This is a genomic window from Zhouia amylolytica AD3 (assembly GCF_000511935.2).
GTDB lineage: Bacteria > Bacteroidota > Bacteroidia > Flavobacteriales > Flavobacteriaceae > Zhouia > Zhouia amylolytica.
Genome location: NZ_AYXY01000023.1, coordinates 461,372 through 519,042, shown reverse-complemented (window position 1 = coordinate 519,042; position 57,671 = coordinate 461,372). Strand labels below are relative to the sequence as shown.

Here is a 57,671-nt window from a genome sequence, read left to right as displayed (position 1 = left end):
AACCGGGCGATAAAGACGCATGGAAAATTCAACCGGAAGATATCGGTAAACTGGTAGTGGATCTGCTAACAATGCATCCACGTACCTTACCAAGTAAAATAGAGGTAAGGCCTTCCAGACCAGACAAAAAATAGATCAGACCTCTTTTTCAAGAAAGGATTCTTCTTCATTGAAGAGCTCTATGATTAATGCTTTTAATTGAATTTCAAAAGCAGTCAAAAATTCACTGGTGATGAGGTGTTGTTTGACAGCACCTCTGCCAGGTTTGTCTTTTTTAGTGAATTTTAGAACGCCTTCGTTTAAGTTCTTGAAAGAAATAATACCAGCTTGCATCTCCTTGGCATCCCCGTTCTTTTTACTCATCATATAAGCATAACACAGTACCTGAAAGGCTTTACTGTATTTGTAATCGTCGGTTAGGTTACTCCATTCTACAATTTCCAGATCGCGCTGAGTTACTTTTCCAGTCTTGTAGTCAATAATATTAATAACCCCATCAACTTCTTCAACACGGTCCACGATCCCCTTAAGGTGAATAGGGAAATTTAACCCATCAATGGTGATAGCGGTCTTGAAATAAATTTCATTAGCTAAGATCTTTATTTGTTGTCCGGATGCTAATCGAGTCTTTTCGAACGCTATAAAATTCGCTACATATCTTTTGGCAATATGATAACTGATTAAATTCTTACCTCTGCTATAATCACCTCCCTTATATTCTTTGTCGAAAAAGGCGGTGATGGTGCCATCTATTTCTTTTTCCATGCTTTCCAGATGTGCTAAAGTAAGATAGCTGCCCTCAAGAGGTTTGTATAGGGTTTCGAGGGTATTGTGAACAATGGTACCTAAGGTATTGGCAGCAACAGTTTCCTCCACTTCTTCCAGTTCTTTTATGCCCAGGATCGTTTGATTATAAAAATCTATCGGATTACGTACGTAATTGGTTAATGAGGAAGGGGAGAAGCCTTTGGCTGCAACAGCCTTGAGGTCATCAATTAATAAATTGTTCTTCTTGATTTCCAATAGTTTTAAACTTTTCTTTTCAACTAACGGGCTCGCAATAACTTCATTAATGTGGTGCTTTTCTTGACCCAATAGTGCTAATTGAAGCAGGAATCTGCTCTTTTCGCCACCTTCCAAAACATCAGGTTCAGTATTGTATAGGAGATAAACGTTTTTGGCCCGCTGTAAAAGTCGGTAAAAGTGATAAGTGTATATAGCATCTTTCTCTTTGTATGTAGGAAGACCAAAGGCTACTTTAATATCGAACGGTAAAAAAGAATTATTGCTTTTACCTGATGGTAAAATTCCCTCGTTGACTGAACTTATAATTACCGTTTCAAAATCGAGATTACGACTTTCCAGGACTCCCATAATTTGTAAACCTTGCAGAGGTTCACCCTGAAAATCGATAGATTCCTTTACTAATAACTCATTGTATATACCTTTTAACGAACGGATGTCATTAATGGTGTTGTAATCTTTATTTAAAACCTTTAATTGGTTAAACAGGGCATAAAAGCGATATAGGTATTCAAGATAAATAGTGTTTCGCTCTTCGAGTTCCGTATATGATTTCTTAAGAATTAAGCATAAATCAGTCAGTTTATTGATGACCTTATCAATAGACGAAGTTGATTTCGAAATAAAAATATTGGATAGGGCCTGGTGTTCCTCCTCGGAAATAAGATCATAAAGTTGATCTGAACTTATATAGACTAGGTTCTGCTGGTGAATAAAACTTGTAGTTTTTTCTATGTTTTCATCTTTAAACAGATGCCTGGTAATAGCGTTTGAAAACAAATTCAGTACATCTTTGAAATACCATTTAGCTCCATCTTCTTTTTCAATAATGTTTAATACACTGTAAAAAAAAGAGGCTATAGGTGTTTCCTCCAAAGGTAATCCACTGGTGATATTTGCTTCGGTTACAGATGCAGGCAGAGCATTCAGTATAGGGGTAAGTAGGGATTCATTTCCCATAACCACCGCAGTGCTCTTAAGATGACCCTGAGTATTATGTAGATTTTCTAAAATACCTCCAACATAATTAGCTTGTCCAATATTTTTAGGAACCCCGATAATACTGATGTTTTTCTCTTCTAAAAAATGACTTGAAGGGTACTTAAGAGGATGGTTGTTAAAATGTTTCCAGGTCTTTAGGTATCTTCTGATGAACAAACCTGCGTCGTGCTCTTTATTATCGATGAAGCTTTGGTCGATATCCCAGAAAACTTCAGTTTCTGCGGTAGATAAAAACTCTTGAAATATTAGAGATTCAGCATTGTTTAAGGCATTAAAACCAATGAAGTAAAACTTCTTTTGAAGGTTGTTTTGAATAAAATGTTCCAGGTTTTCAATAGCCTCCCTGTAAACAAACCCTTGGTAACCGATTTGATTTTTCTTGAGTCTGTTATGTAGCGCTTCATAGTACGCACCTAATTGATCCCAGAATTTTAAATATTGCTTTTGCAGGACTGTTTTCTCTTTGTCGAGTGTCCAGTGATTGAGCTCTTTAATAGATGAAAGATAACCGAATATCTTTTCAGAATCTATGAGATAGCGGTCTATTTCATTAAAATCCTGAAGTGCGATTTGTGCCCATTTACTAAAGGTGTAAAAATTTTCATGTTCTTCTATTGGTTGAAGCTGTTTGTATACCTCATAAAATTCGAATAAGACCGTTAGGTTAGAACTGAGCTTAATGCTGGCAAGTTCTTCAATAAAGTTTTCTATCGAAGTGATCTCCGGAGAAAATTGAGTTTTAGAAGTGCGAGCTAATAATTCGTTTTTAAGAAATGTTCCTGCTCTCTTACTGGGTAATATACATACTACATTTTCTAATGTCGTATTCGTGTTTATTATTTCTGAAGCAATTTCAGCGATGAAGGATTTTACCATAAGGGTAAAAATAAAAAACGCTCCGAATTTCGGAGCGTTTTTTGTGAAATATAATTTGTTGTGAAATTAGTTCTTGTCTAAGTTAATTTCAACTCTTCTGTTTTGACGTCTTCCGTCTCTTGTAGAGTTAGAAGCAATTGGCTTAGTCTCTCCATAACCTTCAGAAGTTAATCTGTCAGCAGAGATACCATTTGACTCTAGGTAAGACTCAACAGCGTTAGCTCTTTCTTTAGATAATCTCATGTTAAGAGCGTCGCTACCAGTGCTATCAGTGTGTCCTTCAATGTGGAACTTAGAGTTTGGATATTCCTTAAGGATATCGATGATATCGTTAAGAACTTTTTCAGACTCAGCCTTGATAGTTGATTTACCAGTGTCGAATAAGATTGTTTTAGCGTAGTCATTTAAAGCTTTTTGTACAGCTTCAGTAACTTCAGGGCAACCTTGGTTAGCTACAGTACCAGCAGTATCAGGACATCTGTCGTCTTTGTCTAATACACCGTCACCATCTCTGTCAGGACAACCGTTAGTAGAAGCAGGACCAGCAACATCTGGACACTGATCATCTTTGTCTGCTACACCGTCACCGTCTCTGTCTGGACAACCGTTTAATTCTTTAAGACCTGCTGTGTTAGGACAAGCATCATCTTTATCAGCTACACCGTCACCGTCAGAATCAGGACAACCGTTTAATTCAGCAGGACCTGCCTCGTTAGGACAAGCATCTTTAGAATCTTCGATACCGTCACCGTCAGAATCAGGACAACCGTTGAATGCTTCTAAACCAGCAACCTCAGGACAAGCATCATCCTTGTCGTAGATACCGTCACCGTCAGAATCAGTTCCACCAAATTTGATAGAGATACCTACCATGTGCTGGAAATGTGGTGTTAGTCTGTCTTCAAATGAATGCTTGTAAGAAGACTGAGCTGTTAATCCTAAGTTTTCAGTAAACCAGAAGTTAAGACCTAGACCTCCGTTAAGTGTACCAGCACCTAACTCGTCAATCCAAGTATAACCACCACCTACTTCAACAAATGGATCTAATTTTGTTTCTTCAAAGAAGTTGTACTTGATAGTACCGTCGATCCCGTAATAAGAAAGATCGTCTACTTCCATGTCTCCCCACTTATCAATCTTGTTAAGTGATCCGCGTACACCGACAGCGAATTTACCACCAACGTTTCTTGAAACAGCAACATAAGAAATAGAAGGTAAGATGTTCCAGTGATCTTCTACGTTGAAGTATTCGTCGAAATAGTCACCCATTCCAGGCTCACCAGTCGGATATACGTCAACTGCGTTCACACCAAAACTAAGTTGCCAAGGGTTGTTTTCGTCTTGCGCATGGACGCTGCTTAACCCTACAAAAAGTAAAGAAGCAACTAAAATTTTGCTAAGATGTTTCATGTTCAATTATTTGATTTTAAGTGTTAATTAACGACAAATGTAAGTTGTTACAACTTATTTAACAAAAACAAATATATAAAATTTTTGTTATCATCGTGATAAATCTGACAATCAATTAGATGATTTCAAGTTCTTCTGCTACCTCTTTGAACGCAGAAATAGCCTTGTCTAGATGCTCTTTTGTATGGGCCGCTGAGAGCTGAACTCTGATTCTTGCTTTGTCTTTTGGAACCACTGGATAGAAGAATCCAATTACATAAATTCCTCTTTCTAGTAGCTTATCAGCCATGGTTTGTGAGAGTTTGGCGTCATAAAGCATTACAGGAACAATCGCAGAATCACCATCAATTATATCAAGACCCGCTTCTTTCATTCCTTTCTTGAAATACTCCGTATTCCACTGGAGTTTGTCTCTAAGTTCTGTGTCGTTCGATAGCATGTCAAATACCTTAATGCTGGCACCAACAATTGCCGGAGCTAAGGAATTCGAGAATAAATAAGGTCTTGAGCGCTGGCGAAGAATCTCGATGATTTCCTTTTTACCAGTTGTGTATCCACCCATAGCACCACCTAAAGCTTTACCTAAAGTACCGGTTATAATGTCAATTCTGCCCATTACTCCTTTTTCCTCTAAAGTTCCCCTTCCGGTCTCGCCTATGAAGCCTGCAGCATGACACTCATCGATCATTACAAGGGCATCATATTTGTCTGCCAAATCGCAAATTTCATCAAGAGGAGCAACTAATCCATCCATCGAAAATACACCATCCGTAACTATAATTTTGAAACGTGCACCACTTGCGTTTGCTTCTTTAAGCTTTTCCTCAAGATCTTGCATATTATTGTTTGCATAACGAAAACGCTTCGCTTTACATAAACGAACACCGTCAATAATGGAAGCATGATTTAAAGAGTCTGAAATAATAGCATCTTCCGGACCTAGTAAAGGTTCAAATACGCCACCGTTGGCATCAAATGCCGCAGCATACAATATAGTGTCTTCAGTTTCGTAAAAATCAGCTATTTTTTGCTCGAGGTCCTTGTGTATATCTTGAGTTCCACAAATGAAACGTACCGACGACATACCAAACCCATGACTGTCCATAGTGTCTTTTGCAGCCTGTATCACTTCCGGGTGTGATGAAAGTCCTAAGTAATTGTTCGCACAGAAGTTGATGACTTCTTGCCCTGTAGAAATTTTAATTACCGCATCCTGCGGACTGGTAATGATTCTTTCTTTTTTGTATAGTCCGGCATCTTTTATTTCTTGAAGTTCGTTTTGAAGATGTTCTTTAATTTTTCCGTACATATCTCTGTGTTTAATGTAATGGTTGTTAATTTACTTGGCACAAAAATACTAACATCTTTCCAAAGCAGTAATTAAACCTCAATTATTTCTACCTCCTTATCGATAAATACTATGAGTTTTTTTTCCACTTCATATCCAATTGAAATTAGGGCATTGGCATACGTGTTTAACTGATTGATATATCGATTGCTCATGGAGCCTGTTTTGTAATCTATTAAAATGACCTTTTGATGCTTTATTACAATCCTGTCCGGCCTCAATGATTTTCCATCTGAGGTGTATATCTCTCTTTCGTTTAAGATCGTGTATTCATGAGAGTAATACGGCTCCAGAATTGGGTGCTCCATCAATCTCTTTAATTGATGTTTTACAATCTCTTGTTCTTCTTCACGCAAGATGCCTGTTAACAGGCCTTCTTGAATTACCTCTTCGAGTTGTGATGCATATTTTATTTCTGCCAAAAGATTGTGGTATAGGTTTCCTCTTTCAATAGCTTCTTGTTGATGCGTTTCCCAAAGCGAACCCGCTTTGGTAACCAGTTTCAGTGAAGACTGATAGGTGGCGTGAACATTAAACGGAATCACAGGATGGTTATTTTCTGCCGAGACCTTTTCCGACAAAGCTTCATCCGTTGTTCCAAATGAATAATAACACTGTTCATCCGACCATTTTCCGGTACTCTTAAGGAAATTAATGAACAAACCGGAGAAATAAGATAAGGATTCCTCGCCATTTCTGCTCAGATCCTTACGGGTAATGATGTGCAACTCTTTAACAGCACGTGTTAAAGCTACGTATAGAACATTAAATTGATCGAGTTCCAGCTTGGTGTGATCATCAGTATACAAAGCTTCCCCTAATTCGCTGTAAGAGGCCATTTTTTTATTCTTACTGAGCAAGGCTGTTTTGATACCGAAAATATCCTCATTTAAAGGATACCAAATTTTGGGATCAATTTCTTCGTAAATGTTTGAATGAGCAAATGGATAAATAACCACAGGAAATTCAAGGCCCTTTGATTTGTGCACCGTCATTAACTGAATAGCATTTAATCCTTCAGGGGCAATAATACTTAAAACGTCTTTTTTCTTCTCCCAATAAGCTAAAAAATCCGTTATCGATCCACTGTTTTGTTGACTGAATTCTAAAATCACATCCAGAAAATACTGCAGATAGGCATCCGAAGAATTGTTCAGTTTGAAGCTGCTGATGGCATAGGAGATGGCGTTGAGTAACGGAAGTTCTGAAAATTCATTGCTGCTAAAACCTTCACCTGATAAAAATGAATTAAAATCTTTGAGCCCTTCAATAATATACCCATGTTGGTTTGAAACCTCTTTTTTCTGAGCCAGATAATGAAGTAGCCTTACCTGCGTTTCCTTATTTTCCGGAACAACACTGAATTGCATTAAATTGATTATAAAATCAATTCTGATGTCGTTCTTCAATAAAAGAGATTCCGATGAAATAATGGGTATGTTGTGTTCACTTAAAAAATGTGCAATAGCCAATCCTTCCTTCTTTTTTCGGGTGAGAATACAAATGTCCTTAAGGCTGTAACCCTTGGCCTGTACAGATTTTATGGTTTCTAATGTGGCCTCGCAGTACGCCTCGTTATCCGAGGCCTCTTTTTCGAGAAAGGTAAGACTGACGTACCCTCCTTTTTTTTGGTTCGTTTCCTGGTGACTTTTAGTTTCAAACAGATCGCGATATTCAGGTTTGTTCAGATGTTGAGAAACATGCCTGAAGAATGAGTTGTTAAAGTTGACTACCTCGGTGTGGCTTCTGTAATTCTTTGGTAGATTCTCAACCTGTTTTTCCACTTGAAAAGGATTATGGCAATTGTATAATTCTATAAATTGTTCGGCTTTTCCTCCTCTCCATCGGTATATAGCCTGTTTAGCATCTCCCACGATTAATAAACTGCCTTTTTTACCTGCAAGAGATTCACTTTCCAGTGCATTGGCTATTAACGGTTGTATGTTTTTCCACTGCATTTCAGAAGTATCCTGAAACTCATCGGCAAAATAGTGCTTGTATTTTTCACCTATACGCTCGTAGATGAAAGGAGCCGGTTGATTGGCAATGGCTTTGGAGATGATTTCATTAAAATCTGAAATTAGAAGTATGTTTTCTTGCTCCTTTAACTTCTCAAGTTCCTGGTTAATGGCATTAAGGAGTGAAAGAGGAACAAGATTCTTGTAAAAATTGTCTAAAAAGTCTAAATGATAAACTTGATTTTTGATCGCTAAAAAAGTTTCGTAAAGAACGGAAACCAGACCGTCAATGGTGGTAGCAATGTCCTCTGAAACGCTCTTTGGATAGAGACTCTTGTTTTCGGACAGGGAATCCTCCAGCTTATTTTCATATAGTTTATCTAACTCCCCTTGTGATATTTTTTTAAAGTGATTGTATAAAGTGCCCCTGGAGAAACACCTGGCGTCTAAATTATTTTTGTGGAGTAGTGCCAGTGCCTCTTCTCCTTTTTTTATGATTTCATCCCTTAGGGTGTTTCTTAATTTTTTAATCTGCCTGGTTAAGTCTGCAAAGTCCTTTAAAGATCGATCTCCAAGTTCGTGAATGTGTTCCAAATGAACTTCATTCATTAGTAGTTTGCCAATTTGATTTAGGTCACGGGTAATATCCCAACTCTTATCGTCATCCGCTTTTTCAAGTGCAAAATCTATCAATGTTTTCGTAAGGAGTTCTTCATTGCCTGCCTGATAAACTAAATTGTCTACCGCCTGTTGAAGGATCATATCAGTATCAAGGGCTACCTCAAAATTAGAAGGGAGCTTTAAATCGAAGGCGAAAGTCCTGAGCAATCGATGGTTGAATTTGTCGATAGTTACAATGTCAAAAAAAGCGTAATTGTGTAATATGCGCTCTAATACTTTTGATGCTCTGGTGTGTAGGGTATTGTTGTCAAGATTAAGCTCTGTTGCCAACGCAGTAAACATATCTGAAGGTTCTTCAAGGGATGCTTTGGATGCAAATTCTTCAAGATTGCTAACAACCCTTGTCTTCATTTCAGCGACAGCTTTATTGGTAAAGGTTATGGCTAAGACCTGCTTAAAAGTATCAGTGTTATTACTTCCTAAAAGGATTTTCAGATAGTTTTTAACAAGTGTGAAGGTTTTTCCTGAACCTGCAGAGGCATTATAAATAAGAAATTGTGGTGAAGTAGCGTTCAATGCGAAAATTTTATTGCAAAATAATGAATCTTTATAAGAACTTAACGAATAATTATCCTCGATTCCTTAACTTTGAGCTAAGATTGATTTACTAATTATTAATTATAAAAAATTATAAAATTATGGCTTTCGAATTACCTAAGTTGCCGTATGCATACGATGCATTGGAACCAAATATAGATGCACGTACAATGGAGATTCATCATACGAAACATCACAACGGATATACTACTAAATTAAATGGAGCTGTTGAAGGAACTGACCTTGCTGGCAAGTCTATTGAGGAAATCCTTACAGGTTTGGATATGAACAACACTGCAGTAAGAAATAATGGTGGTGGGTTTTACAACCATAACTTATTTTGGGAAGTAATGTCACCAAACGGTGGAGGAGAGCCTTCAGGTGAACTGGCATCAGCAATTAATGATGCATTCGGTTCGTTTGATGCTTTTAAGGAAGCTTTCTCAAATGCTGCAGCGACTAGATTTGGATCTGGATGGGCATGGCTTTGTGTTCATAAAGGAGGGAAAGTAGAAATTTGCTCTACAGCAAACCAGGATAATCCCTTGATGCCTGGTATTGGATGTGGTGGATTCCCGGTATTAGGGCTTGATGTATGGGAGCATGCATATTACCTGAACTACCAGAACAGAAGACCTGATTATATCTCGTCTTTCTTTAATGTGATCAATTGGGATAAAGTTGCCGAATTATACGCAGCAAACAAATAATAATTCTTGTTTAGGAATAAAAAATGGCGGGAATCTTCCCGCCATTTTTATTTTCTTCTGAGCGATTCAATCGCTAAGGATGTTAGCTTTGGGTTGGCTCCTTGTCTGGAAGCTACTAGTGCACCAATAGCGCATGCGTAGTCTAGAGATTCTCCTGGAGAGACATTGTTGAGAAGGTGCGTTAACAGAGCTCCTAAAAAAGAATCTCCGGCACCCACGGTGTCAACAACGTCGATACTGTATCCCGGATGAGCATAAAAAGTGCCATTCCAATAAAGTTCAGCACCCGCGGAGCCCTTGGTGACACAAATTGAAGCAGTGTCTGTTTTTTCGGATATGAATAAGATGTTCTTTTTGATCTCTGTGTCGGTCGAGCCCATATACTGAGAAAGCTCCAAAAGCTCTTCGTCATTAAACTTGATAAAGTCAGCTTGCTCCATCAGCGTTTGTAGAATTTCAAAACTGTAATGCGGAGGTCTTAAGTTGACATCAAATGCTTTGAAAGGCGCAATTTCCAGCAAGGCTAATAGCGTTTCCCTTGAGGTTTTATCTCTGCAGACCAAGCTTCCAAAAACAATCACATCAGCATTTTTAACAGTTTCCTTACTGGTTTTTGTCAAGACTATTTTATCCCATGCTGCAGGGTGGTTGATGCTGTAAGAAGCAGTGCCTCGTTTGTCTAAGGTTACCGTTACACTTCCGGTAACTAATTCTTGCCTGATCTGAACTTCATGGGTTTCAACCTTGTTTTCCTGTAAGAATGAAATTAAACGCTGTCCGTCTGTGTCATCACCAACAGCACTTATCATACTCATGTTGCATCCTAAAGATTGCATCCTGAGCGCAACGTTGAGAGGCGCCCCGCCAATTTTCTTTTTATCAGGGAAAACATCCCATAAAATTTCTCCAAAACTGACCCCTTTTAATGTGTTACTCATTGTCCGTGCTTTAATTCTAAAGCGCTTTTCAGGTCGATGTCTGCTACAGAATTTACAATCATGTCAGGTTTGAACGCATAGTCGTCAAGCATATCGCTTTTAGAGACTCCGGATAAAGTCAGTATGGTTGTATACCCCAATTGGACTCCTCCGAGAATGTCAGTATCCATGGTATCGCCTATAATAATAGTTTCTCTGGCTTCCAATCCGAGATATTTACGGGCTGCTCGCATCATAACCGGACTTGGTTTGCCTACCGAAAAAGCCTTTTTTCCTGTAGCTTCTTCAATCATGGCAACAACCGCCTTAATGCCTAAATTCGACCATCCTTTCTTTTTTGGCGAAGGATCCAGGTTAGTGGCAATTAATTTTGCTCCGGAAAGTATCATGTCTACCGCGTTGTTAACCATTTCCAATGTGAAATTTCTTCCTTCTCCGACCACAACGAAATCTGGATTAGAGTTGGCTGTAGTATACCCTTTTTGAAGCAAGCTGGTAGTTAGTCCGCCTTCTCCCAATACATACGCAGTACCATTAGGTTTCATAAATGAAAGAAAGGAAGCAGTTGCCATAGCACTGGTATAAACGTTTTCTTCCTTTATTTTAATCCCCATACGAGCTACTTTGTTTACCGTATCAAGTGGAGTGCGCTGACTATTGTTGGTCATAAAAAGAAAAGGAATGTTTTCTTTTTGTAAGGTAGCAATGAATTTATCAGCTCCCGGAATCATCTCATCACCACCGTAGATAACACCATCCATGTCGATCAAAAATCCTTTTTTCATTCGTTGTTGTATTAGGTTGTTTTGTGTTAAAATAAAATCAGAATAAAGTTACGCATACTCCTTTGTAATTATAACTTATCTGCCCCTTAATTTAATATGAGGGTTTAGATTTTCGATACTTATAATTTAGACTCGCCGTTAATGAATATATTCTAAAATAAGACCTGGCTTTTTAGAACTTGTACAACCTTTTAAGTATAAGGGTCTTTATTTTTTAATCTACAGAAGATGATTTGTTTTGGAGTATTTGTTCAGTCGAATGTAATAGATATAAAAACAGAAAGGCAAGATTTAAATCTTGCCTTTCATACCCCAAATCTTACCATGAACTTAACCTACTTATGCTATGGTGATGTAAATTTAATATGTCAGACTATGGTTGTTGAAATAAAACAGATGTAATACTTAAATTTTAGATAAAGTGTTTTTGGGGTCTTAAAAGAATACGAGATGTAACTTTTTGATAGTCAACAGAGTGGAATAAAAATAAGAAAGGCAGGAATGAATCCTGCCTTTCTTGCCCCAAATCTTACCATGAACTTAACCTACTTATGCTATGGTGACAACAAATGTAGATTAAAGAGGATTCTCACACCTTATCAATCCGATAAAGTGCAAAAAAATCCGATGAAATGCATGGTTGAATAAATCTTAATCATATACTAATATGCTCTGTCTTTTTTTCCTTCAAAAAAGTTTATGAATGCGCGGTTAACCACGCGATTCCCGCCCGGAGTGGGGTAATCCCCGGTAAAATACCAGTCGCCCAGATTGTGAGGACACGCTTTGTGAAGGTTGTCTACAGACTGATAAATGATCTTAACTTCAGCATTTATGCCTTCCGGACTTAATAATTCACTTATTTTGTCAGAAATTTCTTCGTCAGTAAAAGGCTCATAAATCTTCTTTACTACATTGATCACATCCACATCTTTATAATCGATCTGACCCTGGCATTTTTCATATACCTCTTCAACGATATTATAAGTGTTTCTGTCTTTGTGAAGTTCTAAAGCAGCCCTAAATGCAATTAAATCTTCAAGACGTGCCATGTCTATACCATAACAGTCAGGATATCTTATTTGTGGAGCAGAAGAAACTACAACGATCTTTTTAGGGTGTAGTCTGTCAAGAATTCTTAGAATACTCTTTTTAAGCGTAGTTCCACGAACGATGCTGTCGTCAATAATTACTAAATTATCGGTTGGTTTTACAGAACCATAAGTGATATCGTAAACGTGGGCCACTAAATCATCTCTACTACTGTCTTCCGTGATAAACGTTCTTAGCTTGGCATCTTTAATTGCAATTTTTTCAATACGCGGACGAGCAGAAAGGATTTCATGTAGTCTTTCTTTAGTAATGTCAGCGCCTTCCGCCAAAATCAGTTCTTCTTTTCTTTTATTAAGGTAGTTCTGAGCTTGTTTTACCATTCCATAAAAAGAGGTCTCCGCTGTATTCGGAATGTATGAGAACACGGTATTGTCAAGATCATCGTTAACACTCTCCAAAATTTTAGGAAGTAAAAGTCTTCCAAGGTTTTTACGTTCTTCATAAATCTCTGCATCACTACCTCTTGAAAAATAAATGCGCTCAAATGAACATGCTTTGCGTTCTAATGGTTTAAGGATTTTTTTAAAGGCAACACTACCGTTCTTCTTTATGATGATCGCCTTCCCTGGATCTAACTCGTGAACATCTTCAAATTCTACATTAAATACCGTTTGAATAACAGGTCGTTCCGATGCTACAACTACAACTTCATCATCTTGGTAGTAATAGGCAGGTCTGATCCCTGCAGGATCCCTTAAAACAAAGGCATCACCGTGGCCAAGTAAGCCCGCCATAGCATATCCACCATCCCAGTTCTTCGCAGCTTTCCTTAAGATTTTGGCAACATTAAGTCTTTCCGCAATTAAAGGTGAAGCCTCCATTTTGGTAAAGCCTTCCTTTTTGATCTCCTTGTAAAGCTTGGCAACTGCATCATCTAGAAAATGACCGATTTTTTCCATAACCGTGATGGTATCAGCCTTCTCTTTTGGGTGCTGACCCAATTGAACCAGATTGTCAAAAAGCTCATTAACGTTGGTCATGTTAAAATTCCCTGCAACAATAAGGTTACGATGCATCCAGTTGTTTTGTCTTAAAAATGGATGTACGCTTTCTATACTGTTCTTTCCAAAAGTACCATAACGAACATGCCCCAACATTACTTCTCCTAAGTAAGGAGTTTGGCTTTTTAGGGCCGAAATATCGTTTTGATATTCTGGATGTTCAGTTAGGGTGTTGTTTATTCGGGTATTGATCTGATTAAAAATGTCCTGAATTGGAGTTTGCTGATTCGAACGCACCCGACTCATATATCTTTCACCGGCCTTCATGTCAAGCTTAATACTGGCGAATCCTGCACCGTCTTGTCCTCGGTTGTGCTGTTTTTCCATCATTAAGTACATTTTATTTATACCATAAAATGCACTTCCATACTTCTCCTTGTAATACTCTAATGGTTTTAAAAGTCTTACCAGGGCAATTCCACATTCGTGTTTAATAGCGTCACTCATTGCTGTTTTGTTATATTATGGACGTTTCTTAAAAAATAAAACCCCGAAAATTCCAGGGCAGTTGTTTTACTGTTATGATAATTCTATATCAAATTGCGTTAGTTCTTTAAACTGTTGCAATCTCGTATAGACCTCTTTTTTAGTTAAATTTTCCATCCGTTCCGTTCCGAATTTTTCAACGCAAAACGATGCCAGGTTTGAACCGTGTATGATGGCGTTCTTCATGTTTTCAAATGAAAAATCTTTGGTTTGGGATAAATAACCCACAAAACCTCCTGCAAACGTGTCACCAGCTCCAGTAGGGTCGTATACGTCCTCTAGAGGTAGGGCCGGAGCAAAAAATACATTTTCATCATTGAACAATAAGGCTCCGTGCTCTCCTTTTTTGATCACTACATATTTTGGTCCCATCTCATGAATCTTCTGGGCGGCCTTTACCAACGAATATTCATTTGATAATTGTCGGGCCTCTTCATCATTGATGGTTATGACGTCTACTTTTGAAATAACCTCTAATAAATCCTCTAAAGTGTTGTCCATCCAGAAATTCATGGTGTCTAAAACAATAAGCTTTGGTTTGGTGCTCATTTGTTCAATTACACTCATTTGGACGCTCGGATGTAAATTTCCTAACATAACCACTTCAGCATCCTTGTAATCTTCAGGGACAATCGGGTTAAATTCGGCAAGAACATTAAGTTGTGTTTCCAAGGTATCCCTGGAGTTCAGATCGTTGTGGTATTTGCCACTCCAGAAAAAGGTTTTACCTTCTTTGACGATTTCGATACCCGTAGTTTCGATGTTTTTATCCTGCAGCATTTCAAGATAGTCTTCCGGGAAATCACCCCCAACTACAGATACAATATTTGAGTTTATACCGAATTGTGAAGCTGCAAGTCCAATATAAGTTCCTGCCCCTCCAAGTATTTTATCGGTTTTACCAAAAGGAGTTTCAATAGCATCAAAGGCAACCGTGCCTACTATCAATAATTTGCTCATACCAGCATTTAAATTTTTTGCAAATATACGTTAGTTTTCCAGTATATCCTTTAAGTTTAGAAAAGAATGGTATGGGTGAGTCGCTAACATGGAATTTAATAACCAAAGAGGGATACTTCCATTAGGGTCTCCATACATTCTTTGAGTAACTTCGATGGTTGTCGGATCTACTTTTTTTATGATCCATGCGCCTTTAAAATTGGTGATCCGTATGCAATTGTCGTCAAGGGGCATCTCCCCGGAAGGTCCGGGTAATAGATCAATATATATAGTGTTTTCGTTTTGTTCAATACAAAGCCTCGATATATGATCCCTGTCCTGTACAGGCCAGGGCATATCATTTTTGATCCATATAATGAGTTCGTTTTCAGAAATGACAGAAAGGGTTTTGCTTGCTGAGGTGTTGTGAGTCCATTCAAAAACCGAATTGCCGTCTGTGATAACATCGAGTGCTTTCTGCATACTCGAGTTGACTTTCATGACCGCTTTGTATTCTTTAATTTCAGAAGTGTCTGATTTTCGCGTGTAAATCTTTATCTCATTTTTGTTTTTTTTAATTCCCAGTCTTGCGCCTGAGTTAAAAAACAGGAGAGGATCAATGTGAAAATCAAGAATGGTTTCATCGTATGAGGTGTGAAATACTTATAAAGGTACGAAATCACACCGTATTTTGTTTTTACAGTAGGGTTTGCTGGTTTTCAAAACCATGGTCCGTAAGCAGGTTTTCTTTTTTGGAAGCTTCCACAGCTAAAAAGTCACAGCGCTCATTTTGTGAATGATTGTTATGGCCTTTAATCCACTGAAATCTCACATGATGTTTGCGATACTCTTTTAAAAAGTCAATCCATAGATCTGGATTCTTTTTGTCTTTAAACCCTTTTTTTTCCCATCCAAAGACCCATTTCTTTTCCACTGCATCAGCAACATATTTAGAGTCTGTAAAGACTAATATGTTTAAGTTGGGTTTTTTAAGCTTTTTTAAGGCTTCAATAACAGCTAAGAGTTCCATGCGATTGTTAGTGGTCCTCTTAAAGCCTTCAGAGAATTCTTTCTTATAGGGCTTTCCTACCCATTCCATGACAATGCCATATCCTCCCGGACCCGGATTTCCACGGGAAGAACCATCCGTATATATATGTACGTCAAAATTATTCATGAAGTAGCTTTTCGATAACTTGTGGAAAGTGTTCGTATTCTAATTGATGTACTTTATTCGCTACATCATCAGCAGTGTCTTTTTCCGAAACTGTTGTTTTCGCCTGGAAAATAATGGCACCCTCATCATAATGTTCGTTTACATAATGAATGGTTATGCCTGTTTCTTTTTCCTTGTTTTCTACAATGGCATGATGAACATGCATCCCATACATCCCTTTTCCGCCATATTTCGGAAGTAATGCAGGGTGGATGTTTATAATTTTTTGAGGAAAAGCATCGATAAGATTTTGAGGGATTTTCCATAAAAACCCAGCCAGGACTATAATGTCTGGCTCTACACTTTTGAGTAACGAAACCACCAAATCACTGTTAAAAGCCTTCCGGTTAAAATAGAATGCGGGTATTTTGTGATTCGTAGCCCTGTCGAGAACTTTTGCGTTTTTGTTGTTGCTTAAAATTAAATTAACCGAAGCAGTGTCCTTACTATGGAAGTATTGTATGATGTTTTCTGCGTTAGTTCCGGAGCCTGAGGCTAAAATAGCAATGCTTTTCATTCTACTGGTAGAGCTTGTTTAAGGGACAAAAAAAAGAATAATAATTCATATTCTAAAGTTAGAAAACCATTAAGTTGAATTTATTTTTTTAACTTTAAAAGCACATTTTAGCGCGAAAATGATTTTTTAAACCAAAGTTTTTTATTTTTGCCAACAATTAAATTTTAAAACTAAAAGATTATGTCAGACATTGCATCAAGAGTAAAGGCGATTATCGTAGACAAATTAGGTGTAGATGAAAACGAGGTTGTGCCTGAAGCTAGCTTCACAAACGATTTAGGTGCAGATTCATTAGACACCGTAGAATTAATTATGGAATTCGAAAAAGAATTCGATATTCAAATCCCTGATGATCAGGCGGAAAACATTGCTACGGTAGGGCAAGCAATTAAATACATAGAAGAGACAAAATAATTGTTTTATCATAGTAGAAAGCAAAAATTTATTCGTGCAACGCACGAATAAATTTTTTGGTTATTTATATCAAAAATAGATTTAAAGAAATTTACTTTATATGAAATTTAAGCGAGTTGTAGTCACAGGTTTAGGGGCTTTGACACCCATCGGTAACAATCTTCAAGAATATTGGGATGGGCTTCAAAAAGGTGTTAGTGGTGCCGCACCCATAACGCATTTTGATGCGTCTAAATTTAAAACTCAATTTGCTTGTGAGGTTAAGAACTTCCAGGTAACCGATTTTATCGATCGCAAAGAAGCAAGACGTTTAGATAAATTTGCACAGTATGCAATGGTGGCTTCAGATGAAGCAATCGTAGATTCTAAATTAGATCTTGAAAAGATCGATATGGATAGAATTGGTGTTATCTGGGGTGCAGGTATTGGCGGATTGGAAACTTTTCAGGAAGAAGTTTTGAACTTTGGTAGAGGTGATGGAACCCCTAGGTTCAATCCTTTCTTTATACCTAAAATGATTGCAGATATCGCACCGGGATTAATATCGATTAAACACGGTTTCAGAGGTCCTAACTTTACAACAGTTTCTGCCTGTGCTTCTTCAGCAAATGCTATGATCGATGCTTTAAACTACATTCGATTGGGGCATGCCGATATCATAGTGACTGGTGGTTCTGAAGCAGCTGTAACTGCAGCAGGAATTGGAGGTTTTAATGCTATGCATGCACTTTCAACTCGTAATGATGATCCTAAAACAGCTTCCAGGCCTTTCGATGCAAACCGCGATGGTTTTGTGTTAGGAGAAGGAGCCGGAGCGATTATTTTAGAGGATTATGATCACGCCGTTGCCAGAGGTGCAAAAATATATTGTGAAATCGCTGGAGGTGGACTTTCAGCTGACGCACACCACATGACAGCCCCACACCCGGAAGGACTTGGTGCTAAGAATGTAATGAGAAACTGCTTAAAAGATGCTGGTCTTAATCCTGAGGATGTAGATCACATTAATATGCACGGAACTTCAACACCTTTAGGTGACGTTGCTGAATCAAAAGCAATTAAAGAAGTGTTTGGTGAGCATACCTATAACATTAATATCAATTCTACAAAGTCAATGACTGGTCACTTACTAGGAGCAGCGGGAGCCATTGAGGCTATTTCTTCTATTATGGCCATTGTTCATGGAGTAGTGCCACCTACGATCAATCACGAAACATACGATGAAAAGATCGATAGTAAAATGAACTTCACTTTTAATGAAGCTCAAAAACGCGATGTAAAGGTAGCTATGAGTAATACATTTGGTTTTGGCGGCCACAATGCATGCGTTTTATTTAAGAAATTAGACTAGAACAAGAGATTGTTTTGAAAAGAATAGTTCGAAAAATATTGAATTCCCGCTCAGATGATGACGGGAATTTTTTTTTGGTACTCAAGAAAATGTTAGGTTTTAAACCCGACGATATTGAGTACTACAAATATGCATTTGTTCATCGGTCGATGAATAAAAAAGATAAAGCTGGAAATCCTATTAGCTATGAGCGTCTCGAATTTCTGGGAGATGCAATGCTCAGCTCCGTAATTTCAGATTATCTGTTTAAAGAAGTTCCTCAGGGTGATGAAGGATACTTAACCAAAATGCGATCGAAAATAGTTAGTAGAGAACATCTCAATGAATTGGGTAGAGACCTCGGACTAATTCGTTACGTTAAAAGCAATATTCCCGAAGAACATTATGGCGAAAATATTCACGGTAATGTGTTTGAAGCACTCATTGGTGCAATTTTCTTAGATAAAGGATATCGCTATTGCGAGCGATTTATCAGGAAAAGAGTTGTCAGACCTTATGTTGATATCGAAAAGCTGGAAGGTAAAGTAATTAGCTATAAAAGTCTCTTGATCGAATGGTGTCAGAAAGAAAAAAAATCGTTTAAATTCGATACCTATGAAGACGAAGGAAATGAATCTATAAAACACTTCGCAGTCAAACTTTTTATCGATAAAAAAATAGTGGCTAAGGCAAGAGCAACATCCAAGAAAAAGGCCGAAGAAAGAGCTGCTAAGAGAGCGTATTTCGCATTGCAACATAAGATAGACTCTAAATAACAAAACTATAACGATTTCGTAAAATACGTCGCTTTAAACAGTACTTTAAAAGTTGTTTAGTCTGTTCTAGAATTATATCTTTACATTTCGGTGTAATTACTATGGCTGTACATAAACTTTTAGATGATTTATATGAACATAGTTATTCTTTAATAGCCATCCATAGTCCCCTAAAGGATTACAGGTTGGCTTATTTCATAAATCATCAGTTGTCTTTGAGGCTAAAAAGAACCAAAGAAGACTTTAGCTATATTGAGGATGCAAGCTTTAGTACTTTTCACCATAATGATGAAACTACCGATACAACTTGGCATCTGATCACAAATGTCTCTAAAATTGTTGCAAATGAAACAAGAGACGCGGACTTGTTTGGCGTAAAGTCAACAACCGTTGTAAAGTATTTGATACCAGAGTATAAAAAGGTAGACTATTTTTTAAAAATTGATAATGGAGATTTTTTCTATCAGCTAAAAGCAGCTATTAAGGCTATTAATGATTTAACGCACGTGGTTACTGCTTACGCTATAGATCCAAACCAACTAAAATCTAAAAATAATTTAATTTTCTTGAGTAATGCCTAACAGGAAAAAAACGAAAATTGTTGCTACCCTTGGGCCGGCAACAAGTAAGAAAGAGGTCATTAAAGAAATGATCGAAGCAGGAGTAAATGTATTTAGAATTAACTTTTCTCATGCAGACTATGAAGATGTAAAAGAACGTATACAAATCATACGTTCATTAAACGAAGAGTACGGATACAATACTGCAATACTGGCAGACTTACAAGGGCCTAAGTTACGCGTAGGGGTAATGAAGGAGGATGTGGTTGTTGATAAAGATGATGAAATAACCTTCGTAACAGGAAAGCCTTTTGAAGGTACCAAGGAACGCGTATATATGAATTATGCCGCCTTTCCGAAGGATGTAAACCCAGGAGAACGCATTCTGTTAGACGATGGGAAGCTTATTTTTGAGGTTGTTGCAACTGATAGAAAAGCCGAAGTTAAGGCCAAAGTTGTACAAGGAGGTCCTTTAAAATCGAAGAAAGGGGTGAACCTGCCTAATACAAATGTTTCGTTACCAGCTTTAACAGAAAAGGATGTTAAGGATGCAATTTTTGCCATTGGCCAGGAAGTGGATTGGATTGCGCTTTCTTTCGTGCGCCATAGCCAGGACTTAATGGAATTACAGGAGTTGATCAATGAACATTCAGAATATAAAATTCCTATCATAGCCAAAATAGAAAAGCCTGAAGGTGTAGAGAATATTGATAAAATTGTGGCCTATTGTGACGGATTAATGGTAGCCCGTGGAGATTTGGGTGTTGAAATCCCTGCTCAGGAAGTACCTCTTATTCAAAAACAATTGGTTTTAAGAGCTAAAAAAGCTAGAATTCCGGTTATTATCGCTACGCAAATGATGGAAAGCATGATCACCAGCCTTACGCCAACCAGAGCAGAGGTGAATGATGTTGCTAACTCCGTTATGGATGGTGCCGATGCGGTAATGTTATCAGGAGAAACCTCAGTCGGACAGTTCCCGGTTCAGGTAATTGAGCGAATGACCAGCATTATTCAAAGTGTTGAGCATTCAAGCTTAATTAAAGTGCCTCAGGAACCACCTCACATCAGAACAAAAAGATACATTACTAAATCAGTTTGTTATCATGCCGCTATCATGGCCAATGAAATCAATGCCAAAGTAATTTCGACATTGACCAATAGTGGTTATACGGCTTTTCAAATTTCAGCATGGAGACCAAGTGCTCATATCTTGGTGTTCACTTCGAATAAGCGAATTTTAAACCAGCTGAGTCTTCTGTGGGGGGTTAAAGCATATTACTACGATAAATATGTGAGTACGGATGAAACTATCGAAGATGTGAATAAAATAGCCTGTAAAGGAGGTTTCCTTAATGTAGGTGACATGATGATTAGTCTTGCGGCTATGCCAATCAAAGAAAAAGGAATGGTAAACACCCTGAGAGTAACAGAAATAGAACAATGTAGTTTCGAGTAATAATTTTGAAGAAAATTATATGAATAATACTAAGCCTGTTCTAGTCATATAGAAACAGGCTTTTGTTTTTTATAAACCAACCATTTTTTTGATGACTAAGATGAAAATTAAATTTATTTCACAGGCAATAGTAGGTGTCCTTTTTGTTTTTCTGGTAGGCTGTAAAGAAAATAAGGGAGGCCAGAACGATTATAACAATAAAGCAAAACCGAACTTCTTATTTATACTGGTTGACGATCTGGGCTATTCAGATTTAAGTTGTATGGGTAGTCAATTCTATGAGACCCCAAATATCGACAGTATATACAATCAAAGTATGATTTTCGAAAATGGCTATACCACCTGCGCCGTTTGTAGTCCATCAAGAGCAAGTTTGTTGACTGGTCAATTCCCTGCGCGCCACGGAATTACCGACTATATTGGAGCTCCTTCAGGAAAATCCTGGAGAAAAATGAATAGGTTCTCAAAATTGTTGCCCCCGGCATATAAAAATCACCTGCCGTTTGATAATAAAGTGTTACCGGAAGCGCTAAAAGAAGCCGGATACAGAACCTTTTTTGCAGGTAAATGGCATCTGGGTTCAAAAGAAGAAAAATCATTACCAACCGATCACGGATTTGATGTAAATGCTGGAGGATATGCTCCGGGTGGCCCCTATAGTGGCGGATACTTTTCCCCTTTTAATAATCCATACCTAACAGATGAACCCGAAGAAAAGGGGATGAGCCTGTCTATGAAACTGGCAAAAGAGACCGGAAAGTTTATTGAGCAGAATAAAGACACCACCTTTTTGGCATACCTTTCTTTTTACGCCGTACATGGTCCGATACAAACCACCAAATTGAAATGGGAAAAATATAGAAATAAAGCGGAGGCTATGGGCATAGATAGTGTTGGGTTTAAAATGGAAAGAGTACTGCCTTACAGATTAAAACAAGATAACCCTGTATATGCCGGACTGGTCGAACAAATGGACGAGGCTGTAGGATATGTTCATGGAATATTACAAAAGAATGGATTAGATAAGAACACCGTCATTGTTTTTGTCTCCGATAACGGCGGTGTTGTTTCAGGCGATAATTATTCAACGAATCTTTTGCCGCTTCGGGGAGGGAAAGGATATCAGTGGGAAGGAGGTACTAAAGTTCCGTTTTTCATACATGTTCCATGGATGGAGAATAATGGGGTAAAAACCACCACGCCAGTTACGGGAGCAGACCTGTACCCAACCTTATTGGCCCTGGCCGGACAAGAACTGAAACCTCAGGAACATAAGGATGGTGTTAGTTTGTTGCCATTACTCGAAGGGAATACCATTGCCGAAAGACCTTTGTATTGGCACTATCCACATTATGGCAATCAGGGAGGAGAACCGCATTCAATTATCAGAGATGGCAATATGAAACTGATACATTATTGGGAAGATGGTCATAATGAACTTTACGACCTGAAGACCGATACCTCTGAACAAGCGAATCTGTCAGAAAGTCAAGTTGAACTAACAAATGAATTGGAAAATAAATTAATGGATTGGCTGAAGTCGGTTAATGCAAAATTTCCTGAAAAAGATCCGATGCACAATCCAGATTCAGCTCAAATTAGGCTTGATAATTATAAAAATAAACTCTTACCACGATTAGAAAAGCAGCGAAAGAAAATGCTGCAAAAAGATTTTGAACCGAATAAAGATTGGTGGGGTAGTCAGACGGTAGATTAATAAAAAACATTGCTGATATTTATGCGCTGACCTTAAAAAGTCAGCGCTTCTATTTTTTTTGGAATCAACTCAAATAAAACATAAATTCGTTTACCTTCAGGTATCGATCGGATGAAGATTAGACACTCTATAGTAACTCGAGCAGCTTTGTTTTTTACAGGGCTTGTTATCTTTTCAATATTATTGTCTGGATTTCTTATTTACGAAAGATCTTCCAAAGTAATAATCGATCATTCCAATAAACGTATTACCTATGTTTCACAATTAGCCGAACAATCATTTTATGCGCTGTTAAGAGAAGTGTCTAATGATATTGCCGTAATTGATTCGAGTCCCAGCTTACGTGAATATGTTGAAAATCCAACAGACAGAACCACCGAAAATATAGATAATTATTTCTATACCATTCTTCACAATAAGAAATCATATTTTCAAATACGTTATATAGGGATAGCAAATAATGGAAAAGAAATTATTCGTTTTGATAAAAAAAACGGACAAATACTGAAATCTGATGACCTTCAGGAGAAAGGAGACAGAGATTACTTTAAAGAAGCAATTAATATTGATGAAGGAGAACTGTACTTTTCAAAAATAAATTTGAATGAAGAGTATGGAGTAATTAGTGTCCCTCAAACACCAACCCTCCGAGCAGCAAGTCCGGTTTTTTTAAATGGAGAAATTAAAGGGATTGTTATAATCAACGTCGACCTGGGAGATTTTTATACCCGGTTACAGCAGATATCAGGTTTAGAATCACAGCTATTCCTGATCGATGACGATGGACAATATCTTTACGCACGCAATCCCGAAAAAACCTTTGCGAAACAAAGACAATCGGAATATAACTTTTTTGGGGATTTTAAAATAGACAAAAAAGAGATGGTTGAGAACGTTAAGATTCCTGAAATGATTAACGATGATTTTCTTAGCTATGTCACCGTGTTGAGTTATTTTAAGGGTAAAAGAACGATCTATATGGTCTCGTTGATAGATCGAAACACCTTGTTGAAAAGTGCCCGGGAAGTTAGGCTTGGGAGTATTAAAACCCTAATCCTGGTTTGTGTATTATCGATCATTATTTCTTGGGTCTTTGTAAAACTACTTTCCAAAAAGCTCAATCGAATTACCAAAGCTATCAGTAATTATGATAAGGGTGTAGTCTCTGATATAGATCTTCCCGTGTCTGAAAGAAACGAAATAGGTGTTTTGGCCGACGCATTTCTTAAAATGAAAAACAAAATAGATCAGAATGTTCAACAGCTCAATACCGCTTTAGAAAAGGAAAAGCAAGCTAAAATGCAACGTGATGAGTTTCTTCAAAACATGAGCCACGAAATGCGCACCCCACTCAACGCAATTCTGGGCTTTGTGGAGTTGTTGTATAAAAATGATCCTGCTAAATCACAATTACCAATTTTGGATTCTCTCGGAAGAAGTGCAAGAAACCTGTCTGGATTAGTTTATGATGTTTTAGACCATAAAAAAATCGTGGAAGGGGCCCTTAAAATAGAATATCAGCCTACTAATCTTTTTAAACTTTTAAAGGAAATTTACGCAAGTTACCAATATGAAGCCCTGCAAAAAGGATTGAAATTTGAAATGGATATTGATCGTGAATTGGAAGCTAAAAAACTATTGACAGACCCATTAAGGTTGTCTCAAATAGTGACCAACCTGGTGGTGAATGCTATCAAATATACTGCAGAAGGCTCAATTAAACTCGAAGCAAAAATAATAAGTGAATCTCAGTTCCAGATAAAGCTGTTGGATACAGGTATCGGAATCAAAGCCGAAAACTTAAGCAAGATAAATGACCGTTATTTTAGAGAGCAAGATGAACTTTCAGGACGTTATGGTGGGTATGGCCTGGGTTTATCAATTGTGAAGCATCTGACAGGATTGTTCGGTGGAGAATTAAAAGCAAGTTCCCAAAAAGGAATTGGTTCAGAGTTTTGTGTAACCATGCCTTTGTTGGAAGTTTCCACGGAGATTACCGAAAAGAATAGAGTGGTTCAGGAATTTCCAATGCCAGTCCTTAAAAACCAATACGAGATCCTCCATGTCGAAGACGATCTTTCTACTATAGAACTCATTAGATTCACACTAAATGATCCGCAAATAAAGATAGTCCAAATTCGTAAGTTAGAAGAAGCAATCAGGTATGCGCAAGAAGAATCAGCAGATGTGATAATTACGGATTTGATGCTCGAAAGGAAAAATCTTAAAAAGCCATTGTCAGACCTTATCCGATCAAAGAAAATTTCAACTCCCGTGATTGTAACTTCGGCCCTTGAAATAAATGAATTGAAAGCAGTGAGTGAGTATTATTTTCAAAAACCCTTTCAACCTTCAGAATTAAAAGACCTTGTTTTTAATATGCTCGGTAAGAATGAATTCTCAATACCAGATTTTTCAAACATTTACCAGAATTATGACTACAAAACCGACAAGATTAAACAGGTGTTGCAACTAATGCACGAAGAGTTTGAAACTTATTTGAATAGAATAAATAATGCGGTTGAAACAACAGATCAGGAAGAATGGGAAGCAATTAATCACAAGCTTATAACCCATATAAACAATTTAAATCTTCTATCGCTTTTAGATACATTACCCGAACAAGTGGAAAGGTTAAATCCTGATGCATTGTTCGATATCAGGAATTCCTTCGCATATATTTTATGCTGTATTAGAGCGGAAAAAAGACGGCTTAGTTTAGAAGGTTGATTTTTTTCAATAGATCCTTTTCATAACTCTGACTTACCGGAATATACTCCTCTCCAATAAAAATCGTATTGTTGTCAATAGCTTCTATTTTATTTAAATTAACAATATACGACCGATGTACACGCTGGAATTCGTCATTGAGCTTCATCTCAAGTTCTTTTAGGGTCATTAAAGTGAGAATCTTTTTATCTTTTAAAACAATTGAAATATAATTAGCTTCAGATTTAAAATAAAGTACCTCATCCAGGTCGAGTTTAACCAATTTGTTGCGGTCCTTTATAAATAATCGCGAATCTTTACGCTGGTATTTGGAAAGGTAATTTTGTGCCTTTTGAAACCCTTTGTAAAATCTTGAGAAATTGATCGGCTTCACCAGGAAATCAACAATCTGATCATAATTGTACGAATCAGAAGCAAAATCCTTATTGGACGTGATCATTATAACCGCAGTACGATCCTCTATAATATTTAAAATTTCCTTTCCGTTAATATCCGGTAGGTTATAGTCAAGAAGAATCAGGTCAAAAGAAGAACTGTTAATGAGATTTATAGATTCAAATGCAGAGGTAGTAGCAGTGATGCTCGATATGTCATCAATTTTATTGCAAAAGTGTTTGAGCAAATCACACATTAAAAAATCATCATCAATAATTAAGCACTTCATCGTTTTATCAAATAAATCATGTGTTTCATCAAGCAATATAGCCAATCTAAATAAAAAAGAAATACCGTAAGCTTCAAATCCTTATTATTGAATATTAAAATCAACCAACAAGATGAAATTAAAATTAATTAAATTATCCCTATTAGCCTGTGTGATTATGGCTTTTGTGAATTGTAAACAGGGAAATGATCGTAAGAATGATGTTGCAGAGAATAAGCTAAATACCGAGGAACAAGCACTTGGTGAAAATAATGTAGCTTATCAATGGGCTCATACCGCTCTGGAGGCAACAGCCAATGACACTGATAAATTTAAACCTCGTCCAACCATTACTTCACGGTTCTTAGGTCTTATTTTTACTGCCATGTTTGATGCGTGGTCAAGATATGATGAAAAAGCAGCTACAGTATATCTGGATGGAGTTGAACGAAGACCTCAAGATGAGCAAACTATTAAAAATAAAGAGATAGCTATTAGCTATGCGGCATACAGAGCCATGAGTGAGTACTTTTACTCCGATAGTACATTGTTCAGGAGTAAAATGAAGGAGCTCCATTTAGACCCCGATAATCATTCGCTCGATCCGACTACCCCTGAAGGAATTGGAAACCTCGCGGCTAAAATGGTCATTGAAAACAGAAAAAATGATGGCTCAAATCAGTATGGGGAAGTAGAAGGTTCTAACGGACAACCTTATTTTGATTATACAGGTTATAAACCAGTGAACGATGTTGAAAATAATACGGATATAAATAGGTGGCAGCCTAAATACTTTTCAGATGGCAATGGCGGACAATTTGCGCCAGGATGTTTAACACCGTATTGGCAAAATGTAAAACCGCTACTGTTAAAATCATCAGATCAATTTAGACCTGGTCCGCCACCAATGGTTGGTTCTGAACAATTAAAGGAAGAAGTAGCAGAAGTTGTTGAACTTCAGGCAAACCTTACCCCGGAAAATAAAGCCCTGGTAGAGTTTATGAGAGACGGACCGAAATCGGTTCAACAGGCAGGACACTGGTTAGTTTTTGCACAGGACGTTTCAAGACGTGATAAGCATACCCTGGATGATGACGTGAAAATGTATTTCTTGGTTGAATCGGTTGCAATGGATGGATTTATAGCATGCTGGGATTCTAAAATGCATTATGATTTTGCCCGCCCGTTCGCGTTAGTTCACGAATATTATCAGGATAAAACCATAAAGGCATGGGCCGGCCCTGATAAAGGAATGGTAGAAATGAAAGGACAATACTGGAGACCTTATTCACCTGACACATTCTTATGTCCTCCATTTCCAAGTTATGTGTCTGGTCATAGTACCATTAGTGGAGGGTGCGCAGAAGCATTAAAGCTTTTTAAAGGAAGCGACGAGTTTGGTAGTGAAGTTGAATTAGTTCCAGGGGCACTGACAGAGCCTGACAATGTTGACGATCCGGTAGTCCTTAAATTTCCAACTTTTACAAAAGCAGGTGAAATGGCCGGTATCTCCAGAGTGATGGGAGGTTACCATATTCAGGCCGATAACATAGAAGGATTAGAATTAGGTAGAAATGTTGCCAGATATAATTATAAAAAGTTCCTTGAGTTAATAGGTGAAAAAGAGCAAATAGCTCAGGTAAACAAGTGATTTTTTAAAAAGAGCTACAAATAAGTAGCTCTTTTTTTATGACTTTTTTATTGAACACTTATTCGAATATGATTCAAATGAACAATCATGACTCGCTTAATAGCTAATATAAACAGAAGCAGGCTGCTTGCCTTTAGTATAGGATTAATCTATGTTTGGTTCGGGGTGTTAAAGTTTTTTCCACAGTTGAGCCCCGCAGATGCCTTGGCTAAACAAACCATTACCTTCCTTACTTTTGGAATATTGCCCGAGAGCATTAGTATATTTTTACTCGCTATTCTTGAAGTTGTTATCGGAATGTTCCTGATTTTCAATTTTCAATTAAGAAAAATTGTAGTGGTAGCCATATTTCACTTAATAATGACTTTTGTACCCTTGTTGTTTTTTGCAAACATATCTTTCGACAGGGCTCCCTTCGTACCTTCATTAGTAGGACAGTATATTATGAAAAATATTGTTATAATAAGTGCCCTTCTATTTGTGTATCCTGGAGACGAAGCTACCAAATTACAACAGTCTTAAAATCACAGTTAAAAAATCTGCATAATTATATAAATTATGAATTTAAATTTTATAAGACGAATTGTCTTTACAGGTTTATTGTCTCTTTTTTGTAACCTGTATTATTCCAATGCCCAAGGATGTGTGGCAATAAGAGGATTCTCATCCTGCTCTGGTAGCTTAGGGACCGAAGGTTATCTGAGCTCTGGAGAATTTCTTGTAGGATCTAATAATCGCTATTTTGAATCCTTTAGACATTTCCGTGGTACGGAACAAGAAGAAAACAGAATTGAAGAAGGAACCAATGTTATTAATGATTCGTACTTTTTCGATTTAACTCTCAATTATGGGGTTACCGACAGATTATATGCCAATTTACTAATCCCATTCGTTTCTCATGTGAGATCATCAATGTACGAACACGGAGGTAATTCCTATGGTGATAGACATACTACACGTGCTGCCGGTTTAGCGGATTTAAGAATTGGCGGTGGATATTGGTTAATTGATCATGGAACCAAGCCTTTTAACTTTGCTTTTGGAGCAGGAATTAAACTTCCTACGGGAGATTATTCCCATACTGATACTTTTTATAATCAGGGTCAAGACAAAGATACAGAAGTAGAAGCGGTGGTAGATCAATCGATTCAACCTGGAGATGGAGGACTTGGGTTTAACCTCGATTTTCAGGGATACTATACCCTTTCACATAACTTTATGCTAACCACATCATTATATTATTTATTTAATCCTGAAGAAACCAATGGTGTCTTAACAAGGAGAGGAACCAGCGAGTTTTCTGTGCCGGATCAGTATGCAGCTCAGATTGGTACCACCTTCTTTCCAATGGTAAAAGGACTAGCCTTTTATCTTGGTGGATTGTTAGAAGGCGTACCGGCTTCAGACTTTATCGGAGGTAGCGCAGGCTATCGAAGACCAGGGTATGCCATTTCTGTAGATCCGGGCGTTAATTATACCGTAAATAATCTTTCATTGCGTCTAAATGTTCCTTTTGCGGTTGAAAGAAATAGGATTCAAAGTTATGAGGATAAGATCAGAACCATAGAAACTGGTGAGTTTAGACAAGGCGATGCAGCATTTGCGGATTACCTGATAAACTTTAGCCTTACGTATAGAATAACCAAACATAAAACTAAAAAGTTTGATACGGATATACAGGTCTTAAATTAAAAGTTGAATATTAAATTTGATGATTATCTAACGGATAATAAAACAAGCTGTTAACTAAGTATATTTAAACCAGTCGGGCCATTTAAACCCGACTGGTATATTTAATATTATGCCTCTATTTGATGTGTTTCTCTAAGCTTTATGGCGGCATTCACCATGGCTATAAGGGCATGCCTGGTTTCTTCCCACTTACGGGTCTTTAAGCCACAATCAGGGTTCACCCATAACTGCTGAACCGATAATAGATTGATGGCTTTAGAAATGAGATTTTCCATTTCCTCCTGACTCGGGATTCTTGGGGAATGAATATCGTATACACCCGGCCCAATTTCATTAGGATATTTGAACTTACTGAATACTTCCAGTAACTCCATTTGTGAGCGTGATGTTTCTATGGTTATAACATCAGCATCCATAGCAGCAATACTTTCTATGATTTCATTGAATTCCGAATAACACATATGAGTATGTATTTGTGTTTCATCTTTAACAACCGCTGCACTTAGTTTAAAAGCATCAACAGCCCATTTTAAGTATGCGCTCCAGTCTTTTTTTCGTAAGGGTAAACCTTCTCGGATAGCAGGCTCATCAATCTGAATGATGTGAATCCCTGCTTGTTCGAGATCTGCAACTTCATCCCTGATGGCTAAAGCAATCTGTTGTGTGGTTGTTTTACGAGGCTGATCATCACGAACAAATGACCATTGTAATATGGTAACCGGTCCGGTAAGCATACCCTTAACAGGTTTGTTAGTTAACGACTGTGCATAAGAAGTCCACTGAACCGTCATAGGAGATTTTCTGCTGATATCACCAAATATAATCGGAGGCTTAACCCCTCTTGATCCATAACTTTGTACCCAGCCGAATTGGGTGAATGCAACTCCATGCAATCGTTCTCCAAAGTATTCAACCATGTCATTTCGTTCAAATTCTCCATGTACCAATACGTCTAACCCGATCTCTTCCTGCCAGCGAATAGCTTCTTCAATTTCATTTGCAATTTCCTTATGGTAACTTTCAGTGGTTATTTTTCCTTTTTTATGTTGAAAACGAAGTTGTCGTACCTCAGCTGTCTGTGGAAATGATCCAATCGTAGTAGTCGGAAATAAAGGCAATTGTAACAAAGCCTTTTGCTTGGTTTGACGAATGCTAAATGGGTGGCTTCGCAAGGTATCTGCCGCAGTAATATTCGCTACGCGATTTTTCACCTCCGGTTTATGAATTAATGTTGAAGAATTCCTGTCTTTGATAGCAGCTTTGTTCGACTCCAATTCTTTTTGATGCTCAGGGCTTGGACTTTGATAAGAGAGATGGGCGATGGTGCTCACTTCAGTCACCTTCTGTTTGGCAAATGCCAGCCAGCTTTTAAGAGTGGAAGGTAAGGTGTCCTCATCGTTTTCATTATCCAGATCAAATGGCACGTGAAGTAATGAACAAGAAGGAGCAATGACGATACGGTCTTCACCTATCACATTGATGGCCCTGTCAATAATTTGTAAGGAAGTCTCGTAATGATTCTTCCAGATGTTTCGGCCATCAATAACGCCTAAAGATAAATTCCTGTCGGTTGGAATTACATTCAGGATTACATCTAATTGCTCTGGAGCCCGCACCAAATCAATATGTAGCGTTTTAACAGGTAGCTCCATAACCGTTGTTAGATTATGTTCTATGCTACCAAAGTATGTGGCTAAGACCAAATCAATATCAGGGAAAGTAACGGCAATTTTTTCATAGACATATTGAAAGGCTTCCTTCTCATCTGCTGTCAGATCCATAGATAAAAACGGCTCGTCAAATTGTATAGTTGTAGCCCCGGCATTTTGTAGAACAGATAAGATATTCAGGTAAACAGGCAAAAGCTTGGCGATGAGTTCAATCCGGTGAAATCCTGCCTCTTTCTCCTTACCCAGCAAAAGATAAGTAACCGGACCAATAAGAACGGGTTTGGTCTTTATACCCTTTTCCAGGGCTTCTGTATATTCGTCAATTACCTTAGACGAAAAAAGATGAAACTCCTGATCTTTGGTGAATTCAGGAACAATGTAATGATAATTGGTGTCAAACCACTTGGTCATTTCCATAGCGATCAGGTCCAGCCCATTTTTTTGATATCCCCGGGCCATGGCAAAGTATAAATCGGTTTTTGAGACACGATGGTTTAACAGAGGTTCATAGCGATCAGGAATAGCACCAACGGTAAGAGACATATCCAATACCTGGTCGTAAAAAGAAAAGTCGTTGGAAGGAATCCAGTCGATACCCGCCTCTTGCTGAAGACTCCAATTAGATTGTTTAATCTTAGAACCCGTTTGGAACAGCTCTTCTTGGGTAATCTTACCTGCCCAATAGGCTTCACAGGCTTTTTTTAATTCTCTTTTGGCACCAATTCGCGGGTAGCCAAGAATTTGTGTAATCATACGTTTGTGGTTTTAAAAATGATACATAACATTTAAAAAACTTTACACTACGGTATGCCTGCAGATTTAAAGATGTCTTTACGGATAAATACCGGCATACAGGGATAACCCCACCTTGGGGATCCAAATAACAAACGGTAAAATATCAATATTCGATCCTTGCTTTAAATCGCGAAAGCAAAATCATTATGATGTAAGGCAGGTCTCCTGGCTTGTAACGTTTTTATCTTCCTTCCCGTCCTATGGTGGTTAGACAGTGGATACTTTAGATAAAACCTTCAATGTTACTTACAGTTGCGCGTCAGCTTGTGATTTGCACACAATTCCCTATTAATCAACTTTACGTTCAACCTTAATCAAATTGACAAGTACTGCAAAATTTCTAAGACAAATGTATGGCAAATTTAATTCTCATAATAGCAGAATAACCTTAAAAATATAACAGCAGGTTATTAGTTAATAAATGAAATTTAGCTGACCTTTTTAATTACGGATCAAGGATTGTTTTACAATCACATCAAATGCGTCTTACTGAAATAATTGTATCAAAATACCAATAACAGCAATCAGTAAACACAATGGTGAAAAAAGTTTTGTGTCCATCTCGCCAAATGGAGTATGCTTTATTTTTTTGAAGAATCCAATGTATTTAAATTCACCGATAGCACGGAGGAAAAAAATAGTAGGAATGATCCAACCGCCATAGCTGTATATCCATTCCGGAAGTCTGAACATAACGAATCCGGAGGTGTTAAGGTAAAACAACCCAAAAGTAAGTAAACCCGCTCCTACAATAGCACTGTCTGCTTTTTTGGGGTGTAAAACGCGAATTCCTTGTTCATTGGTTGGCAGAGCCACAGATAAACCAAAATTACCGCCAAGAACCCAGTTAAAATGTATAATAGCCAGGACTATAAAAACAAAGCTTAGAATTAAGGATAGCACCATCATAAAATTAAAAAGTCTCTTGAATCAATGCGTTAAGTAAAAAAGGAATTCGTGATTAATTGGCTATCAAATTTAATCAATCGTCAAATTTTTTACTGTATTTTATGGTAGGAAATTAAAAAGTTTAAATCATGATTGTTTCTTAAGCTATATATCAATGGTTATTCATGAGATAGATTGCTGTTAAAAATGTCTCTTAACAAGTGCCACTCTCCATCAACCTTTTTCCATAACACGATATATTTTCCCTCGTCTACTTTGTCTTCTCCTGAAAATAATTCAAAGGCCCCTTCTTCCGTTACAAACGTTTCGTTTCCCCATACTTCGATGGTGGTTAATTTAATTCCGGAAATCCCTGAATTCAATATTCCTGAAAAGACAGAGGTGATACTTTCTCTTCCTTCATACGATGGAGCTTCAGGCATCATGAACTTGCCATCCGTAGTGTATAAATTAGAAAGTCCAACGGAATCCCCTGCCGCCAATCTTTCCGTGTATTTCTGGTTCGCTGCCTCGATCTCTGCCTTCACCACCTCCAGATCAAATGCCGGGGCAGGTGAAGTATTAGAAGACTCTTTAGTGGTGTTTTTGCAACTGCCGATTAAAAGAATTAAAACTAAGAGAGTCAGGCTTTTTGGTAAAAAAGATAAATTTTTCATAATTGATTTTTTTTGAATTCCGAATTTGGTTGGTTTTCAGGATCCTTAATAAAAAAATCCTATCTAAGTTACTGGTAATAAATCAGATAAGCAATTTTTTTACACTCAGGTTTATGGGGCTGTTTAATTATAAAACAGATTTCACAGAGGCTGCCATCGAGGTAGTAGGGCGTCCAATTAATTTGGATAGCTGTTGCGAATCATCAAATAAATCTCCTTTTGATGCACCCACATCCCAACTTGCAATACCTTGTGCAAAAACAACGGGGATGTCAAAGCTTTCAAGTATTTTTGCGTACTCAGCTTCAGGTAAGTTCTTATATGGTATGTCCCTTCCTGTTTGTTTAGAAATCTCAGCAGCCATATCACTTAAGGTGTATGAATGATCCCCCGCCAATTCAAGTACTTTACCTTTATAAGTTACATCATTCAATACAGTAGCTGCAGCTTCGGCAAAATCTAATCTTGCAGCAGATGATATTTTACCCGAATCCGCACTCCCGATAAATGCACCACTCGCTAAAGCTCCTCCAACCGAACCGGTGTAATTTTCTGTATACCACCCGTTTCTTAGAATTGTAAAATCAAGCCCTGATGTTTTTATAAGTTTTTCGGTTTCCAAATGTTCTCCGGCAAGATTTAAGGTAGAAGTGTCCGCATGTAGTAAACTTGTATAGACCAGCCAATTTACCTTTGCCTTTTTAGCGGCATCGATTACATTCTTGTGTTGTCGGGCACGTTGCCCGATTTCATTAGCAGAAATTAATAATAACCTGTCTATTCCAGCTAATTGCTCTGCTAATCCTTCCGGTTTGTCGTAGTCAAAGGATCGTGCTTCCACTCCTAATTCTTTTGATTTTTCAGGACTGCGAACCAATGCTACTACATGATCTTTTCCAACGTTCTCCTTTAATTGCTGAACAACCAACCTTCCTAATTGGCCTGTTGCTCCTGTAACTCCTATTTTCATTGCTGATAAAATTTAAATGTTTAGTTTTCCTAACCGATTTTTAAAGAGGTCATGGTCAATGACCCGCCAACCGGTTCGTCATTAAATATTTTTAATTCATCTTTATCATCCTGTAAGGCCAGGGCATAAAGTAAAGGCAGATAATGCTCCGGAGTAGGGATCGATAAATTGAAGGCGCTACCCTGTTTTGAATAGTTTATTAAAGCTTGATGATTGCCCTCTAAAATGAATTTCTTCATCTTATCATTGGCCTCATTCGCCCAGTCAAACCCAAAATTCTCATTAAGCTTTTGCCAATGAACCATACCAAGGTTATGGACTAAATTACCGCTACCTACAACCAGAATACCCTTATGGCGCAAAGAAGCGAGCTCCTTGGCAAGCTCGTAATGATCCTGCGGGTTTTTGCTGTAATCCAAACTTAATTGAATAACCGGAATATCAGCCTTGGGATACATATGCCTGATCACCGTCCAGGCACCGTGATCCAAACCCCATTTTTCATCCAGAGACACCTCCGAAGTCTTTGTTATGTTCTTTATTTCATGGGCAAGTTCGGGCATCCCCGGAGCAGGATATTGAATTTCATAAAGTTCTTTTGGGAAACCGCCAAAATCATGAATGGTAGCAGGATATTCCATTGCAGTTACCTTGGTCCCTTTTGTTTCCCAATGAGCAGAAATCACAACAATTGCTTTGGGGATTTCTATTTCTGTCGAGATGTTTCTAAACCCCTGAACAAATTCATTCTCCGCAATGGCATTCATCGGACTTCCATGTCCTAAAAAAAGAACGGGCATTTTAGAGGAGTTGCCAAAGGCATCGGTGATCTTATGTAGGTGTTTTAAATTCATTCCAACCATTGTTACAGGCACTGAGGCCAATAGTGTTTTTAAAAAAGTTTTTCTGTTCATTGACAACTGTTTAAGTCAAGGATAGTATTGCAGTACATTATAAAATTTTACTTTGATAGAGATTGTTTTAATATGTTTAAAGCTGTTTTTTTGTACAATACAAAAGTAGCTCAGCCTCAGGTCATTTACACTTGATCTATGGTAAGAAATTGAGTTGATGTTTGTTAAGAATTCTGTAAAGAACCTTGGGATTTACTTCTGTCTTCTAATTCGACTAAGACTTTCAGGAGTGATGCCAAGATATGAAGCAATGTAAACCAGTGGGACCCGTTTAAAAACTTCAGGATGCTCTTTGAGCATTTCAGAATATCGATCCATGGCAGTTTCCCACATGGTTGCATTGAGTCGACTTAGCGCATTTATATAGGCTTTTTGGAAAAGAATGCGAAAATACCTTTCAAGCTGAGGTATCTCGATGAGCAACTGCTCAAAACGCTCATGAGAAATTCTCAATAAATGAGAATCTTCGATCGCTTCAATATTGTATTTGGAAGGTTGTTGAGAAAAGAAACTTTCCAGGTCGCTTATCCAGTTATTATTCATCCTGATTTGATAGATATGCTCAACACCCTTTTCGTCTGTATAGAAAGAACGCAAGCATCCTTGGGTAATGAAATACAGGTAATCGCAGATTTCTCCTGAAACAAGGAGATCCTTTTTCTTTTTGACGCGTGCAGGCTCGAAAGCAGCTAAAATTGCCGTTTCGTCTTTTTCCGTTAAATGAGACCACTTATTAATATAATATAGCAGTTTATGATCTTTTTTCATTTTGAAAGGCTTGATGTACGCAATTACAAAATTAATAGAAAAACATAAAAGGAATGGTCCCAGCAATTAACCTTAGAGTTCCGATAAATAGAGCCCGATCAAACAAAAAAAATTTGTGGTATTATTTAAATGGAATCAGTAAATAATAAATCAAGGTTGTACGGGTTGAGCTACCGGTGCTTCAAGCTGATACAATAGAATCTGTATGTGTTTTTAAAAAAAGAAAAGTACGATGAGTCTATAGAAAGGGATCGTGGATTGTAACATCCTCTTTAAAAACTTTCAGCTAACAAATGACCTCTTAATAATCGGTAAAAACTTAATACTTAGAGCGATGTTAAAGCAAGGATGGTATAGGCTATATTCTATGTTATCCCCATGTTATCCCCATATTATCCCCATATTATCCCCATAATATCCTTATGCAACTTTATCCGAACGTCACGGAAAATACATGCATATAAGTTGTATTCAACCTTCCTGTTTAAGCTAAATTCAATAGGTTAATATGACTACGATGATTAAAAATCAAATTGTAATTGAACAGAAAGAGGCTTTTCGGGTAGTGTTGTTTTCTTTTCTGTGTTGAGGTTGGAAAGCGAAATACCAAGTAACCTTACGGAATTCTGTGGTTTCTCCTGGTAAAGCAGTTCTTTTACGGTATCAAAGATCATACTTTTATCTGCTATATAATAGGGGAGGGTTCTGCTTCTGGTTTGCTGAGCAAAGTCGCTATATTTTATTTTTAAGGTAACCGTTTTACCGGCAATCTTAGATTTTTTGAGTCGTCGCTCAAGTTCATGAGCTATCTTTTCCAGCTTTTCAAGCATAAAGACTTCACTGCTCAGGTTTTCAAAGAAAGTATGTTCCGTTCCCACCGATTTAGGAATGCGATGCGGTTTGACCTCACTATTGTGAACACCCCTAACGACCTGATAATAATACGATCCGCTCTTTCCAAAGTGCTCATTTAAGTATTCGATAGACTTTAGTTTAAGCTCCTTACCGGAAAAAATACCAAGTTGATACATTTTTTCTGCCGTAACCTTACCAACCCCATAAAACTTCCGGATATCAAGTGCTTCTAAAAAAGATTCAACTTCTTCCGGAGGAACAGTTTTTTGTCCGTTAGGTTTATTGTAATCGCTAGCAACTTTTGCAATGAATTTATTTATAGAAATTCCAGCTGATGCATTGAGTCCAATTTCTTCCTTAATGCGCTGCCGTATCTCTTTCGCGATAAGAGAGGCTGAAGGAATGCCTTTTTTATTGTTGGTTACATCGAGATATGCTTCATCTAATGAGAGCGGTTCAACCAATTCAGTATATTCCAAAAATATCTTCCTGATTTTTTGAGATAACTCTTTGTACCTATCAAACCTTGGCTTTACAAAAATAAGATGTGGACATTTTTTCTTGGCCAGATAACCACTCATAGCACTTTTTACACCATATTTCCTGGCTTCATAACTGGCAGCGGAGACTACTCCCCGTTTTTCACCACCACCGACAGCAACTGGTTTGCCCCTAAGCTCCGGATTGTCCAATTGTTCAACCGAAGCATAAAAGGCATCCATGTCCACATGAATTATTTTTCTATCTGAAGGAGGTTGTTCCATAAAGCAAATTTAATGTAATTTAGGTGTATGAATAAGACAGCCATCATAATTGGTGCTACTGGTTTAACAGGGGGGATGCTTTTGGAGCTTTTGTTGGAGAGTGATACCTATGAAACCGTAAAGGTTTTTACCCGAAAGCCCTTGAAAAAGCAACATGATAAGATAAAAGAGTATGTGATGGATCTATTAGATCTGGAATCTTATCAGGATGATTTTAAGGCAGATGTAGTGTTCTGCTGTGTTGGTACCACAGCTGCTAAAACACCCGATAAAGAAATTTATCGAAAAATAGATTACGGAATACCTGTGGCGGCAGCTTCTCTGTGTCAGAAGAATGATATAAATACATTTATGGTAATTTCGGCTCTTGGAGCTAATGTTAATAGTCGAGTATTTTACAACCGAACTAAAGGCGAAATGGAAGAGGCTGTATTGCAATGCAGAATCCCCCGCACATTTATTTTACAGCCATCGCTTATTGGAGGAGATAGGGAAGAAAAACGTACGGGTGAATACCTCGCTAAACAATTAATGAAACCAATGAATTGGTTCATGATAGGGCCCTTGAAAAAGTACCGTTCCATTCATCCGAAAACCATTGTTAAAACCATGGTATGGTTGGCAGACAACGACTATGAAATGACCAGGATAGAAAGTGATATTATACAAGAAATAGCAAAAGGAATATGATAGAAATTGAACGTAAGTTCTTGGTAACCTCTGAGGATTATAAAAAGGAGGCAAATGTTAAAAAACGTATTGTACAAGGATTTTTAAATTCGCACCCAAACAGAACTGTAAGAGTACGAATTAAAGCAGACAAGGGCTTTTTGACGGTGAAAGGTAAATCTTCTGCAAATGGAACGATGCGTTTTGAATGGGAGCGTGAAATACCCTTATCTGAAGCTGAGTCTCTTTTAAGATTATGTGAAGAGGGGGTAATAAGCAAAGTTCGGTACGAAGTGGTTTGTGGAGCGCACACCTTCGAAGTAGATGAGTTTCATGGAGAAAATGAAGGGCTGATTGTTGCCGAGGTAGAACTTAAGAATGAAGATGAAAGTTTTGAAAGACCCGATTGGTTGGGAGAAGAAGTAACCGGACAAATAAAATATTATAACTCCCAATTAAGTAAAAAACCATTTAATGAATGGAACGAATAACATCTTAAGTAGCGAAATTTAAAATTGCGAGTAATTAGCGCATAAATTCACATTATATATGAAACATTTGATATTATTTATAGGAATACTGGCTTTTGTGGCTTGTAAGGAAGAAAACCCTTCAAAAAACGATACCGAAATAATAGAAGCAATTACGGCAGATATTATTGAAGATGAAGTGCAACAATCAGTAACGGCTGTTAAGCAGGATTTACAGGAAAAAGGATATCAGGTATTCGATTATGTAGACCCGAAATCTCAGGACACAATTTTAATGCAGCAATATTTTATGGCCTTTTTGAAGAAAGGACCTTCCCGTTCTCAAACTAAAGAAGAAGCGGATAGCTTGCAAAAACAACATTTGGCACATTTAGGCCGGATGTATGAAGAAGGATTCGCAGATATATCAGGGCCTTTTGGTGATGATGGTGAAATAAGAGGAATAACAATTTATAACGTACCCACATTAGAAATGGCAGATAGTCTTGCCAATATGGATCCAATGGTTAAGGCAGGAAGATTGGTTATTGAAATACACCCGTGGTGGGCTGCTAAAGGGTTTCCTTTACGATAAAAAAGAGAACTGTCCTGCCAAGAGACTAAAAAGACAGGACAGTTCCACTAACCAACCAAAACAATCAAATCATGAAATTGTATTAATGCCAACCACCGCCAAGTGATCGGTATAATGTAATAACAGCCTGTAACTGATTAAGTTTAGTGTCTATTACATTGAGCTCTGCATTTAATGCATTTTGTCTTGCAGTAAGCAAGTCTAAATAATTGGCAAAACCACTATTTAATAATTCTTCCGAGTTTATTTCTGCTTTTCTTAAAGCCTCTACCTCTTTGACTCTGTAATCGTATTTTTCTGTTTTCGCATCAAGAGTGTATAAAGCATCGGATACTTCCTGACCAGCTACCAGCAATGACTTTTTAAAGTTCAATAAAGCTTCTTCTTGCTGTGCTTTGGCAACTTCATACTGTGTGCGAATCTTTCTTTGGTTAAAAATAGGTTGCGTTAAGCCACCAACCAGATTTGCGAATATAGATCGTGTGTCTATCCAGTTTTCTAATTCTAAACTCTGGAAGCCACCTGTTGCTGATAAAGTAACCGAAGGGTAAAAACTACTTCGTGCCACATTGGTTAGCTCAAATGCATTTACTAATCCATATTCAGCCGCCATGATATCAGGTCTGTTTCGTAATAAAAAAGAAGAAAATCCAACCTGAAGGTCATGCTGTACCGTTTGATCATCGAGAGAATTTCTTTCGAATCCCTGGGCTGTCCTTCCAAGTAAGATGCTAAAAGCGTTTTCAGTTTGAAAAATAGCTTCCTCAATGTCTACCTGTAAAGCTTGAGCACTGTATAGTTGAGCAGCACTTTGATCTACGGCAACCTGGTTTACATTACCGGCTTCTTTAAGGGCTTTAATAGTTTCTAAACTATTGTTTCTGTTAACGATAGATTCCTGAGTAACCTCTAACTGCGCATCAAGAGCCACCAATTGATAATAGGTTGAAGCAATTTCTGCAACCAGAAGCGTTTTAACCGCTTTATGGGCCGCTACTGTTTGTAAATAAGTGGCTTGTGTAGCCCTTCTGTTACTTCGTATTTTCCCCCAGATATCAGCTTCCCAGGAAAGATTGGCAGATAACTCGTACTGTTGCAAAGAACCGTCAAAAAACGATCCAAACTGACTATTCGCAGAGAGCTCCTGATGGGTTACTGTTGAGCTACCATTTAAAGAAGGCAGATATCCTGCCTTTCCTTGTTTCATATATGCTTCAGCAGCCATTACCTGTTGTAATGCAATGCGAATATCAATATTATTTTGTAGTCCTTCTTCGATGTATGTTTCTAATAAAGGATCAGAAAATAAATCTCTCCAGGAAATATCAGCCGCAGAAATACTATCCTGCGGAAGATTATCTGTTCTGTATAAGTTTTCTGCTTCCTCTAATTCAGGGCGTTCGTAGTTTTTAGCGACAAAACACGACTGCACAGAAACAGCAATAACTGTTAATAGTATGAATTTATAGATATGTGTTCTTTTCATGATCTCTACTTTATGCTTCTTCTGTTTCTGATTTTACTTCCGGGGCACCAGTAATTTTTTCTTGTAACCACTGGAAGACAATGTATAGAACAGGGATTATAAACACCCCTAGTATAGTACCCACTAACATACCGCCTGCAGCTCCGGTACCAATCGAATTGTTACCTTCAGCACCTACACCCTTAGCTAATACCAATGGCATTAATCCAAGAATGAATGCAAATGATGTCATCAAAATAGGTCTTAAACGAGACTTAGCACCTGCAATAGCAGCGTCGGTAATTGACATGCCTTGTTCTCGACGTTGTTTGGCAAATTCCACAATCAGAATAGCATTCTTAGCCAATAGACCAATCAGCATGATAAGGGCGATCTGGAAATAGATGTTATTCTCTAAGCCTGTAAATTTTGTTGAGAGGTAAGCACCTGCAACTCCAACCGGTAATGAAAACAATACCGAAAATGGTAATATGTAACTTTCATACTGAGCCGCCAATAAGAAGTACACAAACACAATACTTAAGATAAATACAATACCCGATGAACCTGCCGAAGCTATTTCTTCTCTTGTAATTCCAGAGTAGGCTACCTCGTAATTATTAGGCAAATGTTCTTTTGCCACTTCGTTTACAGCCTTAATAGCATCCCCTGAACTAAAACCAGGGGTAGCAGATCCATTTACTGTTACTGCATTAAATAAATTGAATCTACTAACAGTTTGCGGACCGTATACACGCTCTAAGGTTACAAATTCCGATACCGGTGCCATTTCACCTTGATTGTTTTTAACAAACATACTGTTCAGACTATTAACATCTTTTCGATCTTCGGGGTCTGCCTGTACGTATACTCTGAATTGTTTACCAAACCTACTGAAGTCTGCAGCATAATATCCTCCAATATACCCCTGAAGTGTGGCTAAAATGTTACTTACGCTCACACCCGCTTCTTTTGCCTTAGCAATATTTACATCCAATTCAAGTTGAGGGAAATTGGTGCTAAATGAATTCGAAGCAAAAGCTATTTCCGGCCGTTGGTTTAAAGCACCAACAAATTCATTGGCAACATTATCAAGGTCTTTTAATTCTCCGGAAGAACGGTCGAGCAATCTCATCTCAAATCCATCCGACGAACCAAAACCTGGAATACTTGGTGGGGTAAAGAAAATAATATTGGCTTCGGCCATTGTGGCCGTTCTGGCATATAATTGTCCAAGAATGCCATTAACAGAAGTAGCCTCAGTTTCTCTATTATCCCAATCGTCTAAAATAATGAAGCCCATTGCATAAGAACTACCCGCTCCTGAGAAGAAGTTTTGACCATTAATAAGAGAAGCCGTTTTAATTCCTTCTATCGAACTCATAGTTTTGTATAAGTCTTCAGTTACACTATACGTTCTATCTAAAGAAGACCCCTGCGGTAACTCGACGTTCACAAAAATCACCCCTCTGTCTTCAGTAGGTACGAATCCTGTTGGAGTAGTATTGTTTGCCCATATAATGGCAGCAACTGCAACCGCAAGAATTCCTCCGGTAATCCATTTATGCTTTACCAGAAAGCCTAAAGATTTTACATATTTAGCGGTAGTTGCATTAAAAGCAACGTTGAATGCTGCATAAAACCTTTGTAATAAACCTTTCTTATTATGTTTATCAGTATGCGGCTTCAGGAAAATCGCACATAGCGCCGGACTTAATGTTAGTGCGTTTACTGCTGAAATAAGTATAGCAACAATAAGGGTAACACCGAACTGCTCATAAAATACCCCTGATGGTCCTTGAATAAAGGTGATAGGTACGAATACAGCAGCCATTACCAGGGTGATCGATATAATCGCCCCGCTAATTTCACTCATTGCCGAAATTGAAGCTTTCCTGGCCGAATCATACCCTTCCTCAAGTTTTGCGTGCACAGCTTCAACAACTACGATAGCATCATCCACCACAATACCAATAGCCAGAATAAGCGCGAATAAGGTTAAGAGGTTTATAGAGTAACCAAATACCCCTAAGAAAAAGAACGTACCAATAATTGCAACAGGTACCGCAATTGCCGGAATTAGAGTGGATTTAAAATCTTGTAAAAAGATAAATACCACAAAGAATACCAGGATAAAGGCTTCTATAAGTGTATGCTTAACTTTGTTCATAGACGCCGTCAAAAACTTGTTGGTGTCGTAGTTGACCAAGTATTTTACCCCTTCTGGAAAATCTTTTTCAAGCTGGTCCAGTTTGTCGTATACCTCTTTAATAATTTCCTGGGCGTTGGATCCGGCAGTTTGAAAGATTCCAAAGTTTACCCCCGGATATCCTTTCGATCTGGAAATGGAATTATATGAAAAGGCATCCAGCTCTACTTTTGCTACATCTTTTAAACGTAAAAATTGTCCATTACCTAATGATTTTATAATGATGTTGTTATATTCTTCAGCGGTTTTATAACGTCCCTTATACTTGATAACATATTCAAAAGATTGTTTTGAATTTTGACCAAGGGAACCAGCCGCTGCCTCTAAACTTTCTTCACCAATGGCCTGAACTACTTCAGTAGTAGTAACGCCATATGAAGATAGTTTGGCAGGGTCTATCCAAATACGCATAGAGTAGTCTTTGCCGCCAAATACGGTCACATCTCCAACTCCATCAATACGTTGAATCTCCGGTCTTACATTTATGTTAAGGTAATTTTGAACATAGGTGTCGTTGTAATCCGGGTTTTCAGAATACATGGCCACGTACATCAAAGCAGAAGTTTGCTGCTTTTGGGTAATCACCCCAGCTCTGATAACCTCGGCGGGTAGTAATGCGTTAGCACGTGCAACACGGTTTTGAACATTCACCGCGGCAATATCAGGATCAACACCCTGTTCGAAATATACCGTTATGTTGGCACTACCATTATTACTTGCTGAAGAAACCATATAGGTCATCCCTTCAACACCGTTTATTTGTTCTTCAATAGGAATGATAACACTCTCTATGATAGTCTCTGCGTTAGCTCCCGGATAAGATGCATTCACCTGTACCGTTGGTGGAGCTATATCTGGATATTGCGTTACCGGCAGGGTATAAAACCCAAGAACACCGAGCATTACAATGATAATAGATATTACCGTAGAAAGAACAGGTCTTTCTATAAATTTCTTGAGCATAGCTGTTTATTTATTTAAATACTTTGTTGAATGAATTAACAATGCTGTCAATGCTTGTTGGCTGTGGAACTATTTTAGTCCCGGGACGAACCTTGCTAACGCCTTTGGCTAAAATTTGATCCCCTTCTTGTAATCCCTCAGTGATTACCAGCAATCCATTGGTTTCTGCAGCACTTGTGATTGCCTTGGTCACCAAAGAATCATTTTCTACTACATAAACAAATCGCTTTCCTTGTTGCTCGAAGGTCGATAGTTCAGGAACAACCAGGGCGTCGTCCATATGTCTTGGTAATAATATTTTACCACTACTACCGTTTCTTAATAAACCTTCTGGGTTTTTAAAAGTAGCCCTGAATGACACTGTTCCTGTATTAGGATTTACCTCCCCTGTGATGGTCTCAATCTTTCCGGGATGACCATAGATAGATCCGTCAGCTAATTCTAATTGTACCTCAGGGATGTTTTTGGCTTTTTCATCCAGGGTATTTCCTTTCATGTTTCTCATAAATGAAATAAGCTCTTTTTCATTTAAAGAAAAATAAGCATACACTTCATTAATGTCTGAAACAGTCGTTAGTGGCTGTGCATCTTGCGGACTCACAAGGTTACCTTTTCTGAATGGAATACTTCCAACAACACCGTTAACGGGACTTTTTATATTAGCATAGTCTATGTTTGCTACAATACTACGATAGGTGCTTTTAGCCTGCTCAAGATTTGCTTTTGCAGTTTCCAATTGTACCGGACTGATAATGTCTTTTTCAACCAAAGGTTTAAGTTTGTCTACTTCTACCTGGGCAACATTAACACGGGCTTTTGCCGCTTCAGCATCCTGAGATAAAGATTGTGTCTCGAGTCTGAACATACGTTGTCCCTTCTTCACCACTTCACCTTCATCTACTAAAACTTCCTGGATATATCCGGATACCTTTGCTCTAACTTTACTGTTCACAATTCCTTCTATACTTGCCGGGTAGCTTGTATGATCTTTTACCGACCTTTTTTCAACCTTAACAGTAGGATAAGGCATTGCACCTGGAGCCGCTTGTTGTTTAGCTTCAGAATTACCACAACTTATAAGGATTGCAGCAGAGGCAAGGATCAGGGAAACATTCAATAATTGCTTTCTCATGATTGTTCTTCGTTTATTAATGTAGAGGTTTTTTCTTTTAATTTTTTAAGGTTTTTAATAACGTCTTCTATGAATAAGGAGTAATTTTTAGCAAACTGAATTCCAGGCAATGTTTCGCTGAAAGTGTTCTGCTGCTTGTGAAGTTTTATCTTAAAGTCGCTTACTTTGAGGTGAAGTTTACGCTCTTTTTCCCACATTTCAATTTTCTTTTCCAAACGTGTAACTATATGTTTTGGATCTACCTTGAAGTAACGCTTTCGGTCACCTGGCTTGGTACAATATGAAACTATACCTGAGGTTTGTAGTAACTGAAGGTTTGTTGAGGTAGAACTTTTACTGGCCTCTAAAGTTTCAACAATGGTATCGAAGGTGATGCCGTTGATTTCTGAGAGTACGAGTAAAGAAAAGATCCTTGCAGATAAAGGAGACATATCTTCTGAGGTTTCGAAGTATACACCTAACTCTTCAATAAGTTCTTTTTTTTCTTCTGATAAATTATCCATATACATGTATTCGTAATTTATTTGTGCAAATATACGTTTAGTTCGGTAATTAGCGAACTAAAAGAAGTTAATGGATTGTTAAATATTTTAAGCAGACCTTAATGTGTTGTTTTTGTTGTAGTTGCGGTTTGATTGGAGTGTTTAAGGGAGATTTATTTTTGGTTGATAAACACGTAGTTTGCATTCAGTAATCCAAGACTTCTTAAGCGAATAACATGAATCATATGGTCAACTGAATTGTGAACCAATTAAGATTGGATGTAAAGAAAAGGAGTGTATTAAAACCAGATTCAATACTTAAAGGAAAAAATAAAACTGGAGTAAATTATGTATTATAGATATTGACCTTCCATAAATCTTAATTACATAGAACCCCTCTTGACTTTAACAGCGGAATCTCCTGAGTTGCTTTTTCGTTAATAGTGTTTTTACGAAATAGAAATCTTCTTTCATATAATACACCGTCGAGTCCAAAGAAGGTGACAAAAAATTCATTATTTAATTTAAGAAGATCCTCTTGGATTAATTCAATCTTTACCGAAGATTTGCTTTGAACTGTACCCAGACCATGTCGCATCACAGAAGTTTTGACCTTATTATCAAAACCTTTGGTGGTAACAAATACCATTTCTATTGCGGTGTCTTTGTTGTTTATCAGATAGGCATTCCAGTCATGACATTGGAATTCTTCATTCCATTCACGGACTATAGCAACAATCACTTCTTTTGCTACCGGTATTTCAAAATCTTTCTTCACTAAATATAAATTTATAAAGCCGATTTGAACTGTTCTAAAAATCGAATGTCATTCTCACTCAGCATTCGAATATCAGGAATCTGATGGAGTAACAGCGCAATACGATCTATTCCCATACCAAAAGCAAATCCTGAATATTCTTTTGAATCGATACCACAATTATCCAAAACATTAGGATCTACCATTCCGCATCCCATAATCTCTAACCATCCGGTTCCCTTGGTTATTCGGTAGTCTATTTCATTATTTAATCCCCAATACACATCAACTTCTGCACTTGGTTCCGTAAAAGGGAAATAAGATGGTCTTAACCTGATCTTAGACTTACCAAACATTTCAGTTGTGAAATATTGCAATGTTTGTTTTAAATCAGCAAAAGATACTCCCTTGTCAATATAAAGACCTTCAACCTGATGGAAAAAACAATGAGAACGAGCCGATATAGCTTCATTTCTGTATACCCTTCCAGGAGAGATTGTTCTGATGGGAGGTTTGTTTTCTTCCATATAACGAACCTGAACGGAAGAAGTATGTGTACGTAAGAGTATGTCTGGATCAGTTTGAATAAAGAAGGTGTCCTGCATATCCCTTGCCGGGTGGTATTCCGGAAGATTTAATGCAGTAAAATTATGCCAGTCATCCTCGATTTCCGGCCCCTCAGAAACATTAAATCCAATTCTTGAAAAGATATCGATAATCTGATTTTTAACAATTGAAATAGGATGTCTGCTACCTAACTGAATAGGTTCAGCCGGACGTGTTAGATCTCCATATAATCCTTTGTCTTCTTCTTTACTTTCAAGGAGTTCTTTGATGGAGTTAACCTTATCTTCAGCTGCTTTTTTTAACTGGTTTACAGCTTGTCCAAATTCTTTCTTTTGCTCATTAGGAACATTCTTGAATTCAGCAAAAAAGTCGTTTAAAATTCCTTTCTTACCAAGGTATTTAATACGAAATGATTCTACAGTCTCTGCAGTTTCTGCTGTAAATTTTTCAACTTCTGCAATGTGTTCCTTTATCTTGTCGATCATTTTTCCGGATACTTTTAAAGTGGGCAAAGTTAATTATTTTTTGATCAAATAATAGTTATTAACAATGCTTTGATGTTTTTAAAAAAAATCTCTGTCTCTGAAGTAATTAACTATAGCCTCTTTCATCAATACGCTCTGTTCTCCAGCCTTTAATGAAGGTAAAGTTTCTTTGATTTTGTAATGAGGCCAGCCATCATTATCAAAAAACTCAAATTCGTAATATCCATAGGGCTCCAAAAGGCGACAAATGGCAATATGCATTAGATTAACCTTATCGTCTTTTTTGAATCGTTTTTTAAGCTGCCCCAATTCTTGTACTCCGATTAAATATAGTATGGCGTCAATGTCGAGGATATCTCCATCAGCAAATTGGTTCGATAAACTCGATACAATTTCCTCCCACTGCTCTTTTAAATTTTCATCTCTTTTCATAAGTTATCACTACTTAATGGGTCAAAGGTACAAAGACCTGACTTTTATTGCTATCATTTTAAGAAAGTCTTATTGCTTACAGGGTGTTTTTTCACGTAAAGGTCAAATCTTTATTAATTGTATATTTACGATGAAAAATTTTTCTTAATGAATTTTATAGACATTGTATTAGGGGGGCTTATTCTTTTTGGGTTTGTTAGGGGGCTTATAAAAGGACTTTTTATTGAAGCGGCTTCTCTGGTGGCACTTATTCTAGGAATTTATGGAGCTATTCACTTTTCCTATTTCGCAGGTGATTTTTTAAATGAAAAGCTCGAATGGGATAAAAATCACATTAATTTGATTGCTTTTGCAGTAACATTTGTAGCCATTGTTTTTCTTGTATATATGCTCGGAAAGCTATTAACCAAGATGGCTAGTATGGTAGCACTTGGCTTATTAAATAGAATTCTGGGTGGTATTTTTGGAGGGCTTAAACTTATGATCATCTTAGCCGCAATCCTAATTTTTATTGATAGAAGTAATACCGTTTTAGGATTTGTAGATGAAAATACCATTGACACTTCGGTCTTGTATAACCCTGTTAAAAGCACCGGGGAAAAAATATTTGGCTTTGTGCTCGAGTCCAGAAACTTGGAGTAGAGATTTAATAGAATAAAAAAACCGCTGGATCCAGCGGTTTTTTTAATATCATCTTTAGTCTAAATGATATATTTCCATGATGTCTTTTAATATATTGTCGAAATTTATGTTCAAGTCTATTAGTTTACCCGTATGAACATCAAAAACCCATCCATGTACTTTTAGTCCTCGATCTCTGTTTGCTTTTTGTACTGCCGCTGTTTTTATTAGATTAACGCATTGTTCTTGAACATTTAGTTCAACCAGACGATCGTATCTTTTGTCCTCATCTTCGATTGCGTTCAGTTCATTACTATGAATTCTGTATACATCCCGAATATTTCTTAGCCATGGATTTAGAATTCCTAGGTCGGCAGATTGCATAGCCGCCTTAACACCACCGCATGCATAATGTCCGCATACAATAACGTGTTTTACTTTTAGATGATCTACAGCGTAGTTCAAAACAGACATCACATTCAGATCAACGCTGATAACCATATTCGCGATGTTACGATGTACAAAAACCTCCCCGGGTTTCGCTCCCATCATATCTTCTGCAGTAACACGACTGTCTGAGCACCCGATATAAAGCAATTCTGGACTTTGTCCTTTTCCTAATTCTTCAAAATAATTAGAATCTAAGCTTAATTTATCCTTAACCCAAGCTTCGTTATTTTTAAATACGTTTTCTAATTTCATAATAATTACATTTTAATATTTATCTTTTACATTATTTTTTATCCATTGAGTACACTCTTTAAATGATTTGAATATGTGTTCTTCCGGAATTAAATCTGGAATTATATCAATTCGCTCCATCATATATCGAGGCTGTCTCAGTAAATCTACAAATAGTACATTTATACCATTCTTTTTAATTAATTCCTGTAAGACATCTTCCATTGCATACAAACCGGATTGATCCATGTACTGCATTCGTCCCAGTCTTATGACAACAGTTGAAGCGGTGTCAGGAATTTGTTTGGCTAAACTTTGGAAATCACTGGTGGAACCAAAGAATAGCGGGCCTTTTAAGTGTTTAATAAAAACTTCCTCTTTTAATTTTTCAGGAAAATCTTTTTCATCTTTCCAGGCTTTTTCCGCAGACAGGGCTTTTACATCTGAACGCTCGGCCGTAAGATCACCAATTTTCTTCATAAACATTAAAGAGGCAATTACTAAGCCAATACCTACAGCGTAAACTAAATTCCAAAATGTGGAAAGTAGAAGTACAACTAACATAATTAAAACTTCAGAACTCAATTTTATTGGACCTAGTTTGATGTCTTTAGGAAGACTTGGAATTGCCTTCAGACCTTTATAGTCCATTACTCCAATACCAACAGTGATAAGTATTCCTGCAAGTACTGCTGCTGGAATTTGCGATGCGATAGGACCCAGCGCCAATAGTATTATTAAAAGCATCACACCAGCTATCATACCTGATAATTTTGTTTTACCGCCAGATTGAATGTTTACCACAGTTCTAATAGTGGCTCCTGCACCCGGGATACCTCCGAATATTGCACCAATACTATTTCCGATTCCCTGACCTACTAATTCTTTATTAGGTTTGTGTTTGGTCTTGGTCATGTTATCGGCAACAACACTGGTAAGCAAAGAGTCAATGGCCCCTAATAATGCCAATGTCAAGGCCGTAAAGATATATGGGGTGACGCTGCTTAATTTAAAAGAAGAGAAAATTTCCAGGTTTGGAACTGGGAATCCACTAGGGATTTCTTCAATTGGTTCGTAATCTAATCCAAATCCTACCGCTATTCCAGACATTACAATTAACGCTACTAACGTACTCGGAACAGCTGTAGTTATTCTTTTAAATCCGTATATGATAAAAATTGTTCCCAATGCCAGTATTACTTCTAACCATTTTATGTTGCTAAGTGCTCTGCCTAATACTTTAAAAGTTCCTAATACACCAGAGGCTTCTTTAGCCGCGAGGGTTTTAGATTCTTTTAGAATATCAGCTTCCGTCACCTTTTCTGCTCTATTGATAGTTTCTTTAAAATCTTCCAATACCAGAATTCCTTCACCAGCTTCTTCCTTTAAAATGTTTTCTAGTATGACTTCTTCAGCTTGTGGTTTAAAGGTGTCAACATATTCTTGATCTTCTTTTGGGTAATAGCCTACCGCTGGAAGAATTTGGGTTATTAAGATTATAACTCCAATTGCGGTCATGAATCCTGATACAACCGGATATGGAATGTACCTTATATATTTTCCCAATCCTAAAGCTCCTAATCCAATTTGCATTAAACCAGCTAATAAGAATACGGTAAGAATGGCGGGCAAGGCCTTATTTACATCACCGTCATTTGCGGCGATTATTCCAGCTATGACAACCATACTCACTGCTGTCATCGGAGCAGTCGGTCCAGAAATTTGAGTGTTGGTACCGCCAAACATGGCAGCAAAGAAACTAATAAAAATAGCACCATATAAACCAGCGCTTGGTCCTAAGCCTGAACTAACACCAAACGCTAAAGCTAATGGTAGTGCTACAATACCGGCAGTTATACCACCAAAGGCATCTCCTTTGATGTTAGAGAATAATTTTTTCATATAAATACTTAATTTAAGTTATAAATGAATAGGGGGTATGAATGCATAAGCATTCATTGTTAATAAAGTTAATAAAAATAGGGATTATGCTTCCTGTTCAGGAGGCGGGCAATGCTGATTCAGAACAATCGATGGATAGTAGTTGTCGACATACACGAAATCGGCATTGTTTTTTTTGCTATCAGTGATGTAGTAATTACTGAATCTATAATGTGAAAATACATAGTCTTTTTCCGCTGAGGAGGTAGAGCTTTTATTTTCTTCTTCTGCTAAACTAAAAAAAATAGAAGTGTCTGCATCAGATTTAATAATACTCATGACAGTGGGAGCCGCAATAAAAGCGGTAAAAATTAATAGAAATAAAACAGCATAGTTTCTTCCCCTCATGAGGTAAAATTTCCTCAAATATAATAGAAATGAATGGGAGTATTGTTAAATAAGCTTTAAAAATCTTTAATCAGGCGCAGGTCATTTTTGGGGATCCATCCTGTTTTTCCATCAGCTATTCTTATTTTATTCCAATCACCTAAGCCCTCAATTACATTCACCTTTGTTCCCTCATGTAGGGTGAAAATATCATTACTTCTATTGTTTGGCTCAGATTTAATAATCGTTTCTTCAGCAAATATTATAGCCGGGTTGCTTTTCTTCGCATTTAAGCGTTGATGATAGGCTGCTGAAATAGAGGTAACTGCTAATATCAAAGAAATTATGCTGACGATGAAATATAATTTTTTCTTACCCTTATATGATGAAAAATAATATATCAAGAAAGAAATGGTAAATGATGCCATTAAAATAATGGCAAAAATGCTCCAGCTTTTAGAAGTAAATACCCCTATTGTCCTTTCAATTAAATTAGAAATTGCCGACTTGGGAATAGTTTCAATGGAGTCGATCGTCATGTTTTTAGCAAACTGTAGATTGTTTTGGATATTCTCGTCTTTTGGAGACAACAACAATGCTTTTTCGTAATAATAGATACTCGGAGCAACCTCATTTAACTTGTAATATGCGTTCCCTATATTAAAATATACAGATGATGAATGAAATCCGTTATCTATAATTTCCATATAGGTGTTAATAGATTCCTGAAATTTACCTTGATTGTACAATTGTACAGCCGTGTCAAATAATTTTTCATTTCCACTTTGAGAAAAGGAAAATAGAGATAAACATAAAATTAGAATGCTAAGGGTCTTTTTCATACTATACTTTTACCTGTTTATCGATTAGAGATATAGTGTTCGCTGCTTTATCATAGTCTTGTTGCATCGTAACAACACTTGTTGGTGTGTATCTTGCAAGTTCACAGCTGTTTAATATTGAAATAAAGGATGTTATAACAGTTTCATCTACCTTGTTAGTCCTTAACAGGTCTGTGATTTTTTCTTTAGAAAAGTCGGATGTTTCTATTTTTAACTGGGCTTTCAGGTAATTGTGCAATGCTCGTTCCATAGCCTCGTAAAACGATTCCTTGTCACCTAAATTCTTTTTGGCTTCAGAAAGATACTTTTTAGCTAACTTATTCGCTTTTCTTCTTTTGGTTCCTTCAATATCAGCTTCCAGTGCCTTCTTCTTTTTTCCTATAATTATAAAAAGAGGAATAAGTAACAGAGGGCCAAAAAAGAGGATATAGAATGCCTTGGAACCAAAAAACGTTTGATTTTCAATCGGTTGTAAATTTGGTGTGAGTTTTAGAAATTTAAAACTTGAATCAACGCTGTTTACAACTTGTTTTTCAGGCTGATTATTTTCTGTTATGACATCATCATCGCTGGTGGGTCCTTCATAAACATTAATGATATGCTCAGGAGATGTTAGTGTTTTATACCTTTCAAGTTTTGGGTCAAAATATGAAAAAGAAATAGTTGGTATTTGGAACTTGCCCTTGTATTGAGGGACAATGGTATAGTCATCAGTAATTTTACCTTGCATACCACTTATGTTAGTTGAAACATTGGATTTAAACTCCGGTTCATATACTTCAACTGAACTTGGAAGTTTTAGCTTAGGTAAGTCAAATAATTTGAGATTACCCTTCCCAGAAACTTCAATCATAGCCTCAAGTGATTCTCCTGCTTTTAAGTCTGTTTTAGAAGGAACTACATTAAAGTCAAAACTACCTACGGCTCCAGTGAAACCTTCCGGTTTGCCATTGTCTGGTAGTGGCTTAACTCTAATGGTACGAGAACCGGCTGCAATGGTCTTGTGGGCTTGCTTATAAACCCTGCCTCCGAATATATCTTGTTTGTTGGTAGGAACATCCACTGTAACATCCAATGTTAGGGGCTCAATTTCTAAGGCACCTGTTTTTTGAGGATATACTACCACCTTTTTCAGAATTACATAACGATAGGCTTTTCCTTTATAAGTACCATTTTCTACCTTCCATCGCTTTATTTCCATGTTCTGAGACCAGAAATTATTATATGTTGGATTGTCTATTGGCCTAAAATCAGATACGCTGATTTTTGGACTAACATATAATTTATACAGAATGCTTACAGCCTCATTAAGATATGGGTTGGGATTGGATATTTCAGCAACTAAATGTAGGTTTTCATCTGCTATGTCATCTGCTCCTTTTGGTGCATTAGGATTATCTACTGCCGCAGTTACTTGTATTGTTATCGGTACTGTTTTGTATGTTTGGCTGTCAATTTCTATGACAGCTTGTTTTATGGTAAATGTTCCCTTTTTTTTCGGAGCAAGTATATAAGAATATGTTTTAGAAAAACTTCGTTTGCCGTTTATCCATGATTGACTAACACTTTGGCTAGGCCCCATTAGAACTCTAAAGTTTTCAAAGTTGGGAGGAACAAAGTTGTCTCCGTCTTTATTCATTTCGAAGTCTATTCGTAACCTTTCATTAAGACCTAATTGTTCTTTACTCACCTTGGCCTCAAAAGTTACTTCATCTTGAGCATACCCTAGGGTAGTTATGATTAAGAATATGTATATAATATGCCTTTTCATTAAGTCTTGTTATTTAAAGGGGGTAAACTTACCAGTCTTTCGCGTTTTTAGCTGGTTTTCCTTTTACTTTTTTTCCGTTTATTTTTTCTTGAACCTTTTTTTCTTCATTACTCATCGCTTCTAAAATGTTTTTTATTTGTTGCGGTGAGAGTTGATTAGGTCGAGGCGGTTGTTGTTTAGGATCCTGTTGGTCTTTAGGTTGATCACCTGGTTTTGGATTTTTGTCCTCTTGATCCTTTCCTTCATCGCCTTTCTGTTCTTTGTTTTTATCAGAATTTTGATCGTTTTCTTTATTGTCTTGGTTTTGCTGATCGTTTTTATTCTGATTGTCGTCTTGGTCTTGGTCGTTCTTATTTTGTTGTTGATCTTGTTGCTGATCTTGATTGTCTTTGTCTTTATTTTTGTCGTCGTTGTTTTTGTCGTTTTGTTTTTGTTGATCGTCTTTTTTCTTCATCTCCTTTGCCAGGGCAAGATTGTATCTTGTTTCTTCATCTGAAGGATCGTTTCTTAAAGCCTCTTTATATGCTTCAATAGCTTTATCATATTCTTTGTTTTTCATGAACACATTTCCAAGATTATGATATGCGCTATGACGTTCTTCTTTGGTCTGTGCTGTTTCGCCAGCTTGTTTGTATCTTACAAAGGCTTCACCAAAGCTATTTTCTTTGTAATAGGCATTCCCAAGATTGAATTTAGCCGCAGCATTATCGTTGCTGGTAGCAATAGCCTTTCGGTAGTTTGCTTCTGCGTCAATAAAATTATCGTCTACCAATTCTTTATTTGCATCATATGTAAGGTTGTTTGATGCCTTTAATTTTTGCTTTTGCTCCTTGATCTCTTTATTCTCTTGTGAAATCCCTACAATTGGCAATGATAATATTAGTATGTATAATATTTTCTTCATGATTCTTTTTCGTTAAAAAGATTCAGTTTTGTTAACCATGCTGTTCTTCTTTCTAAAAAGAAAATATCTATGAACAGTAAAAAGATTGCGCCTCCCAGGAACCACTGAAACTGATCCTTAAAATCAGCAAACTGTTTGGTTTCAAATTCCTTTTTATCCATTGAGTTAAGGGTGTCTGTTACGAAATCAACAGTTTCACCAGTGTTGGAACCATTAATATATGCACCATTACCTTTGTTAGCCACTTCTTTTAAAACATCCTCATTAAGTTTGGTAATAACCACCTGACCATTTTGATCTTTTTTGTAAGATTCAACAATGCCATTTATTTTAATGGGTATAGGACCACCTTTGTTAGTTCCAACGCCAATACTGTATACCTTAATACCTTCTTCAGCGGCACTTTCTACGGCTGCAGCGGCTCTTTCGGAGTGATCTTCACCGTCAGATACTATGAATAGTACTCTATTGGTCTGATCTGCATCATTGTAATAGGTTTTGGCTAAATCAATAGCCTCGTCTATCGCAGTACCTTGAGAAGAGAGCATATTGGTGTTCATGTTTTGTAGGAACATTTTTGCTGCACCATAGTCGGTGGTAATTGGTAATTGAGGGTAAGCCTGTCCGGCATATGCAATAATTCCAATTCGGTCTGATCCGAGATGATTAATAATTTCGGATACAATACGTTTTGATTTCTCTAAACGATTTGGAGCTATGTCTTCCGCAAGCATACTCTTAGATACATCAACTGCGAATACCACATCCACACCTTCTCGCTTTACCGTTTCTAATTTGGTGCCTATTTTAGGGTTAACCAGGGCGATGCTTAAACAGACAATAGCTAACATCAGAACAACAAGTTTCAAAACAGATTTGCTAGTAGATCTGTCAGGACTTAAACGTTTTAATAGATCGGCTTCGGCAAACTTTTTTTGCGTTCTTTTTTTCCAGAATTGTACAGCCAGAAACAGTACAAATAGCACTGGAAGTAAAAAGAGTAAATAAAAATATATTTTTTCGTCTAACTGGTACATATGTATTCTTCTAAATTAAACAAAACTCCTAAACAAAGTGTTTCGTAACAAAAACTCTAATAATATCAACCCAAGGCCTAATAGGACCAACGGCCTGAATTTTTCTTCATATTTGGTATACTTGAATTCTTCGACCTCCGTTTTTTCAAGTTTGTTAATTTCACCATAAATCTCCTCTAACTTTTTATTATTTGTCGCCCGAAAATATCGCCCTCCTGTTTCATCAGCTATCTTTTGTAATAAGTCTTCATCGATTTCAACTTCTCGAAGACCATATTTAAAGCTACCGTCTAGATTATAGGCAATAGGAGTAAGAGCCATTCCATTGGTTCCAATTCCAATTGTATATACTTTAATTCCAAATTCTATGGCCAGGCCGGCTGCAGTTTGTGGTTCTATAAATCCAGCATTATTTACTCCATCTGTTAATAAGATAATTACTTTGCTTTTTGCTTTACTTTCTTTTAAACGATTCACGGCCGTGGCTAATCCCATACCAATCGCTGTTCCATCTTCCAGAAGACCGTAGTTTACCTGTCTTAAAGCGTTTAGAACAATAGACTTGTCACTGGTTATTGGTGTTTTAGTAAAGCTTTCTCCGCTATATACCACAAGCCCTATTCTATCGCTCACACGTTCCTTTATAAAATCACTTGCTACCTCTTTTAAAGCTGAAAGTCTGTTGGGTTTTAGATCTTTAGCCAGCATACTGGACGATACGTCTATAGCCATAACAATATCGATACCTTTTGTGGTCTTAGTTCTGGATGAAATGTCTTTAGTTTGAGGTCTGGACAAAGCAACAATAAAAAATGCCAAGGCTAATAACCTTAAGATAAATAGTAAGGGTTTTAGTCTTGATAAGAATGAAGAGGAGACCTTAAAACCTTTTAGTGATGAAACTTTTATGGAAGCAGTTTCTTTTTTATGCTTAAAAATATACCATATGATAGCAATCGGTAATGCTAAAAGCAACCAAAAGAAATATGGGTTTGCAAACTGAATATTTTCTAACATTTAGCTTCCTGTTTTAAAATCAATTGAATTAGTAATTCGTTCTACAATCTCATTGGCATAGTTGTCGCCTTCCCGATAAACCATCATTACCTGTTGAAATCCGCCTCCTTCTGAAAAATTTAATAATATGTACTTAGCATTATGGGTGTCTTCATTATTGCCATTATCTACTTGCATAGAGCCATATACCTTTAATCCTTTTTTGTTAGTAGGAGTGGTTATTTCTTCATCTTTTAAAATGATATTTTTAGCTCCTTGTTTTTCCATCGATTTTATGGTAGCATCTATTGCTTTTTGAATATCAAAATCTACACCTTTTTTGTAGGTTGTGGAAGAAACCATGATATAAAAGTTGTCTATAATACTACCATAGTTAAAAACCTGGTTCGTACTAATCATGTTGTTGGCTTCTGCTGGAAGTTCAAGATTAACTCTTTTGAGAACTTTAGGTGTTTCAATCGAGATAGGAGGGTATCCATATTCACTATTAA

The 57,671-nt window shown here is 37.3% G+C and carries 51 protein-coding genes and 1 riboswitch (2 of these 52 running past the window's edge); of the genes, 16 read left to right on the top strand and 35 right to left on the bottom strand.

What is annotated here, in order from left to right:
- Positions 1-134: the final stretch of an SDR family oxidoreductase gene (locus P278_RS13040; RefSeq protein WP_038267596.1), read on the top strand. 580 nt of this gene lie to the left of the window's left edge; 134 of the gene's 714 nt are visible here — the last part of the coding sequence; the start codon falls outside the window, past its left edge; it ends in the stop codon at positions 132-134.
- 1 nt (position 135) lies between these two features.
- Here P278_RS13040 and P278_RS13035 read toward each other — a convergent pair whose 3' ends face one another.
- The 4 genes from P278_RS13035 to P278_RS13020 form a co-directional block, all read right to left on the bottom strand.
- Positions 136-2,901, bottom strand: coding sequence for a PD-(D/E)XK nuclease family protein (locus P278_RS13035; RefSeq protein WP_038267594.1), 2,766 nt, complete (start codon positions 2,899-2,901; stop codon positions 136-138).
- Positions 2,902-2,967: 66 nt separating this feature from the next.
- Positions 2,968-4,311, bottom strand: a complete 1,344-nt coding sequence (locus tag P278_RS13030) for an OmpA family protein (RefSeq protein WP_038267591.1) — start codon at positions 4,309-4,311, stop codon at positions 2,968-2,970.
- A gap of 115 nt (positions 4,312-4,426) precedes the next feature.
- The gene (kbl, locus tag P278_RS13025) at positions 4,427-5,620 is read right to left on the bottom strand and encodes a glycine C-acetyltransferase (protein WP_038267589.1); all 1,194 of its coding nucleotides are present in this window, start codon (positions 5,618-5,620) and stop codon (positions 4,427-4,429) included.
- A gap of 71 nt (positions 5,621-5,691) precedes the next feature.
- The gene (locus P278_RS13020; RefSeq protein WP_038267586.1) at positions 5,692-8,814 is read right to left on the bottom strand and encodes a UvrD-helicase domain-containing protein; all 3,123 of its coding nucleotides are present in this window, start codon (positions 8,812-8,814) and stop codon (positions 5,692-5,694) included.
- 122 nt (positions 8,815-8,936) lie between these two features.
- Between P278_RS13020 and P278_RS13015 the strand changes: the two genes are divergently transcribed.
- Complete coding sequence (locus P278_RS13015; protein WP_038267584.1) at positions 8,937-9,545, top strand: superoxide dismutase; 609 nt, start codon at positions 8,937-8,939, stop codon at positions 9,543-9,545.
- Between the two features lie 47 nt (positions 9,546-9,592).
- Here P278_RS13015 and P278_RS13010 read toward each other — a convergent pair whose 3' ends face one another.
- The 7 genes from P278_RS13010 to purN form a co-directional block, all read right to left on the bottom strand.
- Positions 9,593-10,483: a carbohydrate kinase family protein gene (locus tag P278_RS13010; RefSeq protein WP_038267582.1), complete on the bottom strand. Its 891-nt coding sequence runs from the start codon at positions 10,481-10,483 to the stop codon at positions 9,593-9,595.
- Positions 10,480-11,268, bottom strand: a complete 789-nt coding sequence (locus P278_RS13005) for an HAD-IIA family hydrolase (protein WP_038267578.1) — start codon at positions 11,266-11,268, stop codon at positions 10,480-10,482. The genes P278_RS13010 and P278_RS13005 overlap by 4 nt, the downstream gene beginning before the upstream one ends.
- A 662-nt stretch (positions 11,269-11,930) precedes the next feature.
- Positions 11,931-13,829 carry an amidophosphoribosyltransferase gene (locus P278_RS13000; protein WP_038267575.1) on the bottom strand — a complete coding sequence of 633 codons (1,899 nt, stop codon included), beginning with the start codon at positions 13,827-13,829 and terminating at the stop codon, positions 11,931-11,933.
- A gap of 72 nt (positions 13,830-13,901) precedes the next feature.
- Positions 13,902-14,828, bottom strand: coding sequence for a PfkB family carbohydrate kinase (locus P278_RS12995; protein WP_038267573.1), 927 nt, complete (start codon positions 14,826-14,828; stop codon positions 13,902-13,904).
- Between the two features lie 30 nt (positions 14,829-14,858).
- Complete coding sequence (locus P278_RS12990; RefSeq protein WP_394331298.1) at positions 14,859-15,359, bottom strand: START domain-containing protein; 501 nt, start codon at positions 15,357-15,359, stop codon at positions 14,859-14,861.
- A gap of 145 nt (positions 15,360-15,504) precedes the next feature.
- Positions 15,505-15,984, bottom strand: a complete 480-nt coding sequence (rnhA, locus tag P278_RS12985) for a ribonuclease HI (RefSeq protein WP_038267568.1) — start codon at positions 15,982-15,984, stop codon at positions 15,505-15,507.
- Positions 15,977-16,540 carry a phosphoribosylglycinamide formyltransferase gene (gene purN, locus P278_RS12980; protein ID WP_038267565.1) on the bottom strand — a complete coding sequence of 188 codons (564 nt, stop codon included), beginning with the start codon at positions 16,538-16,540 and terminating at the stop codon, positions 15,977-15,979. The genes rnhA and purN overlap by 8 nt, the downstream gene beginning before the upstream one ends.
- A 180-nt stretch (positions 16,541-16,720) precedes the next feature.
- On the opposite strand from purN, the gene P278_RS12975 reads away from it, so the two are divergent.
- From P278_RS12975 to P278_RS12945, 7 genes are all read left to right on the top strand, one after another.
- The gene (locus P278_RS12975; RefSeq protein WP_038267563.1) at positions 16,721-16,954 is read left to right on the top strand and encodes an acyl carrier protein; all 234 of its coding nucleotides are present in this window, start codon (positions 16,721-16,723) and stop codon (positions 16,952-16,954) included.
- A gap of 100 nt (positions 16,955-17,054) precedes the next feature.
- Positions 17,055-18,305: a beta-ketoacyl-ACP synthase II gene (gene fabF, locus P278_RS12970; RefSeq protein ID WP_038267561.1), complete on the top strand. Its 1,251-nt coding sequence runs from the start codon at positions 17,055-17,057 to the stop codon at positions 18,303-18,305.
- Between the two features lie 14 nt (positions 18,306-18,319).
- Positions 18,320-19,060: a ribonuclease III gene (gene rnc / locus P278_RS12965; protein WP_038267559.1), complete on the top strand. Its 741-nt coding sequence runs from the start codon at positions 18,320-18,322 to the stop codon at positions 19,058-19,060.
- A gap of 101 nt (positions 19,061-19,161) precedes the next feature.
- Entirely contained in the window at positions 19,162-19,641 is a 480-nt protein-coding gene (locus P278_RS12960; RefSeq protein WP_038267555.1) for an IPExxxVDY family protein, read from the top strand.
- Positions 19,634-21,079: a pyruvate kinase gene (pyk, locus tag P278_RS12955; protein WP_038267552.1), complete on the top strand. Its 1,446-nt coding sequence runs from the start codon at positions 19,634-19,636 to the stop codon at positions 21,077-21,079. The genes P278_RS12960 and pyk overlap by 8 nt, the downstream gene beginning before the upstream one ends.
- Before the next feature lie 91 nt (positions 21,080-21,170).
- On the top strand, positions 21,171-22,796 hold the full coding sequence (locus P278_RS12950; protein WP_235444289.1) for a sulfatase: 1,626 nt from the start codon (positions 21,171-21,173) through the stop codon (positions 22,794-22,796).
- Between the two features lie 111 nt (positions 22,797-22,907).
- The gene (locus P278_RS12945) at positions 22,908-25,526 is read left to right on the top strand and encodes a hybrid sensor histidine kinase/response regulator (protein ID WP_082436153.1); all 2,619 of its coding nucleotides are present in this window, start codon (positions 22,908-22,910) and stop codon (positions 25,524-25,526) included.
- Here the strand turns inward: P278_RS12945 and P278_RS12940 are convergent.
- Positions 25,510-26,190, bottom strand: coding sequence for a LytR/AlgR family response regulator transcription factor (locus P278_RS12940; RefSeq protein WP_152973937.1), 681 nt, complete (start codon positions 26,188-26,190; stop codon positions 25,510-25,512). The genes P278_RS12945 and P278_RS12940 overlap by 17 nt on opposite strands.
- A gap of 112 nt (positions 26,191-26,302) precedes the next feature.
- On the opposite strand from P278_RS12940, the gene P278_RS12935 reads away from it, so the two are divergent.
- From P278_RS12935 to P278_RS12925, 3 genes are all read left to right on the top strand, one after another.
- A complete protein-coding gene (locus tag P278_RS12935) occupies positions 26,303-27,820 on the top strand; it encodes a vanadium-dependent haloperoxidase (RefSeq protein WP_038267542.1) in 1,518 nt (505 codons plus the stop codon).
- Positions 27,821-27,907: 87 nt separating this feature from the next.
- A complete protein-coding gene (locus P278_RS12930) occupies positions 27,908-28,342 on the top strand; it encodes a hypothetical protein (RefSeq protein WP_038267538.1) in 435 nt (144 codons plus the stop codon).
- A 36-nt stretch (positions 28,343-28,378) separates the two neighbouring features.
- On the top strand, positions 28,379-29,512 hold the full coding sequence (locus P278_RS12925; RefSeq protein WP_038267536.1) for a transporter: 1,134 nt from the start codon (positions 28,379-28,381) through the stop codon (positions 29,510-29,512).
- A 107-nt stretch (positions 29,513-29,619) separates the two neighbouring features.
- Here the strand turns inward: P278_RS12925 and metE are convergent, their stop codons facing one another.
- The 7 genes from metE to dinB all read right to left on the bottom strand — a co-directional run bounded on the left by metE (position 29,620) and on the right by dinB (position 37,813).
- Positions 29,620-31,935: a 5-methyltetrahydropteroyltriglutamate--homocysteine S-methyltransferase gene (gene metE, locus P278_RS12920; RefSeq protein WP_038267533.1), complete on the bottom strand. Its 2,316-nt coding sequence runs from the start codon at positions 31,933-31,935 to the stop codon at positions 29,620-29,622.
- A gap of 180 nt (positions 31,936-32,115) precedes the next feature.
- A riboswitch (cobalamin riboswitch) is annotated at positions 32,116-32,305 on the bottom strand.
- Between the two features lie 158 nt (positions 32,306-32,463).
- Positions 32,464-32,886: a DUF3995 domain-containing protein gene (locus P278_RS12915; protein WP_235444288.1), complete on the bottom strand. Its 423-nt coding sequence runs from the start codon at positions 32,884-32,886 to the stop codon at positions 32,464-32,466.
- Positions 32,887-33,044: 158 nt separating this feature from the next.
- Positions 33,045-33,542, bottom strand: coding sequence for a YybH family protein (locus tag P278_RS12910; RefSeq protein ID WP_038267530.1), 498 nt, complete (start codon positions 33,540-33,542; stop codon positions 33,045-33,047).
- 127 nt (positions 33,543-33,669) lie between these two features.
- On the bottom strand, positions 33,670-34,512 hold the full coding sequence (locus P278_RS12905; RefSeq protein WP_038267529.1) for an SDR family oxidoreductase: 843 nt from the start codon (positions 34,510-34,512) through the stop codon (positions 33,670-33,672).
- Positions 34,513-34,541: 29 nt separating this feature from the next.
- On the bottom strand, positions 34,542-35,366 hold the full coding sequence (gene ygiD, locus P278_RS12900; protein WP_200909621.1) for a 4,5-DOPA-extradiol-dioxygenase: 825 nt from the start codon (positions 35,364-35,366) through the stop codon (positions 34,542-34,544).
- A gap of 252 nt (positions 35,367-35,618) precedes the next feature.
- Positions 35,619-36,194, bottom strand: coding sequence for a Crp/Fnr family transcriptional regulator (locus P278_RS12895; RefSeq protein WP_038267524.1), 576 nt, complete (start codon positions 36,192-36,194; stop codon positions 35,619-35,621).
- A gap of 521 nt (positions 36,195-36,715) precedes the next feature.
- The gene (dinB, locus tag P278_RS12890; RefSeq protein ID WP_038267522.1) at positions 36,716-37,813 is read right to left on the bottom strand and encodes a DNA polymerase IV; all 1,098 of its coding nucleotides are present in this window, start codon (positions 37,811-37,813) and stop codon (positions 36,716-36,718) included.
- Positions 37,814-37,840: 27 nt separating this feature from the next.
- On the opposite strand from dinB, the gene P278_RS12885 reads away from it, so the two are divergent.
- The 3 genes from P278_RS12885 to P278_RS12875 are packed head-to-tail and all read left to right on the top strand — an operon-like array spanning position 37,841 to position 39,547.
- Entirely contained in the window at positions 37,841-38,503 is a 663-nt protein-coding gene (locus tag P278_RS12885) for an NAD(P)H-binding protein (RefSeq protein ID WP_038267519.1), read from the top strand.
- Positions 38,500-38,973 carry a CYTH domain-containing protein gene (locus P278_RS12880; protein ID WP_038267517.1) on the top strand — a complete coding sequence of 158 codons (474 nt, stop codon included), beginning with the start codon at positions 38,500-38,502 and terminating at the stop codon, positions 38,971-38,973. Before P278_RS12885 ends, P278_RS12880 begins: the two co-directional genes overlap by 4 nt.
- A gap of 58 nt (positions 38,974-39,031) precedes the next feature.
- A complete protein-coding gene (locus tag P278_RS12875; protein WP_038267514.1) occupies positions 39,032-39,547 on the top strand; it encodes a YciI family protein in 516 nt (171 codons plus the stop codon).
- An 82-nt stretch (positions 39,548-39,629) separates the two neighbouring features.
- Here P278_RS12875 and P278_RS12870 read toward each other — a convergent pair whose 3' ends face one another.
- The 7 genes from P278_RS12870 to P278_RS12840 form a co-directional block, all read right to left on the bottom strand.
- Complete coding sequence (locus P278_RS12870) at positions 39,630-41,033, bottom strand: efflux transporter outer membrane subunit (protein ID WP_038267512.1); 1,404 nt, start codon at positions 41,031-41,033, stop codon at positions 39,630-39,632.
- A gap of 10 nt (positions 41,034-41,043) precedes the next feature.
- Positions 41,044-44,184: an efflux RND transporter permease subunit gene (locus P278_RS12865; protein ID WP_038267509.1), complete on the bottom strand. Its 3,141-nt coding sequence runs from the start codon at positions 44,182-44,184 to the stop codon at positions 41,044-41,046.
- A gap of 10 nt (positions 44,185-44,194) precedes the next feature.
- Complete coding sequence (locus tag P278_RS12860) at positions 44,195-45,316, bottom strand: efflux RND transporter periplasmic adaptor subunit (protein ID WP_175496555.1); 1,122 nt, start codon at positions 45,314-45,316, stop codon at positions 44,195-44,197.
- Positions 45,313-45,819 (bottom strand): GbsR/MarR family transcriptional regulator, encoded by a 507-nt coding sequence (locus P278_RS12855; protein ID WP_082436172.1) that lies wholly within the window; start codon positions 45,817-45,819, stop codon positions 45,313-45,315. Before P278_RS12855 ends, P278_RS12860 begins: the two co-directional genes overlap by 4 nt.
- Positions 45,820-46,177: 358 nt before the next feature.
- Positions 46,178-46,576 (bottom strand): hypothetical protein, encoded by a 399-nt coding sequence (locus P278_RS12850; RefSeq protein WP_038267505.1) that lies wholly within the window; start codon positions 46,574-46,576, stop codon positions 46,178-46,180.
- An 11-nt stretch (positions 46,577-46,587) separates the two neighbouring features.
- Entirely contained in the window at positions 46,588-47,607 is a 1,020-nt protein-coding gene (gene pheS, locus P278_RS12845) for a phenylalanine--tRNA ligase subunit alpha (RefSeq protein WP_038267502.1), read from the bottom strand.
- A gap of 78 nt (positions 47,608-47,685) precedes the next feature.
- Positions 47,686-48,039 (bottom strand): hypothetical protein, encoded by a 354-nt coding sequence (locus P278_RS12840; protein ID WP_038267500.1) that lies wholly within the window; start codon positions 48,037-48,039, stop codon positions 47,686-47,688.
- Positions 48,040-48,186: 147 nt separating this feature from the next.
- Here P278_RS12840 and P278_RS12835 point away from each other — a divergent pair, with 147 nt between their 5' ends.
- Positions 48,187-48,681: a CvpA family protein gene (locus P278_RS12835; protein ID WP_038267497.1), complete on the top strand. Its 495-nt coding sequence runs from the start codon at positions 48,187-48,189 to the stop codon at positions 48,679-48,681.
- Positions 48,682-48,735: 54 nt separating this feature from the next.
- Here P278_RS12835 and P278_RS12830 read toward each other — a convergent pair whose 3' ends face one another.
- The 9 genes from P278_RS12830 to P278_RS12790 all read right to left on the bottom strand — a co-directional run.
- Positions 48,736-49,362, bottom strand: coding sequence for a carbonic anhydrase (locus P278_RS12830; protein ID WP_038267495.1), 627 nt, complete (start codon positions 49,360-49,362; stop codon positions 48,736-48,738).
- Between the two features lie 12 nt (positions 49,363-49,374).
- Positions 49,375-51,243: a SulP family inorganic anion transporter gene (locus P278_RS12825; protein WP_038267492.1), complete on the bottom strand. Its 1,869-nt coding sequence runs from the start codon at positions 51,241-51,243 to the stop codon at positions 49,375-49,377.
- Between the two features lie 84 nt (positions 51,244-51,327).
- Complete coding sequence (locus P278_RS12820) at positions 51,328-51,630, bottom strand: hypothetical protein (RefSeq protein ID WP_038267488.1); 303 nt, start codon at positions 51,628-51,630, stop codon at positions 51,328-51,330.
- A 56-nt stretch (positions 51,631-51,686) separates the two neighbouring features.
- Positions 51,687-52,451: a tetratricopeptide repeat protein gene (locus P278_RS12815; RefSeq protein WP_038267486.1), complete on the bottom strand. Its 765-nt coding sequence runs from the start codon at positions 52,449-52,451 to the stop codon at positions 51,687-51,689.
- A gap of 1 nt (position 52,452) precedes the next feature.
- Complete coding sequence (locus P278_RS12810) at positions 52,453-54,222, bottom strand: BatD family protein (protein ID WP_038267483.1); 1,770 nt, start codon at positions 54,220-54,222, stop codon at positions 52,453-52,455.
- A gap of 28 nt (positions 54,223-54,250) precedes the next feature.
- Positions 54,251-55,126, bottom strand: a complete 876-nt coding sequence (locus tag P278_RS12805; RefSeq protein WP_038267482.1) for a tetratricopeptide repeat protein — start codon at positions 55,124-55,126, stop codon at positions 54,251-54,253.
- A complete protein-coding gene (locus P278_RS12800; protein WP_038267481.1) occupies positions 55,123-56,163 on the bottom strand; it encodes a vWA domain-containing protein in 1,041 nt (346 codons plus the stop codon). Before P278_RS12800 ends, P278_RS12805 begins: the two co-directional genes overlap by 4 nt.
- Positions 56,164-56,178: 15 nt before the next feature.
- Positions 56,179-57,180 (bottom strand): vWA domain-containing protein, encoded by a 1,002-nt coding sequence (locus P278_RS12795; RefSeq protein ID WP_038267479.1) that lies wholly within the window; start codon positions 57,178-57,180, stop codon positions 56,179-56,181.
- Positions 57,181-57,671: the final stretch of a BatD family protein gene (locus P278_RS12790; protein ID WP_038267478.1), read on the bottom strand. It continues 1,165 nt past the right edge of the window; the window shows 491 of its 1,656 coding nt (coding positions 1,166-1,656); its start codon lies off the right edge, out of view; the stop codon is at positions 57,181-57,183.

Bases quoted from the DNA above. Each gene is read 5' to 3' on its own strand.
- P278_RS13035 (WP_038267594.1), bottom strand. From the start codon at position 2,901: ATGGTAAAATCCTTCATCGCTGAAATTGCTTCAGAAATAATAAACACG.
- P278_RS13030 (WP_038267591.1), bottom strand. From the start codon at position 4,311: ATGAAACATCTTAGCAAAATTTTAGTTGCTTCTTTACTTTTTGTAGGG.
- kbl (WP_038267589.1), bottom strand. From the start codon at position 5,620: ATGTACGGAAAAATTAAAGAACATCTTCAAAACGAACTTCAAGAAATA.
- P278_RS13015 (WP_038267584.1), top strand. From the start codon at position 8,937: ATGGCTTTCGAATTACCTAAGTTGCCGTATGCATACGATGCATTGGAA.
- P278_RS13010 (WP_038267582.1), bottom strand. From the start codon at position 10,483: ATGAGTAACACATTAAAAGGGGTCAGTTTTGGAGAAATTTTATGGGAT.
- P278_RS13005 (WP_038267578.1), bottom strand. From the start codon at position 11,268: ATGAAAAAAGGATTTTTGATCGACATGGATGGTGTTATCTACGGTGGT.
- P278_RS13000 (WP_038267575.1), bottom strand. From the start codon at position 13,829: ATGAGTGACGCTATTAAACACGAATGTGGAATTGCCCTGGTAAGACTT.
- P278_RS12995 (WP_038267573.1), bottom strand. From the start codon at position 14,828: ATGAGCAAATTATTGATAGTAGGCACGGTTGCCTTTGATGCTATTGAA.
- rnhA (WP_038267568.1), bottom strand. From the start codon at position 15,984: ATGAATAATTTTGACGTACATATATATACGGATGGTTCTTCCCGTGGA.
- purN (WP_038267565.1), bottom strand. From the start codon at position 16,540: ATGAAAAGCATTGCTATTTTAGCCTCAGGCTCCGGAACTAACGCAGAA.
- P278_RS12975 (WP_038267563.1), top strand. From the start codon at position 16,721: ATGTCAGACATTGCATCAAGAGTAAAGGCGATTATCGTAGACAAATTA.
- fabF (WP_038267561.1), top strand. From the start codon at position 17,055: ATGAAATTTAAGCGAGTTGTAGTCACAGGTTTAGGGGCTTTGACACCC.
- P278_RS12960 (WP_038267555.1), top strand. From the start codon at position 19,162: ATGGCTGTACATAAACTTTTAGATGATTTATATGAACATAGTTATTCT.
- pyk (WP_038267552.1), top strand. From the start codon at position 19,634: ATGCCTAACAGGAAAAAAACGAAAATTGTTGCTACCCTTGGGCCGGCA.
- P278_RS12950 (WP_235444289.1), top strand. From the start codon at position 21,171: ATGACTAAGATGAAAATTAAATTTATTTCACAGGCAATAGTAGGTGTC.
- P278_RS12945 (WP_082436153.1), top strand. From the start codon at position 22,908: ATGAAGATTAGACACTCTATAGTAACTCGAGCAGCTTTGTTTTTTACA.
- P278_RS12940 (WP_152973937.1), bottom strand. From the start codon at position 26,190: ATGAAGTGCTTAATTATTGATGATGATTTTTTAATGTGTGATTTGCTC.
- P278_RS12935 (WP_038267542.1), top strand. From the start codon at position 26,303: ATGAAATTAAAATTAATTAAATTATCCCTATTAGCCTGTGTGATTATG.
- P278_RS12930 (WP_038267538.1), top strand. From the start codon at position 27,908: ATGACTCGCTTAATAGCTAATATAAACAGAAGCAGGCTGCTTGCCTTT.
- P278_RS12925 (WP_038267536.1), top strand. From the start codon at position 28,379: ATGAATTTAAATTTTATAAGACGAATTGTCTTTACAGGTTTATTGTCT.
- metE (WP_038267533.1), bottom strand. From the start codon at position 31,935: ATGATTACACAAATTCTTGGCTACCCGCGAATTGGTGCCAAAAGAGAA.
- P278_RS12915 (WP_235444288.1), bottom strand. From the start codon at position 32,886: ATGATGGTGCTATCCTTAATTCTAAGCTTTGTTTTTATAGTCCTGGCT.
- P278_RS12910 (WP_038267530.1), bottom strand. From the start codon at position 33,542: ATGAAAAATTTATCTTTTTTACCAAAAAGCCTGACTCTCTTAGTTTTA.
- P278_RS12905 (WP_038267529.1), bottom strand. From the start codon at position 34,512: ATGAAAATAGGAGTTACAGGAGCAACAGGCCAATTAGGAAGGTTGGTT.
- ygiD (WP_200909621.1), bottom strand. From the start codon at position 35,366: ATGAATTTAAAACACCTACATAAGATCACCGATGCCTTTGGCAACTCC.
- P278_RS12895 (WP_038267524.1), bottom strand. From the start codon at position 36,194: ATGAAAAAAGATCATAAACTGCTATATTATATTAATAAGTGGTCTCAT.
- dinB (WP_038267522.1), bottom strand. From the start codon at position 37,813: ATGGAACAACCTCCTTCAGATAGAAAAATAATTCATGTGGACATGGAT.
- P278_RS12885 (WP_038267519.1), top strand. From the start codon at position 37,841: ATGAATAAGACAGCCATCATAATTGGTGCTACTGGTTTAACAGGGGGG.
- P278_RS12880 (WP_038267517.1), top strand. From the start codon at position 38,500: ATGATAGAAATTGAACGTAAGTTCTTGGTAACCTCTGAGGATTATAAA.
- P278_RS12875 (WP_038267514.1), top strand. From the start codon at position 39,032: ATGAAACATTTGATATTATTTATAGGAATACTGGCTTTTGTGGCTTGT.
- P278_RS12870 (WP_038267512.1), bottom strand. From the start codon at position 41,033: ATGAAAAGAACACATATCTATAAATTCATACTATTAACAGTTATTGCT.
- P278_RS12865 (WP_038267509.1), bottom strand. From the start codon at position 44,184: ATGCTCAAGAAATTTATAGAAAGACCTGTTCTTTCTACGGTAATATCT.
- P278_RS12860 (WP_175496555.1), bottom strand. From the start codon at position 45,316: ATGAGAAAGCAATTATTGAATGTTTCCCTGATCCTTGCCTCTGCTGCA.
- P278_RS12855 (WP_082436172.1), bottom strand. From the start codon at position 45,819: ATGGATAATTTATCAGAAGAAAAAAAAGAACTTATTGAAGAGTTAGGT.
- pheS (WP_038267502.1), bottom strand. From the start codon at position 47,607: ATGATCGACAAGATAAAGGAACACATTGCAGAAGTTGAAAAATTTACA.
- P278_RS12840 (WP_038267500.1), bottom strand. From the start codon at position 48,039: ATGAAAAGAGATGAAAATTTAAAAGAGCAGTGGGAGGAAATTGTATCG.
- P278_RS12835 (WP_038267497.1), top strand. From the start codon at position 48,187: ATGAATTTTATAGACATTGTATTAGGGGGGCTTATTCTTTTTGGGTTT.
- P278_RS12830 (WP_038267495.1), bottom strand. From the start codon at position 49,362: ATGAAATTAGAAAACGTATTTAAAAATAACGAAGCTTGGGTTAAGGAT.
- P278_RS12825 (WP_038267492.1), bottom strand. From the start codon at position 51,243: ATGAAAAAATTATTCTCTAACATCAAAGGAGATGCCTTTGGTGGTATA.
- P278_RS12820 (WP_038267488.1), bottom strand. From the start codon at position 51,630: ATGAGGGGAAGAAACTATGCTGTTTTATTTCTATTAATTTTTACCGCT.
- P278_RS12815 (WP_038267486.1), bottom strand. From the start codon at position 52,451: ATGAAAAAGACCCTTAGCATTCTAATTTTATGTTTATCTCTATTTTCC.
- P278_RS12810 (WP_038267483.1), bottom strand. From the start codon at position 54,222: ATGAAAAGGCATATTATATACATATTCTTAATCATAACTACCCTAGGG.
- P278_RS12805 (WP_038267482.1), bottom strand. From the start codon at position 55,126: ATGAAGAAAATATTATACATACTAATATTATCATTGCCAATTGTAGGG.
- P278_RS12800 (WP_038267481.1), bottom strand. From the start codon at position 56,163: ATGTACCAGTTAGACGAAAAAATATATTTTTATTTACTCTTTTTACTT.
- P278_RS12795 (WP_038267479.1), bottom strand. From the start codon at position 57,180: ATGTTAGAAAATATTCAGTTTGCAAACCCATATTTCTTTTGGTTGCTT.